Origin of the sequence: Rhodohalobacter sulfatireducens (assembly GCF_022012475.1) — a bacterium.
GTDB lineage: Bacteria > Bacteroidota > Rhodothermia > Balneolales > Balneolaceae > Rhodohalobacter > Rhodohalobacter sulfatireducens.
In genome coordinates, this window is sequence record NZ_JAKLWS010000037.1 from 1 (window position 1) to 41,220 (window position 41,220).

The window sequence follows — 41,220 nt, forward strand, 5'->3', positions numbered from 1 at the left end:
TGGGTATCTCCAGGCTTGGGTTACTATCCGTGATCCGAACCCAAAACGACTGGAAAGGAGCAATCAACACATCCTCGGATGCCGCACAGTTCAGATCGATATAATCGCCGTTCCCAACATTGGTATCCGGATTACTCTCGCCGTTTGCGTTTGGTTCCCAGAAGTAAGCCGAGGTGGCGATATCGGTACCAATAAATTCGCAGAAGTCCAGCGCAATAGGATGGGGATTCCCCAGCAGATAGAAATTACCGGGGTTAGGTGAAGTGCCCTCATTGTCGAAATTCAACCCGTTATAATCGAATGATCCGTCAAGGTTGTCCCAGTTGTCGCCGGATTCGATCGTCACCGGCAGATCCTCGTTCAGTACATACACAATAAACGGTGTACCCACACCCGGTTCATCGGCGGTGGATCCAATAGGGTCCCACTCATAGTTCTCCTGGTCAAGTTCATACAGTGTTTGCGAAGGCGGAGGACCCGTTTCTACGGTAATGCCGGAAAACAGGTCGAAGTAGGAGTCACCATCGGAGGGATTTGTCATAAATCGCCAGCCCTCGCTGCCTGAAAGTTCTGCAAAAACGGTTCCCAGATCGATCGTCAGAGTATAGGCATTGTCACTTTGGTTCTCATCCTCATCCACAATACGGAAATCGAATGAGGTAAAGTTGTAGCCATATTCATTGGCCGGCATATCCCAGGTAAAATCGTCATTGTTGATATCTTCAATGGAGATCTCATCATCCAGGTTTACGGTGCTTCCGTCAAGCTCCAGCATACCTTCGCCTGGCAGGGTTTCAATTTTGATGAAGAAATCATCATTGGAGATTCCAAAATCACTCTTAGAGAATTCATAATCGGATCTATTGCTCACGAAAATTCGCTGGTCTTCTCCTTCGGGCGAAGTACATCCGGCTGCAATCCCATCATCGTTAATTGTCCAGTTGTGATCACCGATCAGGGCCTGACGAGCCGTTTCGCCATTGCAATAGGTAAGTCCGGAGGCACCCAGTTCTACATCATCCAGTACCGATCCGTCCTCCCATCCGATCAGGGTGTTGTCGTAGTTTTCTGTGGAGAGGCCTGAGTTGTTGAACATGTCTGTCATGATGTCAACCATTGAAATATCCCAGTCTCCAAGGTTCTGGTTGAATGCATCGGCCTCAAAAAACATGCCAAGCATATCCGTTACGCTGCTCACATCCCAGCCGCTTATATCCTGGTCGAATGTATCGGTATTCGAAAACATGCCAAACATATTCGTTACGCTGCTCACATCCCAGCCACCGATATCCTGATTGAATACAGAGGCGTCATTAAACATAGCCTGCATGTTCTCTACGCTGCTTACATCCCATTCACCTATATCCTGATTAAATGAATGGGCATGGGCAAACATAGCATCCATATCCGTTACCTCGCTTACATCCCACTCGCCGATATCCTGGTTGAATGCATCAGCCTCATTAAACATTAACTCCATATTGGTAACACTGCTCACATCCCAGCCACCAATATCCTGGTTGAATGCATCAGCCTCATTAAACATTTGGTTCATAGCAGTAACGTTACCAACGTTCCAGTCACCTATATCCTGATCGAATGCAACGGCCACATTAAACATACTACCCATATTTATTACGCTGCTTACATCCCATTCGCCTATATCCTGATTAAACGCAGTGGCTCCATTGAACATATTTCTCATATCCGTTACGCTGCTGACATCCCAGCTGCCGATATCTCCATTAAAAAGTCCGGCGAAACGAAACATACTCCGTGTACTGGTAACGCCGGAGAGGTCGGGTTGATCTGTGGCGTTGTAGGTAAGATTGGAAGCACCAAAAAATGCTAGTTCCATCGAACTCCAGGCTATATCTCCCCACTGATCGATTGTTAAAAGCTTTTCTTGATCTCCGTTGTTGTTAATATAGAGCCGCGGAAACTCACCGGTAATTTTTACTTCGTATTCTCCTGCGGATGAGTAGGTATGCTCGAGAAAATGCTCCACATCTTCACCGGGGTCGTTGGTATAATCTTCATCATTTCCGTCGCCCCAATCCACATTAAAATCGTAGCCGTTGCCAATCATGGGAATTCGAATGGATTGATCATCTGAATCTCCCGGATTGTCCGTTTTCCAGGTGGTGATGAAGGGAGCGAATTCTGCTGCGCCGCAATCTTCAGCGAGTTCATCTCCGGTAATCGTCCAGTTATTTGGTGCCCCGGTAAGAACGCCTCTTGCATCAGCTCCATCGCAGTACGTCAAACCATCAGCACCCAGATCTACATCACTCTCCACAGTTTGAGCCGCCCAGCCAGTGAGGATGGCATCATAATTTTCTGTGGAAAGACCAGAATTGCTGAGCATACTTTCCATCGTTGCTACAGAGGAGATATCCCAGCCTCCAAGATTTTGATTGAATGACGTGGCTCCGGCAAACATCCGAATCATATCGGTAGCTTCAGACACCGTCCATCCGGTAATATCTCCATTGAAAGAGATCGCTCCATCAAATACTCCAAACATGCTTGTGATAGTTGAGACATCCCAGTTTTCCAGCCCATCATTTACTGACGTTGCACCGGAAAACATTTCGAGCATAGAAGTGGCATTACTCAAATCAGGCTCATCGCTTGCATTGATTTCGAGATTTGTGGCTCCCTGGAACGCTTTTCTCATCGATGCCCACTCAATATCGCCCCATTGCTCTACACTTTGGATTTTATCTTTGTCGTCAGCGTCAAAAAATTGAATTTGTGGAAATGTGCCCGTAATCTTCACGGTGTATGTATCTGCAGAATCGTAGGTGTGGCTGGCATCGCCTGTCTGGCCGGTATCGGTCTCACCATCGCCCCAGTCCACATCATAATCGTAAGAGTTCGGGCCCACCACCGTGGGAATGGTAATTTCGAGGTCACCCGCTTCTACTTCCCAAGTTGTGATAAAAGGTGCAAATTCTGGTTCTTCACCATCGGGTTCACCCTGGAATTCGTAGGCGCCGAGGTCGATAACATCGGTATTCCCGTCGAACAGGCGGTCTTCAACGGCAAGATCGTCATCATTGTTCAAGTCGCCGCCGGAATCAGTATAGAGGGTGTTACTGCCGATATTGATGACCGGGCTGGCTGAGGTGAGACTGAAATCCCCATCTGTTGTCGGAGAATCACCCGGAGTGATTCCGGTATCAAAAAGCGGATCTGTATCCGACATGTTATCACCGCCGTTGGTTCCACAATCAATATCCCATGTACCGGCGGGATTACAACCCTGGACAAGGCTGAATGAAATGATCGGATCTCCTGCGCCTTTTGAGAAATTATCTATACGCTCAGATTCGTATTCAATACTATCATTATTCCATATAATGCTGTTCTGAACCGTGGGACTACTATCAACGACTTGTACACCACCGCCGAAATTTTGCGATTGATTTCCGGTGATGGTGGAATTGATAATAAGTGCCGATTCGGTATCGGCAAACTCAATACCACCTCCATAACCATCGGATGAGTTACCGCTGATTAAGACATTTCGAAGCACCAGGTAAGAACCCTCATTGATAATTCCTCCACCTCCCCCGGTTTCGCCTTTCGATTCGTTGCCGCTGATTATACTGTTGGTGATTAAGACCATATCCCCGGGCTCGGCACTTGCATTCGGTACAGACTTAGCTGAGCCTCCTGCATTTAGGGAAATAGCTCCACCGGAAGAATTTCCCGTATTACCTGTAAAAACAGACTGATCAATCAATGGACTTCCGCCAAGAAGTCGAGCGCCCCCTCCCCATTCAGCGAAATTTACTAAAAACCTGCTTTGACTGATTCTTGGTGAACTGTTTTCGGATGCCAATCCTCCGCCAAGGTCTGATGAGTTATTCGAGAATTCGACGTTGTTAAATATTGGCTGATCTCCGCTGTCTTTGATAAAAACCCCACCCCCCGAAATTTCCGCAAAATTATTGTTAAATACAGAGTTTCTAATCGTGAGGGTTCCATTATCCACATACAATCCTCCACCCACGCTGTTGTTGTTGACATCCACTAACTCTGCATTTCCACCGGTAATGGTAAAGCCGTCCAGTATCGTTTCTGAAGTATTTTCTACGGCCGTAAGCACGTGGTAACTGTTGCCGTTTATACCACCAACATCATCAATATCCCCGCTTAATATCGTGACATTCGATTCCAAGTCACGGTCTTCAGTGGTCGTTTCGGAGCTGACACCTGCAAATCCGCCATACCAGTCAACATCATCAATGATCGTAAACGATGCTGTACGGTCTGAGGAATTATCCGTAGGCAGGTATGTTCCTGCTGCCACCCAGATTTCATCGACGTCCCCGGCAGTACAGTCTTCACTGTCAAAGAGTGGATAGACATCCCGAAGCTCTCCCAGCGCGTCATCCCAGCCAGAGCCAGTGCCTGATTCTCCTTTTTTCACATAGAGAATGTTGTCTGTAGCCGGGCAGCTGCTTGGCGATATGGGATTTCCCTGGAATTCATACGCTCCCATATCGATTATATCTACATCACCGTTATACACACGTGGGTTTTCCGCTAGATCGATTTCATCTGGTCCGAATAATTTAAAATCGGACATATCTGTATCGGGATCACCCATATTGATTGCAGGAGACACATTACTCAGTGTTAAATCACCACCGGCTGCATTCTCAAACAATGGATTGATAGTAAGTGAATTCTCGTCGGCTGTAAAGCCTCCACCCTCTCTAATATCGCCTTCATCATTTCCATAAAGACTGTAAAAAAGTTCCGCTGAGCTTGGCCCAGCATTCCAGATTTCGTTCCCGGCAAGTGCCGCAGTATTCCCCCAAATAATGGAATTAAGACTGTATAAGTCAGCACCATTCCGGTTGTAGATTCCCCCGCCATTACCCGAAAACTCAGTTGCTGTTTCCTCTGCTTCGTTTCCATATATGGTACTATTAAATAAACTAAGGGTACCCGAAAGTGCATGATCGACAGCCCCACCGTTAAAGCGTGCCGTATTTTGAATAAAGAGTGCATTGTAGAGTTCGGGTGAGGAGTAGCGTGTTGCCATCCCTCCGCCTTGTAAACCGGAACTATTTGTTTTGAAAATAACATTCCTGAGAACAGGTTTTGCAAGATCACCACTCGAACCTTCTGTATAGAGTCCTCCACCGTACCCATCGGCAGAATTGTCCACAAATGTGACGGTTGTTATTCGAGAGTCTGCATTTTCAAGAGCCAATCCTCCGCCTTCGGCATCGTCTCCTCCAGCTTCATTATTCATAAACGTAGTTCTGAAAAAAGAGGGATGCTGAGCACCAATCCGTTCTTCCGTTTCAATGACATAAGCACCCCCTCCCGCTGTTTCTGCATAGTTATTTTCGAAAAGAACATCCCCCATCGAAATACCCCCATTGCTTGCGTATAAACCTCCGCCTTTGTCATGAGGGGCCGCACCGTCCGCATTCCCACCGGTAATCGTAAAATTAAACATTGTTCCTGAGGCTTCATCCATGCTGGTTACCACATGGTAGCTGTTGCCGGAAAGGGTATCATCATTATCAATATCACCGCTCAGAACAGAGATATTTGACTCTACATCTCTCTGATTTTCATTGTTTTCATCTCCCTCAAATCCCCCTAGAATATTCACTCCGGGCATCAGGAATGTAGCCACACGGTCGCCTGAATCATCTGTTGGCAGGTATGTACCGGCTGTGACCCAGATCTCTTCCACATCATCTGTCGTACAGGTTTCATCTTCGAACAGGGCAAGGGCATCCCGCAGTTCTCCGAGAGCATCAGACCAGTTGGCACCGGTTCCGCTATCCCCTTTTTTTACATACAGAATCTTATCCTCACTTGTAACCGGGCAGCCGTCAAAGCCAGCATCCTGCTGCAGTTCAAATGAACCAATATCAATGACACCGCCGCTCCCAAAATCATAGACACGATTATTCCCGTTGGCATCGGTATCATTCGCGAGATCGCCACCTTCGCTTGTATAAAGAGCATTACTCCCATTATTTACAGCCGGACTGAGCGGACCCGTAATAGCATGTGTGAAAACGGGACCTCCGTTATCTTGCAACAAACCTAAAAGCGGATCGCTATTTTCCAGGTCTCCGGTCTCTGTAAAACTGCAGGTATTATCGGATGAAAGATTGTAGCCTTTCGACGTAATCGTTCCTGAACAGTCATCACCACTCGATTGATTAGCCACAATCGAATTACTGAAATTGATCACTGCACTCCCGGTCCCATTGATAACACCTCCAATTGTACCCGAATTATTCTCAGTGATAGTCGTATTTACGATGTTAATCACAGCATCAGAAAAATTTCCTGCATAGATACCCCCGGCGCCGTTAAAATTCTCGGCTTGGTTGCTACTGATGGTACTGTTGATAATGAGCACCTCACCACCATCTATATCCATTCCGCCTCCTAATCCGCCAGTGTTTCCGTTGATAGTACTTCGGTCGATTGTGACATTCCCGCTTGAAATTCTGAATCCACCACCAAAAGCGGTTGATTGGTTATCGGATATCGTGCTTTCAGTTATTGTCGCATCTGAATGTTCTATATGGAAGCCTCCCGACCACTGTCCTCCGTCATTATTTGTGATGATGCTGTTTTCTATGGTTACATCGCTGTTTATAGTTCCATCTTCTTCATTGTACCTGATAATTCGTAATCCGCCCCCCTGGAAACCGGCTACATTATTTGATATGGTTGATTCAGTAATTGTAACAGTAGAACCTTCGATCCAAATACCACCGCCAAAACTATTTCCATCGCCTGCTGAATTACCCGTGATTGTGCTGTTCGTGATCATGAGGTTCTCATTTTTTAAAACCATGATACCACCGGCTATTGAACTTCCGGCTGGTTTTCCACCTGTAATTTCAATCTCATCGATCTCGACATCTGTACCCGGGTAGAGGATAAAAACGCGGTCAATTTCATCCGCATCGATCGTAGCCAGGCCGGAACCGACAACTTCAATTCGAACAGCTGCATCGTTATTGAGAATTTTGAGGGAACCTGACTCTTCATCTGCTGTTGTAGCGTCTGAATCCGTACTCGTATCGGAGTTCACTCTGCTCAGCGTATAAGTCTGTCCGCCGGTAAGCTGAATGGTTGCTGTCCCGCTACCAACATCATTTGCTGCAATGATCGCTTCTCTGAGAGAACAATCGGTTCCCGAATTGCAACCGTCAGGAGTTGGATCGTCCGTTCGGGTTACTTCAATTTGGGCCGAAACGACCGGTACGATAAGTATCAAAAACAGTACAAAGAATTGAATGGAAAAAGCTTGGTGGAATTTATTCATGACGATTAGATTAAAATTGAAACAGGTACTCTCTCCGACATACCCGGTTTTGCCAGCGTTAACCCTACATGCAACAGGTCGACTCAAAAAAGATCATTTGAGTTGATAATTTTTTGGTTTTTTTAGGATTATTCTCTCTTAGGAATAAATACTGTCAACCTAAATCAGAAATAGATCCTTTCAGAGTGCCCCCGAATCACCGGTCTTATAAGAGTCCCTTGCCATGAAGTCGAACTCTGCAAGGACCTGTCGGACTCTCGCCCCGTAGGATTCCATTCGGGGCAGGTTCTTTATAAAGATACTTTTAACCGGAAAGCTCATTATTATTCATTCATCTCTTGCCAATAGTTCAGAAGTTCTGAAATCATGGTATTTGCGGCTTCAACCGTTACTCCTTCAGTATCCCGGGCATTGATCACAACCAGGAATGCAACTCCTGCACCCGGGCCTACCCAGGCAAGTGAATAATTTGCACCGTTAGAACCGGCATGGAACCACGCTTCTCCCTCTGCCCAATCTCTTGATCCAACATGAATCCAACCCGAGGAATATTCACTTCCCCCCGGCATCTCTGTTTTTATACTGCTCAACATCGCGGCAGCTTCAGGAGTAATATAGTCTGACGTTCCATTCTCGGCTTTCATCATCTCGATAATGATTTTCCCCCAATCTTCCAGTGAACCATGTCCACCGCCTGAAGGACGCCTGAATGGTGTATTTTCGTGAGCTTCCCAGGCCACCCACTCCCCATCTGTATACCGATGAGAAACCGGCTGATTGGTGGTTCCCGATTCATCCTGCGGACCGAACCCAAAGCCGTTTAGATCAAAGGAATCGGACAGATTTTCAACGGCCCATTCTTCATAGGGCGTATCAAAAGCTTGTTCTACAATAAGTCCAACTGTAGAAAAACCCAGGTTCGAGTAGTAATATTCCCCTTTAGCATTATGAGGCTCTTGTTGCAAGACCCAGTTCAGCATCTCAATTCGCTGAGATGAGGGAGTGACACCGTTTCCAATCGGCTGACCGTCCAAGCCCGAAATGACCTGGTTTACAAATCCAGACCGATGACCTAACAGATCTGTGATGGTAACTGATTTGTATTGATCTCTCATTATGTCAACATACTCCGGGAATAACTCTTCGAGTGTCTGATTCCAATCTATCAATCCAATGTCAACCGCTTTTGCCGTTACCAAACCGGTAATCGCTTTGGTATTTGACCCCCACGACCAATGATCATCCTCCTCTACAGAAATCCCTGAACCGAGGCGTCTTTCCCCCGCAACTCCGATCGTTATCCCTTTTTCGATAGATACAAGCGCCGCACCCATGGCCGGCATATTGTATTCAATTCGAACCGAATCAACAATCTCTGACAAATCCTGAAGTACAGGTGGTTCTTCAGTTGGCTGAGTTTCAGGATCATCATCCACTTCTGATGATGTTACGCTTGAATCAGAGCACGAACCAATCACTAAAATCAAAATCAACATCATAATATGTGAGACCCTTTTCCAGGCATGAACATTCTCTTGCAGGAGTTTTACAGAATTGGCACTAAGCAACATTTTTTGTGATTTCATTTTTCAACCTCTGATTAATCTTCAGACAAAGAGGATTATTTAGTTTTTTAAATCTTTTCACTTTCTTCTATACATGTAATGCAACAACTCACTCTGAAAAAGCTCATTTGAAAAAAAGAGATTAAAAGGGTCTTTCTTTTACTGCAATTGCGTCTCTTTTTGTATAATGAATTCATTTTCTCTATGAAATATATTACTACGCTATGGCAGAGGAATCATTAAAACTGACTCAGTTGCTGAATTCTGTTGATGAGAATTCAGAGGCGATCGATAAAATTTGGCCCCTCGTTTATAATGAACTTAGAAATCTTGCTCATCTTGAATTACGCAAAGAGCGAAAAGGACATACGCTGAACACAACAGCGCTCGTACACGAAGCGTACCTGAAACTGATTAAACATCCGCCGGAAGGAGAGTGGGACGGCCGGCACCATTTTTTTGGAATTGCTGCCCGGGCCATGCGCCAAATTTTGGTGAACTATGCCAAGAAAAGAAACCGTAAGAAGAGAGGCGGTAAACAAACTCCAACAGAGTTTGAGGAGGGTATCTATTTAACAGAAGAAAAAGCCGAAGAGATTGTGGCCCTCGATGAAGCCCTGGAAAGGCTTGAAAAGATAAACGAACGGCAGGCCAGGGTGATTGAATGCCGCTACTTTGCCGGGTACAATATTGAAGAAACTGCACAAATCCTGGAAGTTTCTCCGGCTACCGTAAAACGAGACTGGACAATTGCAAAAGCCTGGTTATTCAGACAGATTCATCATTCGGGAGAGGATTAAGAGGACAAGAAAATTTCCAAAAAGTAATCCGTCGACTAATAATAAAAGTTTCGGCTCTATAGTTTTTTGACAATAGTTGACAGTGGGCAGTAGGCAGTAGGCAGTAGGCAGTAGGCAGTAGGCAGTAGGCAGTAGGCAAGTTGTCAACTGCCCACTGTTTATTGCCTATTTAATATTGAAATATAGTTTCTTTGTCAACAGATTAAATTTTCGGGTCATCAATATTAGGAGCGTTGAACCAATTCACTTTGAATTGTTGCATGTATGGGAAATGGGCAGATCAATAAGATATCATAGATCTTTTCAACGGATATCTGTGGTTTGCCCGACTGAATTAAATCCTACATGAACAACTGATGCAAACGGAGCAGTGGAAATTAATTGAAGGACATTTTCATAAGGCGCTGGACCTCCCACCGACAGAAAGGAAGCGGTACATCCAGAGGATAGCTGAAACTGATCCGGCTTTATCTTCTTCAGTTGAAGATCTGTTGAGGTCTCACTTTGATTCCGAAGACTTCCTTGAGAGATCCATTTTTGATGATGTGATCTCCCTGCCGAATGAACGTATCGGCGCCTGGAAGATCCTAAGACAGATCGGCAAGGGAGGTATGAGTACGGTGTACCTGGCTGAACGAGCCGATGGAATTTTTTCGCGGAATGTAGCGGTCAAGTTTCTGCATGGTTTTGCTCCCGGCCGTAAAATGCATGCCCGCATGCGAACGGAACAAAAGATCCTTGCCAGCCTGAATCACCGGAATATATGCAGGTTGCTTGATGCGGGTATTCATGAAAACGGGCGACCTTATTTTATTATGGAGTATATCGAGGGCCTGCCGATAGACGAGTGGTGTACCTCCCGAAAGCTTTCCATTCAGCAACGCCTGGATCTCTTCACACAAGTTTGTGACGCTGTGAGTTATGCCCATCAGCGGCTGATTGTTCACCGGGATATTAAGCCATCAAATATTTTGGTAAATAACGAAGGTGAAGTAAAACTTCTGGATTTTGGAATTGCTAAAATAATCGGCGCTGAACAAGGCGAATCCACAAAAACAAAAACTGGCAATGAACTATTGACTCCGGAATTTGCCAGTCCTGAACAGTTTCAGGGCCGGGAAGTTACAACGGCCACCGACGTCTATGCACTGGGTCAGCTTCTCTACCTTCTTCTAACGGACACCCTTCCCTTTAACTTCAAAGAGAAAAGTTCTTATGAAATCGGTAAAACTATTACCGAGTCAGAATCTGAAAAGCCCAGTAAAAAAGTTACACAGCTGTCAACAAAAGATTCTTCCCGGGTAACATCCCTTGCACATTTAACAGATCGCCAGGCCGTTCATCAATTACAGGGCGACCTGGATAACATCATCACGAAAGCACTCCGGAAAGATCCACTGCGCAGGTATCAGTCGGCCGAGCACTTTAAGAACGATATCATCAATTATATCGAAAACAAACCTGTCTCGGCTCGCCCGGAATCGTTTACATATCTGGCCAAAAAATTCGTTCAAAGGCATAAAGCTCCGGTTGTAAGCGCACTGGCAGCCACCTTTCTTCTCATCAGTTTAACACTGTTTTCATTCCGGCAGGCGGACGAAGCGAATTCACAAAGGTTGATCGCTGAACAACGCTCACAAGATGTTCGGCAACTTGCCCATTCACTCATTTTTGACCTGCATGATTCCATCGCAAATCTTCCGGGTTCCACACCGGCGCGTGAGCTTATCATAGAAGAAGCTTTAAACTACCTGGACGGTCTTGCCCAAACTGAAAATGCCGGGCACGGCCTGCTGCTGGATCTTGCAGAAGCATACAGGAAAGTTGGTGATGTACAGGGGAATCCCACCAATAATAATCTTGGCAAACACAGGGAAGCGATTACCAGCTATCAAAAGGGACTCGAATTTGTCAGAACTGTATTGCAAGAGGAGCCGATGCAGCTCCGGGCAAGGCAAACCATGGCAAATATATATGAGAAAACCGGGGATGTTCAGGCAGTTCTCGGAAATATCGATACGGCTCGTGAAAACAAAATAGACTCAAATGCGATTTATAAAACCCTCGCCGATGAGTTTCCTGATGATCCAAACAGACAATTTGCATACTCAATTTCGCTGATAAAACTGGGAGACCTCACCGGAAATCCCAATTTCAGTAATTTGAATGAACTCGAGGAGGCCTTGCAACTTTATGAGTCAGCCGAAGAAATCTTGCTGCCCGTTTACAGCAGGGAGCCGGAGGATACAGATTACATAAAATATATGGGCATTATTTATGAACGGATGGGAACCATTTATGAAACTGAACAACAACTTGAGGAAGCGATCCGGTGTTTTGAGAAATCTATGGAACTCAGAAAAGAGCTGGTACGGAAAGAACCCTTAAATACCGAAGCCGTTCGGGATGAAGCCATTGCTCATGAAAAAATGGGAGACGTTTACAAACATTCAGAAGAGCTTGATAAGTCACTGGACCATTACCGGAATGCACACCGTTTGTTCAAATGGCTGGCAGATGCCGATCCGCAAAACTCACAGGCTCAGCAATCTCTGGCAATCAGCCATATTCATTTAGGAGATCTCTTTTTTCATCCCGAACAACCGAGCTTTGGTGATACATTACAGTCCCGGGAACATTTTAATCTTTCGAATGAAATTCTTCTGAATCTAAATCAACAAGACAGTTCAAATAACCGGGTTGATTTCCTGATGAACCTAATAGATCGAAGATTGCAGGCGATGTAATAGATTTTGGTATTAACCACCCCTAAATCCCCTCCTTGCCCAGCAGGCATCCCGTTGGGGAAAAAGGAGGGGATTGTTTCAATACTTTTACATTTATTTTATACCGAGCTCATAATACTCTATACAACCAAAATATTTCTATTCGCTCTATTCTTTCCTATCATTTCTTTACTTTTTTAAGGGTAATGTCATTCAACCGGGGCCATTGGAACTATCACGAGAAATTTTAAGAAACCGACATCGTCTATCAGAAAGGCAGGTTGACGATTTTTTGGGAGTGAAAACAAATACTGAGAGTCCGAAGGATCGAATATTGGGAATGCAGCAGATCGGCTCGTTCCTTGAAATTGCCAAGCTATTAAAAAATCAGGAGATTGAGTTTATCAACCTGAAAGGCCCTTTGTTATCTCAGCGTATTTACGGCGATCCTATCTACCGCTACTCCCGCGATTTTGATATTTTGGTTGAGCCAAACCAAGTCAATCAAACACTTCAATTGCTACGGAATGAGGGTTTTGATTATCCCGAATTCGAGTGGCCGGAATCGGAGAAAAGACAAAAGATTGCACTTCATTTCTTGAATCAAATTGAGATGGTTCATGAAACGTCCGGATTGATGGTTGAGGTCCATTGGAAGCTGTTTTCAACAAGAATCACAGATCACAAGAAACTCGATAATCTGATTCAGGAGAATGTTGAAACGGTCGAGTTTGGAGGTGTTGAACTGAATCGCTTCTCAAAAGAATTTGAACTGTTTTATCTAATTGTTCATGGAGGGATTCACGCCTGGTTTCGGCTCAAATGGCTGGTGGATATTCATGAAATGCTCGATCGAATAACGTTTAACTGGGAGAAGTTTCATCGAATCATCTCAGAATGCAACATTCAAAAATTGATTCCTATCTGCAATGTGATGCTGCAAGAATATTTCCCCGATGAAAACCAAATTCCGGATGCTTCGCCGACGCCCCAAAAACTTGCTGATACTGCACTTGAACAGTGTCGCCAACCGGAAGGGGATCCCCACATTACACGAGCCAATACATCGAAGCTGCTTCTCTATCGAATGAAAATCATTCCCAGCATTCAGCACAAATTGGATGTCTTGAAAGTGATCACATTCTGCAAAACAGATTTAAAATACAGTTGGCTTCCGCCTTACAAAATTGTCTACTATCTCTTTCGTCCGGTTGGATATTTATTGAGAGGAATTGGAGTTTTGAGGTAGCTATTTTTGCGCACAAGTCACAGACTTGCGCGAGGAATAGGCTATCAAACCAATCCTCGTGGCTGGCGCAAGTTTGCAACTTGTGCCCTCATTGTCATTTTCCCCACTTTAACTGGCGCAATTTTGCAACTTGTGCCTTTCAAATACAGAACTTTCTCTCCTGCACATATCCTCTCTATTCTTTATAATCCATCTGTCTGATAGGTTATCAAACTCTAACTAACCAAAGTTTAGATACTTATGGGAATTTTTTTGTGGCTATTGCTTGTCGTGGTACTCCTGGTTTGGGGAACCGTACGATGGAATTTGCACCCGTTTCTTGGACTGCTTTTGAGTGCGATTATCATTGGATTTCTGGCATCACTCCCTGTTTCTGATATTATCTCCGCCATCGGAAGCGGATTTGGTTCGACCCTTGGTAGCATCGGCATTGTCATTGCGGCCGGTTCCATTATCGGGGAGTACCTGGACCGAAGTGGGGGAGCAAAGGTGCTGGCCAACAAAATTCTGGATACGGTGGGAGAGAAGAATGCTCCGCTCTCCATGAGTCTAACCGGTTACATCGTATCCATTCCTGTTTTTTGTGATTCGGGCTTCATCGTACTTTCCGCGCTCAATAAAGCCATTTCCAAACGGGCAAAAATTCCACTCGCTGTTTTGGCCGTTGCCCTGGCTTCAGGTTTATACGCAACTCACGTGTTTGTGCCACCTACACCGGGACCGCTGGCTGCCGCCGCAACACTTGGCGCAGATATTGGCTGGGTTCTCATTCTAGGGTTGCTTGTTTCCATTCCGGTGATGGCAGCCGCTTTAATGTGGGCTGTCATCCGCAGCAAAAACTTTACCATAGACTTTGATACATCCAGTGAAAAAACATCCACGGCAATTCAACCACCTTCGTTCACATTTGCGATTGCACCTATTTTGACTCCAATTCTCTTAATCGCTCTAAAATCTGTTGCTGAACTTCCATCGGCACCTTTTGGAGAAAGCTTTTTATTTGATCTTTTCGTCTTTTCCGGAAATCCGATTATCGCTCTTTTGGTAGGGGTCGGACTTTCATTTTTGATGGTCAGAGGCAGCAAAGACACCGAGCAACATTCCTGGCTGGAGGAGGGATTGAAAAAGGCGGGAATTATTATTTTGATTACCGGTGCCGGCGGTGCGTTTGGGTCTGTATTAAGGGAGACTGAACTCAGTACTTTTGCTTCCCAGTTTACGGATATGGGCGGGTTCGGTATCCTCATTCCGTTCCTGATCGCCGCCTTCCTGAAAACAGCACAGGGGTCATCCACCGTCTCAATCATTACAACCGCGGCAATTGCAGCGCCTCTTTTAGCACCACTCGGCCTTGACTCAGCGATTGGAAAAGCTCTCGTTGTCCTGGCGATTGGCGCCGGCTCACTAACTGTTTCTCACGTCAACGACAGCTATTTCTGGGTTGTCGCTAAATTTTCAGAGATGGATACCTCAACCGCTTTGAGAACCCACACTATCGCCACGGCAATTATGGGAGTGACCGGTTACCTGACGGTACAGGTATTAGCCTGGATTTTGGTTTAGATTCTCTGGTTCAGGACCATTCTAGAATGGCTAAAAACCACTGGAATCTCATTCTCCCTACTCAATTAAAGTGAGTTCGAGAATAAGAATCTTGAATATTGCGCTCCCCTCGATACGTCGGGGTATAAGAGCCTGTCCCGAAAACTTTCAGGAAGGAACTGGGGGAGGTAGCCTCGTAATTTTAGGCTTTATCCAATTTTGATTTCAACCACCCCTAAATCCCCTCCTTGAAAAAGGAGGGGAACTTTTTCAATGCCTTTGCCTTCTTTCTGTATCGAAGTCAGTTAATTAATTTAACTGAGCTGCAAGAGCTGCTCCCTTAAGGCTTGAGTAATCTATATTTGCGAATTCCACGTATCGTTTTTTATCACCACTCAAATAATCTGACAAATAGTTTTCAAAACGTTCTTGCAGCTTGTGGAGCTTGTAGAATGTTGTGCCTTCTATCGTAATTAAAATAGGTTTTTCAGGCTTGGTTCCTTTCCCGGTTTTCAATACAACCGCTGCGAGATTTGCAGCTACCATCAACGATGCCCGTTCGATTAACGCGTCAATTATCTGTGACGAAGCCTCCCGGTCCGATTCATGTTTAAAACATTTGTTAAGAATATTTCCTTCTGAATCAGCTCCCAAAAGAAAATCATTGGCCTCCTCTGCTGTCAATGAATCTACTTTATTGATACAAGCGGCAGCTTCACTTGAAAAGAGATTCTCTTCCGCTGCCGATTGCAAGACTGTAAGGCAGAGTCCCCCGAAATAGCCACCAGAAAACATCTTCTCAAATGTATATTCGCTGGGATTGTTGGTAGTGTTGTCAAATTTCAAATCAAGATCCGTGAGGGGAGCCTTCCCAAAATTGCCAGTTTCCATATTTATGATCTGGCTATTATTGGGATCAAGATTCTCTTTTTTCAGAATATTACTGTTTTTCTCGATATAACTTGTGTTTGTTCCGGTTCCCAAAATAAACCCGATGAAAGAGTCGTATGATTTTTCCACTCTTGCAGACTTACCCGCCAGGAGAGTTGCTACTGTATCATTCAACAGTACAATTTTCTTATTCGGATTTCCCAATGCTTCAAGGAGCGACTTACCAATCATCTTACCGATCACTTCCGGCGCCTGAACTTCTTTGCTGAACTTTATAAGCCTGCCGTCTTTATTCGGAAATATTTCAACGGCGTATGAAAAGCAGAAACCAATTTTATCGACTTTTTCTGCCAGCTCTTCAATGTAACTAGCCATCGTGTTAAAAAACGTCTCTGCGCTTATCTCTTGGTTTACGCCGGGCATCTTCTTGTGAATAATCTCTCCTATCTCCACCTGGTTATTGCTCCGGAATGAGACAATTGCCGCCCGGAAGTTTGTGCCTCCTGCATCAATCGCGAGTACCTTACCTCCATCTTTAAACTCACTCTCGGCTTCGATGTAGGTTGGAATCATCTCCAGTGAACTCTCTTTGCCCTCCAGGCCTTTTTTCATTTCATCTGAAAATGCATCGACAACACGCTGAAGGTTAATTGTGGACGCTTTAATGTTATGATTTTTTAGGAATGCTTCAGTTTTATTCACAGCTAATTATTCTTCTGTTATGGATTTAAATCTACTACAGTACAAGGTAACTATTTAAATAATTTCGGCTCTGCAGAATAGAGTATTTAATATCTTTCTCGGAGCTTTCATATGATCTGTCTTCAACTTCAATACAAACTGGCCCGCGGTAACCAACCGATGTAAGGGCTGAAAAGAAATCACCCCACCGCACATCACCCAGCCCGGGCAACTTCGGAGAGTGATATTCCAGTGGATTTGCCATAATGCCCACCCTGTTCAGCTTGTCTTTGTGAACCTTCACATCTTTTAAATGAATATGATGGAGACGTTCCGCATAGTCATAAATAGGTTGTATTTCGTCCATCTGCATCCAGATCAGGTGAGAGGGATCATAATTCAGGCCGAAATGATCACTTGGAATAACCTCAAACATCCGGTCCCAAATCGCCGGTGTTGAAGCCAAATTTTTCCCCCCGGGCCACTCGTCGTCCGTAAAGAACATGGGACAGTTTTCTATCCCAATTTTCACATCCAATTTTTCAGCATGCTCTACTATCTCCGGCCATGTGTCTTTAAATCGGTCGAGATTATACTCCACATTTTTCTTGTGATCTCTACCCACAAAGGTGTTCATCACCGGTATATCCAGTTTGGAAGCTGCTTCAATGATCTTTTTAATATGATCGAAGTAAATTTTAGACTTCTCTGCATCTTCATCCAAGGGATTTGGATAATAACCCAATCCAGATATCTCCACATTTTTCTTCTTCAGGATTTCTTTGATGGAAGTAATATTTGCTTCATCAAGGTTGTCTACATCAATATGGGTTACACCGGCGTATCTCCGTTCAGCCTTGCCTTTTGGCCAGCACATCATCTCCACGCAAGAGAACTTATTCTCCGATGCAAAATCAACGACCTCTTCAAATGTACTGTCTGCAAGAATTGCACTTACAAAACCTAATTGTAGCATTGTGTCATTTTTTTGTTGGAATTAAATCGTGTTATAACTACCCAATTTTCATCCAGGATGGCTGCTCATTGCTTTCCGGGATTTTTTCAACCAATAAAACTTCCCGCATGCCATCGTAAAAATTGGGCTAATCAGGGGGGAGTAGTTGACTCTTCTCCGTCCAGATCCCGGTAGAACTCTTTAAAAAAACTGTTTGATCGTATCGGCAAACCCTTCGTTATGGCCTCCCGGATGTGAGATCTCATTATCCAGGGTGATTATTCTTAATAGCCTTTTTTGTCCCCGCTTTCCTGTATGATACTTTCATCATCTTCTCCATAAAAACGTTTTTTAGCCTCTTCAAGCATCTTTATGGTTGCCGTAGCCCCCACGCGGGTTACCCCCAAATCTTTCACTCTCAAAAGGTCGTCCAGTGTTCTGACACCCCCCGCCGCTTTAACCTGCACATTCTCGGGTGAGTGTTTTCTCATAAGCTTCAAATCGTGTTCCGTAGCCCCCTGGTAGCTGTATTTTCCATCTTCACCTTTTACGAATCCATACCCCGTAGATGTTTTTACAAAATCCGCACCGGCTGAAGCACAAACCTCGCAAAGTTTAATTTTATATTTGTCATCCGTTAGAAAATCATTTTCAAAAATAACTTTCAAAATTGCATCATGAGAATGTGTCTCTTCTGCAACAGCGCGAATCTCATTTTCTACATACTCCCACTCTTCTTGCAGCACCTTGCCGATATTCACGACCATGTCGATCTCCACGGCACCATCTTCGCAGGCTTTCTTGGTTTCTTCGACTTTAATTTCCGTTGCCGAATTTCCATGAGGAAACCCGATAACCGTACCAACCAGCACATCCGATCCTTTCAACCACTCCACCGCATCTTTAATGGCATACGGTTTTATGCAAACGGAGGCTGTATCATACTTTTTAGCCACCATACATTCCTCCTTTAATTCATCATCCGTCATTGTTGGATGAAGAAGGGAGTGGTCAATCATTTTTGCAAGTTCTTTTACTCTGTCCATGAATTCTTTCGATTAATTAATTTTGACTCGTCTATCTAATACAAAGTAAAAAAATATTCAGAGAAATTAGCTCCAATCTCCCATTTCAAATATCAAATGAAACGATATGGGCCTATCCATCATTTTGTAAGTGAATATTAAATAGAATCAAATACTTACATATTTATGAGTAACACGTCGATCAAGAATTACACGACCGACTTATACGAACTGATTAAGCACACACAAACCGTGATTCGAAGCCAAAAGAATTCTGAAAATGTCATGAATCCGAAAGCTGTAGATTTGCTTCATGATATTGATATGGCATTCACAAATCAGATAAATGGATTTGAAGATCTTGGGATTCTAAATGAGGGTACCGGGAAAAAAGTGAAAGACAACCTTGCCAAAGCAACCGGAAAAATTGCAGGGTTTATAGACAGTGCCCGAGATGATGCCGCTTCTAAAATGCTGCGGGATGACTATACAGCCTTAAGCATGATCGCATCCGGTTACACAATGCTGCACACATCCGCTCTTGGTTCAGGCAACGAAGAGCTGGCAAACTTTACACAACAAAGCCTTACGCGAATTGCTCAGCTGATCACTGAAACAAGCAAGGTGCTACCCCACATTGTGGCAGAAGAGATAGAAGTAAGTGACATTGCTGAGGAAGCTGAAGAGAATACTCAGAAAGCGTGGAATCCAGAAAATTTTCTCGTTGAGTGATATTCTTTCATTGATATCAGGCCCTGCAATCAAGCAGGGCTTTTTATTATCGGCCCTGTAATATAAATGCTGCCCAATTTCGCGGGGCTGCAAATTCTGGCTGATTGATCAGATCGATCTTGGCCATCTGTAAAGCTTCTGAATAGGAATACCCCTCTTTAACATACCGGTAGAATTTTATCATCAGGTTGGCTGTTGGCTGATCGTTTACTTTCCACATCGAAACCATCAGGTTTGAAGCCCCGGCGTAGATAAATGCCCTTGTAAAACCAATCATTCCCTCACCTTTATAGACGGTCCCCAATCCTGTTTCACAGGCACCAAGAACAACCAAATCAGCATTCATACGCATATTATAGATATCATTCACATAGATCATACCATCATCATCCTGCTCACCCCAAAATACAATGCCCGAAAGCGATGGATCTTGCTCATTCACAAACGCATGAGTTGCAAAATGAATGTACCCGTACTGCTCGAATGACGTGGTTTCAATTGTGGATTTTGTGGCTTCCTCTCCCAACAATATTTTCACTTCCTCCGGGAAAATATACTCAAGCAGAGAATCTCGCTCCTCAAATATTTTGGCAATTTCTCCGGTTTCATATTGTGTGAGAGGAAGAGGGGATAAGCCGGCCATATATCGAGATGCAGAAGCCTCTTCCTCAAACTTGATTGTAGATTCGTTAAAAGGAGCCACTGCAAAAAGATTTTGTGGATTCTGAATTTTCTGCTCCTTTAACATCTGTAACACGGTTGCCGAGGGCACATAAGATATTTTGTAATCACGTATCAGGTATGGTAATTCATAGTAGCTTGAGTTTTCAGATGCCTCTGTCAGCAGCATTTCGAAAGGCAGGTAGTGGAGTGACTGATCGGGTACAATAATCAACGAGTTTATATTGATCTCTGAAAGAATCGGCTCAATCAGTTGATTATAAAGTTCGTTTGCCACTTTGGAATATTGTTCTGAACGATCCGATAAAACAGAATTACGCAGCGATTTGACCCGGGTTGATAGTGAGTCTGATTTTCCTAAAGAGTAAAACCGGATATCGCTCTTATCCAAAACCAATGCAAAAATTTCCTCATCACTCACAATGTAGTTGATAAGTGCCTCGTCTTGCTCCAGGAGGTCAACCACAACCTCCCTGTCGGCATAGCTCTGGTCGTACTTTAGACGGTAATAATCAGGATACTGTTCTTCCAGTCTTTGGGTAAGATTTTTCAGCTCCCGGCGCGATTCAAAAAGAGAGTCTCGAAAGGACGAAATCCGTTTTTGATCTGCATCAAACCCTTTTTCCTGCTCTGCATGCAGTTTTTGGTAATAATCAGCTATTTGCGTGTTGATTGTGCTTTCCTGATCTAAGATATCCCGTGGAACTCCTGCAAAGTTTTTAGCTTCCAAATCCTGCAAGAGTTCCAAAGCAATCCGCGAGCGGCTTAACTCGCTGGTAGTTAAGATCTCACTCAGCCACTTTTCATCCCCTGTCTCTTCATAAAGGTAATTGTACGCTCTGATAGTATTGGTGAAAATCGAATAATTTTGATCAACAAGATTCAACTTAGAGGCCTCACTCTGATAGGACCTCTGTAAGAAATCGACAACAGTTGTTGAGATAGAGTAGTTTTCAATTGATTGATAAAGTCTCTCAATTCCTCCCTCTTTTTCATACAACTTGAGAAGCACATTGCCAATATTTGTAGCCGACTCCATAAACTGAATGGGGTGAGAGATCCGGCCCGCATCAAAACCGTTTTGGGGTTGTATACCGCTTTCCTCAACAATCATATTAAATGCCTTCTCATAATGACCGAGCGCCGTTTCAAACTCCTCTTCTCCCATAAACGTGTCGCCAATATTTAAACGAATGGTCCATGCCTCGGGATGATTTTCTCCAAGCCTGTTTTTTGTGATTTGCAAAGCCTCATCCAAATACTCCCTGGCCAAATCGAACTGTTCTGTTTTCGTATAAAACTCCCCGAGGTTCGTATATGGCGAGATGAGGTTTGGATGATCATCCCCGTAAATCTCTTCCCGTACAGCTATAGATTTTTGATAGTTTTCGAGAGCGGCATCAAAATTTTCGTTTTCCATGTAGATACTGGCAAGATTTGAATACCCGATAGCCGTATCAATATGGTTTTCTCCAAGAATATTTTCTTTAATTCGCTGTGCTTTTTCAAGTGTCTGGGCAGCCCGTTCAATGTCATCCATCTCCGTAAATACAACACCTGCATTATTATAGGCGCCGGCAACTCTCTCATGATTTTCACCATAGTGTTCCCTGAAGATATCCGCTGTACTCAGAAAATAATCGGCTGCCTGCCCGTAATCGCCCATGATGTAATAAATTGTCCCGATACTGTTATACACGATCCCAACCTGTGGATGGCTTTCACCGTAGAGTGTTTGAGTTACATCCAGCGCCTGCAGAAAATAGTCCATCGCTCCCTGTACATCACCGAGGCGTCGTGTGAGAAGCCCCATATTATTGTAGCAATGAGATAAAAACCTGAGAATTTCATCATCTCTCTCAATCCCTTCTAAAGATTCAACAGCTTCTGAATAGGAGTTCAATGATTCATGAAAATCACCGGCCGCATCTTCCAGGTAACCTTTCGCCATATACCCGCGCGCTCTCGGTAATCCGGAAAACTCCGGCTCATTCACCAGCTCCATGGTTCGTTGAACAACCCGCCCAGCCTTCTCAAAATGCGTCATATTCACATAGAGAAAAATCTTTTGTGTGTTAATCTCCATCTGAAGCGGATGTGGAGTTCCCAGTTCCCGTTGTAAAATTTGTTCAGCTTCTTCAAGGACCTGCTCAGAAGACACAAAATTCCTATCTATACGACCTATATCAGAAAGATAGGTTTTCACTTCTATACAAGTTTCAGCCTGAATGGGAGCGGTACAAAATGTCTCGGATGCCTCCTCAAACATCTCTTTTGATTGCTCGTAATCGCCATCTCGAAAGATCTCCTCTGCCTGTTCAAAAAGAGTTTCGGCATCTGTCGTTGATTGAGCATAGGTTGATACGGGAATCAACAGTAGTGCTGCCAGCAGAAAATAGTTTTTACAGTGAGACACAAAGAGATCCATTTTTTCGAGAGCAGGTTGAATAGTACTATAAAAGTTCAGCTTACATTACTAAACGATTCCCAATTTGTAAAGAATCAGTCCATTATTCAGAAGATGCTGAGAAACCAGGTAGGTTTTTGTAAAGATATGACTTAGATAACACAGACCTACCGGCAACGCTGTCAGGACCTCAAGCTGTCGGACGCTGGCAGGTTGCTTTTGTTTATTATGCCCGCAAGGGTAGAGTGTAGACCCCACCGGTAGTCCGACGAGTATCTGATTTCAGATAGGAATGTTTTTTTGAATACTGAACACTGAATATCCAATGTCGAATTTCGAAGGAGCCAATCACTTCATCATTCTGTGTTCTCCCTGAGGGATCCCTTGCGGGTAATATTGGATATTCGATATTCTCCGAGATCAGAAATCGCATATCGCATATCAGAAATCGTATATCAAAAAAGTCTTCCTTCCTACCGGAAGGCAAAAGACACTCGACGGATCGACAAGCATCAAGTAGCCGGCAGGTAGTTTTGGAGCCCAAGAACCTGAAAGAGTGCGCAGCACAGCAAGCTCCTTTCAGAGTTCGGGTTTATTCCTTATAACGTTTTAGTCAATTTCACGCCTAGCAACTCTGCCAGGACCTCACTTCATTCAGACTCTCAGGTTGCTTTTGTTTGATATGCCCGCAAGGGTAGAGTGGAGATCCCACCGGTAGTCTGACGAGTATCTTATTTCAGATAGGAAAATTTTTTGAATACTGAACACTGAATATCCAATGTCGAATTTCGAAGGAGCCAATCACTTCATTATTCCGTGTTCAATATTGGATATTCGATATTCCCTGAGATCAGAGATTGCATACCGCATATCAGAAATCTCAAATCATTCTTCTGCTACTCAATATACTTATGCCCTTCTAAATCATAATCAATCGTGATGTTTTGATATTGATATTGACCATTGAGTTGAAAATCAGTGCTCCTTGCATTTCCGGTTGCTGTATATGTTCGGCCATTGTTCTCAATATCAATTTCAAACGATTCTGTGCCGGTTGATTGACCCATAATGGTACAATCTTCTGAGTTCATACAGTCGGGATAGACTCTGTTTTCCATCTCACCGGCATCGGCACCGTGTAGTCCTGCAAATCGAATGGTTTCCCGGTCATCCTGTACTTTTAGATGGATTGAAAACTCAACTCGCTCAGTTTCAACTTCAGGAACTTCTCCTTCAGGAATGGGCCAATCGGAATAGCTGGTTGTTCTTTTTTCGCCACCCACAAAGTAGAGGCCGGTATGAGGATACTCCGGTTCACCTAACCCGCCAAGTCCCTCTATTTTTTGGCCTTACAAATCATACCCAACACTATCTCCCCTGTACTTAAACAAGCCATTGATCTGCAGCTCATCATTTTGTAGAGATCCTTCACCCTCATATAAATAACCCGATCTAAAAAGATCCAGTGTTATCAACCCATTTTTGTATGATGCATAAGCGCAATACTCATAAAGTGCGTCACTTTCCCTGCAATTTTGTGGAAACACAGATTTACGAGTTGAGTTTGCACCATTCAGGCCAAAAAACTGGACGGAGTCGGGAATGTTTACCAGGTATTTCATGGATACAACTGTTGCCACCCACGTCGTATCATAGGTGTACTCAAACTCCACGGTACAGGGAAAGCAGTCGGGATCTCTGTCAATCTCAGTGCCGGTTAAAAAGTAAACTTCCGACACATAATTTGTTGATGTTTTTTCGTTTTCTTCCTCTTCTTTCGGGTCTGTTGACTTATCAGAACAACCGAACATCAATACCGGAAGGGTAAGCATTAGAATTGGCAGAAAGGATTTCATGCTCGATGATTGAATTAGTTGACTCTCTACTATTACACATTAAACAAACTGCGTAACTATTTCTATAGTACTTTTTTTGATGGCGCAAATCAAATCGAGAGAGCATGAAGAAGCTTAGCACCTGGTATTCTTGATATGCCCCGCGAGGGATCCCTTCGGAACGATTGGAGATATTCGAGAAATTAGAATATCGAACACTGAATATCCAATGTCGAATTTCGAAGGAGCCAATCACTTCATCATTCCGTGTTCAATATTCGATATTCCCTGAGATCAGAGATTGCATACCGCATATCAGAAATAAAAACTGATTAGATTAAACCCTACTCAGGAATTTTTTCGCCATCCAACGTATGTTCAATGCTCTTGTTCTGAAACTCGTACCTGCTTTCCAGCCTAATTTCAGTCTTGTTGATCAGTATCTCTACTTCTATTGTTGCATAAAAAGTTCGTTGGCCATTTTTGATATCGACTTCCCATGTCCTGTCGCCTGTTTTGGTTCCGTAAACTTTGCAGTTCTCTGGATTGCTGCATGCAGAAAAAACTGAGTTTTCGGCCCTGCCTGCATCGGCTCCCACAAGTCCATAAATTCGAATCTTGTTTTCATCCATTTGTTGAATCAACATGTTGAATCCCTGGGAATTTTTCTTTTGTACAGGATCTTCATCTGGTGGTATTGGCCATTCGGAATAAGTAGTTGTTTCTTCGGCACCTGATAACAGCCAGAGACCAGAAAGGTTTATATCTGGTTCTTTTGGTTCGTATTTTGATTGATTCAGGCTATCATCAGTACAGCTAAATAAAACAATGCATAACAAACAAAAACTTAAAAGAATTTTTCTGACAGAATTCATTTTTATAACTCTTCTTCGTCAATTTTTTTACCTTGAAGCTTATATTCAATTCCAATCTCACGATATTCAAAGTACGTATCCAGCGTTAGTATTTCGCCATCTAACCAGCCAGTCCCTGAAAATTCCCCTGCCGGTGTTCTATAGTCGATTTGGAGAGAACCCATTTCAAAATTGGCATATCCACAAAAGCTGGGATTCTCACACTCAACAGGCAAGATGCTGTTTCGACTGGCATTGGCTCCTGGCAATCCAAAAAACTGAACTGTATCTCGCTTTTCTTCTACCATTCGAATAGTAGTTAGGAATGAGATCGTTGTCGTATCTGTGTCTAATATCACTTTTTCTCCACCCCATTGCGGCCAGGGAAAATCGTAGGTGTACTCTATGATTGTTCCCTGTAAAAAGTAAACTCCAGAGACAGGCTCAGTCTGTAATGTATCTAAATTGGGATTGGGTAAATTCCCTGGACCTTCAAATAGAATTGGACAAAAAAAGATTGTTATTAAAACTAATCTTTTATCCATATAAAATGTCTTTAATTTTATTAATTCATTTTTAAATAAAGGTGTAGAAATAAATTCTTTTCTACACCCATCATCAATACTTTTTAATTCATATAATTACTACCAATCATTCCAAATATCTTCATCCATACTGGTGTCTTCATCCACATTACTTCTAATTTGAGCGTTGCTTATACCACAATTACCATCAGATGATGATCTGTTTAGAGTGCCGCTTGAATTTTTCCAATGAGCAACATTTGGATTCGGGCTGGCAGGAAATTCGTGATTGCTACAAGGGGCTGGAGAAGAATAATCTGCTGAATAAAAAGCTACATTACTACTGGCCCATTGAACACTGAACATTTGGTTGTTCTCTATTTTCATATATTGTCCACCCGCAGCACCTATACCCACTTGTCCCGGACTGACACCAATGTTTTCACTGGCTTCCTGATATTTTCCTCCACTGTCACCTAAAATCAGAAACGAGCCCCACATTGAACTACTATGGCCACGTGCCCTATTATTCTTAACCTGAATCCAGTCGTTTTGTAAACCCTCAGATTCAAAAATGCTAATCCAATCTTCTAGTTCTTCAGAACCATACGTTGAAGATGTGCGATCCATCGAATTACCATTTATCCTGATTCCTCCTCCATTGCAATCACTACATTGTAAGAAATTCCTACCTGAATTTAACGCTTCATTATTTAACACCTCTAGTGGACCGTCTGTATCAGTAAACAAGATACCTGAAGATACATCCTCAAAATATGAATGCCGAACAGACAGGTCTTCCCCATTATCAAATCGAATAGCACTAAAATACTCACCATTTTTTCCCGCTCCTATCTTTTCGAATGTCATATATACAATATAAACATTTGTAGTATTTGAGGATGCAGAATGGATACCATACTCTGTATATTTTTTAAGTGTCAAGCCATTAATTGTATTATTTTTCATACCACCTTTAAATGCTTTATTTACGCTGAATTGCCCATCTAAAATGGGATCATTAATACCAACCCATTCATTACCGTCTTTAGAATCTTCAATTTTTTGTGAGTAATAAGTCCCTTGATGGACATAAAACGTTGAACCGGCCGAACAAATTGAGTTGGCTGTGTTTAAATTGTCTCCCGGATATAAAAATACGAAACTTCCCATGGTGTTAAACATACTTCTACATGTGGCAGACATCTGCATAGTTCCGGATTCAGCATCTGCGTAGTCTAAAAGAATGCTTTTTATATCTGAAGCATCCAAATTTCTGAGCTTTGGCTGATCGCCTTCATATCTTCTGATTACTTGTTGCAATCTGTCACTCAATTCATTGTATTGTTTTTTGGAAATGGAACGAAGCTGGTCTGCCATCTCTTCTGCTGGCGTCTTAAGTTTTTGAAGAGTTGTATCACTGAGTTTTATAGTACCCTCCGTAGCTTTTAAAATCGGCTCGCCAAGCTCTAAGACTTCTTCATCCGTAAGATTTTCAATATCCGCTTTGCTCATGGTTTCTACCTTTTTCACCATCTCCTGGAATTCGGCAAATACCTGTTGAGGTGAATCTCCATGTGATTTTTGGGCTGCTATCCCTTCTATATTTTCTGCCGCTAACGAGTTGCTGGTACTGCTGGTTCCAATATCACTTTCACTACACGAAAGCAGCATACCAGCGATTATCAATACTGAGAGTACATGTATTATCCTTCTCTTCTTCATAGACTTTTCCTCTTTTAATTGATGATTGTTTTAAAGAGCTATAGCATGTGAAAGGCAATGTGTGAACCCTTACAGTTCTGTAAGTTCAACCAAAATATAAGCTCCCAGAAAAGTGCTCAAATGTGACTCAGAACTTGATGAAGTCAGTCTTACTTATTTGTGTACCTGTTCTCAATGTACCCTTTTGTGCTACGCTGATTTCTCAGTAGTTCCTATTAAAAGAATGCAGCTACACCACAAATGTTACAAAGAATATTTATAGATGTTTTAATTGCTTTCCCTTGCTTACTAATCACTTGTCCCTCCCGTTTTTTTATACTATCCTAATCAATCTGTAGTGTGATTGAAATACAAAAACTTTTCACAAAAGAGTTCATCAGTGATTTAAGAGAAGAGTAATGACTGCCATCTTTAAAAAACTCATTTTGTTATTTTTCTTTTTTGGAATCTGTTCGCCCTCTCTGTTTAGCCAAAACCTGCACCTCAACGAAATCCTCTCTTCCAACGAAACCACTCTTGCTGATGAAGACGGCGATTTCGAAGACTGGATTGAAATAACCAACTTAGGTGATGAGCCGATCAACCTGTCCGACTTCGGCCTTTCGGATGATGGCGATGAACCGTTCAAATGGACCTTCCCCGATACCACGATTCAGCCGGGCGATTTTATGCTGATCTGGGCGTCTGATAAAGACCGCGCTACTCCAGGATCCGAACTTCATACGAATTTTGGCGTGTCGGTCGACGGAGAAGAGATCTTTTTGACGCACTCCAATGGCACGCTCCTGGATCAATCACCCGAAAGAGAATTGGAGGAGGATTATTCAATCGGGCGCCAACCGGACGGCACCGGCGAATGGTTCCGGTTTGATGAACCGACTCCTGGCGAACCCAACACCACGGAAGCAATCGATGACCCGCTGGAAGAACCCGAACTTTCTCACAATCCGGGTTTTTATACCTCAGAATTTAATCTCGAAATTTCCCATTCACGCGAGGATGTCACCTTCTATTACACGCTGGACGGGTCAACCCCGACGGAAGAATCTGCGATGTATAACGGGCCGATTTCTATCAACGACAAAAGCAGTGATCCGAACCTTTACTCAACCATTCCCACCAACTTTCTGGGCGGGCGTTACGGCTTCCGGGAACCGGATGGATTGATCCCAAAAGGAACGGTTCTGCGAGTGAAAGCGGTGAAGGAGGGATTTCGTCCGGCTCAAAGAACCTACTCCTTTTTTGTATTTCCGGAGGGCCATGGTAAACATCAGCTACCGGTAATCTCCATCACCTCAGACAGCCTGAATTTTTTCGGGGATGAAGAGGGAATTTACGTTCCCGGCGTGCATCACGACGGTCGGGACCACACCGGCAACTACTATCAGCGCGGGGAAGGATGGGAGCGGGAATCATCCTTCGAATTTTTTGATGAAGATGGTGAGCAACAGGTCTCACAAAATGTTGGTGTTCGGATTCACGGAAGTTTTACAAGGCGCTATGCCCAAAAAAGCCTGCGGATTTATGCCCGCGGTGAATATGGCGAAGGCAGCATCAACTACGAGATTTTTCCCGGCCAGGAATACGATGAATACGAGAGGCTGGTCCTCAGAAATTCAGGGAATGATCAGGGCTACACCATGTTCAGGGACGCAGCGGCGCACGAGGTTGTGAAGCATTTTAATATGGAAACGCAAGCGTACCGTCCGTCGGTGGTCTATATCAACGGGGAGTATTGGGGCATTCATAACATCCGCGAGCGATTTGATGACAACTACCTGGAAAGGGTGTATGGCGTAGATGGCGACAATATCGACTACCTGAGCAACCGCTGGGAGATTGAGTATGGCTCCAACTGGCCGTACCAGGATATGGTGAATTTCATCGATTCAAAAGATCTATCTGTGGAAGCCAACATGGATTCGGTGAAAACGCTCATGGATATCGACAATTTCCTGGATTATTACACCGCTGAAATTTATTTCCTGAATACAGACTGGCCTCACGGAAATATTGAATTCTGGCGGCGGCACATTCCGTACGACAGGAACGCCCCACCCGGACTTGACGGCCGATGGCGCTGGCTTTTTTACGACCTGGATGCCGGCTTCGGGTTTGTTGAAGATCCCGACTTCGATATGCTCCATTACGTTACCAAACCGCAAGCATTCCAGGATATGGAGTGGCCGAACCTGATCATTCGGAACTTGCTGGAAAATGAATCATTTAAGCATGATTTCATCAACCGAATGGCGGATCATCTGAATACCTCATTTCGAACGGATCGCGTGTTGGATATCATCGACCGGTATCAGGGTCAAATTGCGCCGGAGATGCCTCAATTCATCCGGAGATGGCACTACCCGGCTCGCATCACTCAGTGGAATGGATTTGTTAACGGTATGAGAGATTTTGCAGAAGAGCGCCCTGGTTTCATGTGGCAAAATATTCTCGATCATTTTGAGATTGAATCAACGGAAACCATCACGGTTGATTTGGAAGATACAGATCAGGGAAAAATTCGCGTAAACTCTTTGTTGATTTCATCCGAAACGCCCGGAATTGAAGATAATGCCTACCCGTGGACGGGCACCTATTTTTCGGGGATTCCCGTTACGCTTAAAACAGATCCCGAAATTGGCTATCACCTCTCGCACTGGGTTGTGGATGGAAAACAGGTTTATGAACAGGAATTGACCCTTTTACCCGATACCACTGAAAAGATCTCTGCCATTTTTGATGATCTTTCCCTGGATGATTTTGAGCCCTGCGCTTTGGGTGATACCACCTACCATTTTTCCGAATGGTTCGCTACCCAACCGACGGATACCTATCCCGAGTCGATGGCATTTGTCTACATGGATGAAACCGAACCGGGACTGGATGCAACCATCGCCGGTATTACCCAGGGTGCCTACAACCTGGAATCCCGAACCAGGATTAATGGGTTGGGAGAGGACGGATTCTCGTTTATCAATACATCAAACGAAGTGGGAAATCGCGGCTACCCTGGCAATCGATTGGGTGGCGCTGTTCTTTTTTTGAATACAGAGGGCCAGGGATCGGTTAGAGTGAACTGGTTAGCGGGAACTGTTGAGCCCAATTCACGAATTTATAATATCCGGCTGCAATACAGAACGGATACGAATGAACCTTTCCGCGACGTTTTGGATGATGAGGGAAACCCGGTTGAGTATGAGAGGAATGAAGTTGAAGGTCATTCGCAAGCTCTCGACTCAGTGACGCTTGCAGGCGACGCAGATAATCAGCCAAATGTCCAGCTTTTATGGAGATATTATTACACGGGTGAACGCGTGGATGAAGAAAACGGACAACGCGCGATGCTGAATATTTCCGAGATTCATGTTACCTCTGAACCGCTTTTGGGAGAAGAGCCCGGTCGTCCGCAGGAAGTTCGATTGTTTCAAAACTATCCCAACCCTTTTTATCCGTACACCACCATTCGGTATGATCTGCCGTCAGATCAACATGTAAAAATTGATCTCTATTCGATTGATGGCCGCCACGTCGCCACCCTCGAAGACAGGGAAGCAGAATCCGGCCGCCATCATGTGGATCTGGATGTGAGCGGGTTGGCAACGGGTATTTACCTGTACAGACTTTTAACCGATGATTTTTCAGAAATTAAAAAAATGAGTGTAGTTAAGTAATCTCCCTTTGAAGGGAGACAGATTTTTCAAATAAGTTCTTTGAAAAATCAGAGGGATGTACATGCGACCCGTTGAGTCATCCCCTTGAATCAACTCTGCTGATTAACTTATTCCGAAGCTCTTTTTTCATTTTAACATATGAACTGAAGCAGAGCTTCCTGGTGGATGATCCGAAGGAGGACCTTCGGATCGAGTGAAAATGTATTTTTGGCTGATCGAGGGGGATGACCGTGGCACGAACTGGAAACCTTTGAGATTTTCAAGAACGTCGTGACTCTTGGAGGATCCCCGACAGGCTTGTCGGGGAACGCTTCAAGGTCACTTTTACCACCGCTTTCTTACAATTTTACACCTGATCAGAAGCAGAGCTTCCTGGCGGGTGATCCGAAGGAGGACCTTCGGATCAAGTGAAGGGGAAGCTCTAATTAAAAGGGAAAGCCTCTCCTTGTCCGTCAGCTGACGGATAGGGAGGGGTTGGGGTGAGTCAGCCAGTGGGAGGATTATTTCTCGTTTTCTAATCTCCTGCCATTTTTTTATTCTAAAATAAATAAACCGTTATGGAGCAGACCTTTCAAAGGCAACGTTTTGAGTTGAAGTACCGCATCAACGAGTCGAAAGCACAGGAGATCCGCTTTTTCGTTGAGAACTACCTGGAGTGCGACCCTAATGGTGCCTCCAATCCTGATCGATCCTATAAAGTTCACAGCCTCTACCTCGATTCACCGGGTTTAAACACCTACCATCGCACTGTAAATGGAGATCGAAATCGCTATAAATTGAGGTTGCGATATTATGATTCTGTTGACTCCCCGGTCTTCTTTGAAATCAAGCAGCGGCGCAATCGTGTGATCCGCAAAAAACGAGCACAGGTTGTTCGGGATTCCGTTCAGGATCTGCTCAATGGCCATGCCCCTACAAAAAATCATCTCGCAAAAAATTCGTTAACTGAACTGGATGCACTTGAACATTTTTGCTTTTTAACAGGAAAACTTCAGGCATCACCTAAAATGCATGTTACTTACATGCGTGAAGCTTATGAAAAAAGAGATTCAAACGATGTAAGGGTTACGATCGACAGGGATGTGAAAAGCAGCCGGGTTCGCCATAATCATTTTGAACCTCAGCAATCCGGTGGGCTCCCGGTCTTTGGTAATACGGTAATCCTGGAATTAAAGTTTACGAACCGATTCCCGGATTGGCTGAACGAGTTGACACAGCGATTTCACCTGAGGCGTGAGTCGGCTTCAAAATATGTGGACAGCATTGAATTTATTCGCTTTAGCAGAATTGAAAAAGGAATGAACACAACACCGGTTTATCATGAATGAATGGTTTCAATTTGGCGATACGGCACCCATCCCAACAGATCTTCCAACACTTCTTCTTGGCTTGCTCCTCTCTTTTATGTGCGGGCAAATCCTGGCATGGATTTATATGTACACGCATACCGGGCTTTCCTATTCAAGAAATTTCGTAAGCTCGCTGATCATCATCCCCATTACCGTTGCCCTCGTAATGATGGTGCTTGATAACAACCTCATTACCGCATTCAGTCTTCTCGCCGTTTTTGCCATTGTTCGATTCAGGAATATTTTACGTGACACGCTTGATACGGCTTATATTTTGTCTCTCATTGTGATTGGCATGGCATGCGGGACTCAAAAGTTTTCCACTGCAATTGTTGGAACTGCGGTTGCCTCGTCGGCTCTGATCTTTATCTGGTTTACCAATTTTGGATCAAGACAGCGATATGATCTGATTCTAAATCTCCATTGGTCACAGCCTCTCTCACGGCTCGATCACCTTCGGGAGTTCCTGAATCGCCATTCGTTAAAAACACGCCTGGCTTCGCAGCGTTCTGATGATGAACTGGAAAAAACTCACCTCTCATACCGGCTGCTTTTGCGTGATCCGAATAAAGTGGACCTATTGCTTTCGGAACTCAAACAGATTGATGGGGTATCGGATGTAAGCAGCATGCGGGCTGAAGATGAATCGGAGGTGTGATGAAGGAAAAAAAATTTGAACCGATTCCGATCCCGTGGGAGCAACGCCTGAGGGAACTTCGTGTTCGCGTTTTGCCGATCATTGTGTTTTTATGTGTTGGAGCGGCTGTAATCTATTTGTGGAGAGATACCACGAGTCACCCCACACTGATCGGCCAGGTTGTTGGAGAACGATCGGCCATTTCGAGCCCGGTGGATGGTACAATTATCAATTTTTACTATGAACCGTTTGATGAAGTAAATCAGGGAGAACTTCTTGGCCAGGTTTTTCCGCGGGACAGTGTTTTTCTTCAATCGCAATTGAACCTGATTCGAGCAGAAATTGAACGGATCGAACAAACAAGAGAACCGGTATTAGCGGAGCAACGCGTTCGTTTAGACCTTGAAGACCTGAAAATCAGCCAGATGGAAACACGAATTTCACTGGCACAGGCAAGGCTTCAACAACAGCAGGCTGAATCTGAATTTGAACGGTTTGAAAATCTCAGAAACCGTGAACTAATCTCTGAGCAGCGTTTTGATTCGGTACAAACAAAGCTCGAGCTTTTTAATGTCCAGGTTCGAGAGTATCAAAATATGCTGGAATATTACTCCGACCGAATCCGGGAAATTGAAGATTATACTTCGTACGGAGATCGGGCCGACCGAAACCCGGTATTGGCGGCCATCAAAGTTCAGGAGCAACAGATGGAGGCAATTTTAGCAGAATTTGGCCCAACCCCGTTTTATGCGCCCATCAGCGGTGTAATCAGTTCGGTTCAAAATGCAGGAGGTGAGTTTGTATCACGCGGAGATTCATTATTGGTGATTGAATCACGGGAACCAACTCATATTGTTGGATATGTGCGACAACCTTTCACACAAACTCCGGAAGTGGGGATGAATGTACAGGTTCGAACCCGAAAAGCGAATCGAACATTTTTCGATTCAAAAATTGAAGAGGTCGGCGGACATGTTCGGCTCCTTCGAAGAAATCTACAACGTCCCGGTGCCATTTTTGAAAGCGGCCTGCCCATTAAAATTGCCATGGCCGATTCGATTAACCTAAACCTGATGCCCGGCGAGTTGGTTGATATTGTTTTGTCACCTTGAGAGTTGTTTGTTGTCGGTTGTTGGTGATTAGTAGTTCGTTCACAACTGGCACAAGTGACATCCTTGACTTAAAGATGGTAGAAGGATGCTTTCAGCAAAACAATCCCTTTATTCTTCCAATGGCTGCTTTAAAATACAGGATTTAACACTTGCGCCGGTTGAGTGGTTGGAATTTTGGGGGATTCTAAAATAAAGATTGCACGTGTGCAATCGTCACACCCCAGAGGGGTGAAAGTTTTATAGCCTGCGGCAAAAACAGGAGTGAAACGAACGGTTTGCAGCCGTAGGTTTGCAAAAGGAAAAAATAAACCCCGAGGCGATGAATGTTGAAAAAGCAAGAGATTAAACGAGGGGTCATGCGAAGATTTATGCATGGATTGGATTCTCTTGCCTGCTGAATTGAAGCCGGAGCTTGGCAACAAGTGAAATGGAAAGAGGTTGGAAAAGGGGCACAAGTGACATCCTTGACTTACGGATGGTAAAAGGATGCTTCCAGCAAAACAATCCCTTCATTCTTCCAATGGCTGCTTTAAAATACCGTATTTAACACTGCGCCAGTTTGGGGGAAATTGACTGGTAGATAGCCGTCAGACCGCTTTGAGCGGTCAGACGGCTTACTCTCAACAAACAACGGACAACGAACTACTTTCAAAATTACGCAATCGCCCTCCTCAACACATTCAGCTTCTCAAACGCTTTCAACATCCTCGACCCATACCAGCTAAACCACTCGCCGTTGACCAGGATAATGCTTGTCTTTTTGCAGTATTCATTGACCTCTCTGATATGCTTTTCTTTGAAGGGATAGGGTTCGCTGCTCAGTAAAATAACATCAGGATTTTTGAGTGATAATTCTTCCAAAGAAGTGTTCGGATACCGGGTTTTATCCGAAAAAACATTTTCAAGATTGCAGTGATCCATCACGGAGTGAATGTAAGTGTCGCCGCCCACGGTCATCCAGGGGTCACGCCAAATCATGTAAGCGGCGGTCATCGGTTTCTCTTCGGGCACATCCTCCATTTTCTCCTGGATTTTGTGGATCATCGATTTGGCTTTCTCTTCAACACCACATTTCCAGCCGATATCATGAATGGTAAACAGTGCCTCGTTAATGTTACCGATTTCCGTGACATGTACATCAAAATAGCGTTTTAGCTCCTCGACATCTTCCCGACGATTTTCCTCTTTGTTAACGATAACCAGCTCCGGCTGAATCTCACGAATTTTATCCAATCGTGGGTTTTTAGTCCCGCCAACAATCTGAACCCGGTCAATCTTTTCTCTCGGATGAATACAAAATTTCGTCCGACCTGTGACTTTTTCACCAAGCCCTAAATCAAATAAAAGTTCAGTAAGTGATGGAACGAGACTGACAATTGAATTTGGCGGCATATTTAATGTTTCAATCTTCATTTAATTTTAGTAATGAAATTTCCCCTCTTGAGAGGGGAAAGTGAAATGAGCGTGTAGCGAATGAACTCGGGGTGTGTTTTGTAAGTTGATCTCAATTAGTGAACACACCTCTGATGGTTTCGCTGAACGCTCTACCATCTGTCTCCTCTCAAGAGGAGAAGTTTACATCTCCATCGGTATTCGGGTTGCCTGCCACGCAACGGCTTTCCACTGGCCATCCCGCTTTTGAAATGTACCTGTGTTATAAAATTCAAGGCGTTCCTCACCAGACGGTGGTTGAGAGATCGCTACGAGCTTAAACGTAACAACAGCTATATCATCAAACAATTGGATCTGTGTTTCTTCGGCATGGTAGTCCGGCGTTTGCTGATTCATGTTTTGAGGGTTGTCCGCAAGGCCTTCCATAATAATCTCTTTGGTTACGCGCTCACCGTTTGAGCTTGTATAGATCAGGTCTTCCGCCCAAAACCGGTCATGAATTTCTGCATCGTTTTCTGACGCTCCCCGTAGAAACTCATCAAGTAATTGTTCGAGATCCCGGACTTCATCTGATTCTTGAGCAAACAAAGCAGGCATGAATAACAATTGAAGTAGTATAATTGATATCAATTTTTTCATGAGGCTGAACGTTTTCGTATTGTATAATCTTTGTTAGAATATAATAAGTATTGCTGGAGATGTTTGCAGCGTGTTGTTATCACAATAATTGACTTCATTTCAGCGTCTTATTAAAATCATAGAAGTTTTCCTTCTTTTCCTAAATGGCAATCTTATGAACGCTCGAATTTCTTCTCAAATTTTTCGGGTATCGTTAATGCTTTTACTTTTTTCATGGATACCCTCTCTACTTTTTGGACAGTCATACACGCCAAGAAGCCTTCATAATGGTCCTTCTTGGTCGCCCGACGGAATGGTCATTGCCTATGCGGCATCCTATTCCGGGGATTTTGATATCTATGCCATCGATATATGGACGATGGAGCAGCAGCAGATTACGGATCATCCCGCAAATGATATGTATCCCGAATGGGCTCCCAACGGATTGAACCTGGCATTTTATTCTGACCGCCCAAGTGAAATCCCTCCATTTCCGCCGGATACGGTTGTTTACAATGTGAAGGGACTCTACGAGACTTATGCACGGGATGGCTATCGTCCCTCATGGTCGCCGAATGGCAGAACGATAACCGCACATTTCCGGGATGAAGTGGGAGATTATGAAATCTACACCATGAATCGACAGGGAAAAGACCGGGTTCCGATTACCGATAATATGGCAACAGATGTTCATCCCCGCTTCTCTCCCGACGGCAACAAGATTGTGTTTATCTCCGACAGAGATTACCGGCCCGAAATTTATGTGATGAATTCAGACGGATCGGACCAAACAAGATTAACAAATTCCGATTCTTACGATATCGATGCGGTGTGGTCACCCGACGGCGAGAAAATAGCCTTTATATCTAACCGGCTTGGTTCTTTTGATATATTTGTGATGAACGCCGATGGATCTGACAAGAGGCTTATTGTAGGTTCTCCCTCAATTGATATTGCACCGGTATGGTCTCCTGAAGGTAACAAAATTCTTTTCTCATCAAACCGTTCCGGCTATTTCGATCTGTATGTCTATCATATGGAGGAAGATACAACTGAGCAGCTCACCAACTCTGAGTTTCACGAGTTTTACGGTACATGGTCGCCGAATGGCAGCCGAATTGCTTACCTGGCTACCGAAGAAGATGAACCACACCTTTACCTGATGAATTCAGATGGACGAAGAAAGCGGCAATTGACGAGATAGTTTTTAAAATCACCAAGAAGACTAAATTAGGATACTCTGCGTTCCACCGCGTTCTCTGCAGTTGTTCTCTGAGGAATTTTATGCTTGGTCATTAGAGATCCCCAAAGCTCATTCGCTATATGTTCATTTAAATTTCGCCCCTACAAAAACGATGAGAAACCGCGAACTCAAACGCACGAATTTTTAACCGCCAAGTTCGCGGAGAGCGCAAAGACAGAACTGAGACCATTTGACCAGTGTACCCTGCGTTACACCGCGCTCTCTGCGGTTATTTTCTGAGGAATTTTATGCTTGGTCATTAGATATCCCCAAAGTTCATTCGCTATACGTTCATTTAAGTTTTCCCCTACAAAAACGATGATTAACCGAGAAGTTAAGCGCACGAATTTTTAACCGCCAAGTTCGCGGAGAGTGCAGAGACAGAATTAAGACCATTTGACCAGTATGCCCGGCGTTACACCGCGTTCCCTGCGGTTAATATTGTGGCAATTTATTATTCATTGCTTTAAAAATCCATCCAGTCCAGTTCTGCCCATCTTTCGGAGCCGTCATTTTCCTGCGGTTCTCCGGGTGTACTTCGGCCTGATAGAATATATTCTTCGAGTAATTCTTTTAATTCTTTCACTTTGTCCGGGTAGAGATGAACCAGGTTGTTTTCTTCCGAGGGATCTTGTTCCAGGTTATACAATTGAAACAGCGGAAGCCTTCGCAACTCGTCCTCGGTATTCGGATAACTCCATCCACCTGAACCCGGCCAGAGAATCAGTTTCCAGTCTCCTTTCTTGATGGCAAAACGACCGGCCAGCGAATGAAATACGGTCGCTTCGCGAAGCGGTTTTTCATACTCCTGCTGCATCAGTACCGGAAGGAAGCTGTAGCTGTCTTCTCCCGCATTCTCTGGCAGAAAACCTCCGGTCAGGTCCGCAAAGGTCGCCATTAAATCTACAGTACTGATTGTTTCATCGGAAGTGAGTCCGCCGTCAATACCATCGGGCCAGTTGACTACAAAAGGAACCCGATGACCGCCTTCGTAGATATCCGCTTTATGCCCTCGATAGATGTAACTGGGGTCATGTCCCGCCTGTGCAAGTTCCTCAAAATCAGACCTGGGGGAAGCACCGTTATCACTCGTAAAAATGATCATCGTATTTTCCCGAATATTTTTCGATTCAAGTGCATCTACAATTTGGCCGACCAGATGATCGACCTGCAAAACGAAATCACCATAAAGATTTGCGTTACTCGATCCGATAAACTCGGTGGTTGGAAGAATGGGCGTATGCGGTGCAGGCAGCGCAAAATAGAGAAAGAAGGGTTGGCCTGATTCCGCTCTCCGGTCAATATAGCTGATGGATCGATCTGTTAAATCCGGTAATACCATTGTGTGATCGAAATCGGGAGCGGTTAACCCTTTTCGCCAGAACCCCTTTTCATCGTAGTTGACGGTTTCTTCTGTTGGAACCGCAGTGGGCAATCCGTTTTCCACATATACGTAGGGCGGCATATCCAGCGACCCTGAGAACCCAAAGGAGTAATCAAGCCCATGGTCACCCGGGCCATTTTTGATTGGCTCCTTAAAATCAACACCCGGGCGGCTGTTTAAAGCATCAATATTTTCCGGCTCACCGGTAAACGTCCAATTCCACCCGAGGTGCCACTTCCCGACGAATCCCGTGTGATAGTTTTGTTCCTGGAGCATCTCCGGCAGGGTCAATCGTTCGTTTTTAATTAATGATTTCGAATAACCGCTAAGTACAAACTTTTTGAGTGTCGATCTCCAGTTATAACGGCCGGTCAACAATCCGTAACGCGTGGGTGTACAGACTGCGGAACTGGTATGGGCATCGGTGAACTTCATCCCGGCCTCAGCTAATTTATCAACATTCGGGGTTTTAAAGGCGGCATTTTCATTAAAGGATGAGATATCCCCATAACCAAGATCGTCTGCCAATATCACGATAATATTCGGAGGGTCACCCCCCGATTGAACCGCAAAAATTTGGATGGAAGAAACTAAGATGACAAATATTAGAAGCAGAAAAACAAGAATCTCTTTTTTATAGAGCATAATAAACAGAAGCCTTATTCAAGTTCCTTTTTTAAGTCGCTTAGAAAATCAGTTGCCATATCGTTGTGTTTTTCCATCCACCTCACCAGTTTCAGCCTGAGTTCTGTGATTGTCTCTTTGTTGTCTTGATCATTCACAAGATTGTTCATCTCCAGGGGATCCTTCTCTATATACATAATCTTTTTGATTGAGGAAATTTTAAGCGACCTATTTTCTCATTGAAGGAAGCAATTGTAAAGGAGTACTGAATATTGCCCTGAAATCTGTTATCCTTATGTAGATAGTTACTCCACTCTTAATTAAGGAGGATCCGGTGGAGGAAGATTAGGTTTTTGAAACCACCCCAAACTCCCCTACCCGACGGTTCGGGAAAAGGTCTTGGAAAAGAAAGGAACTTCACGAACAACCTGACAGGAAAAATAGATTATGCAGAAAATTCGAATTGGCGTACTCAGCACAGCGAAAATAGGCGTTCAAAAAGTAATCCCGGCGATGCAGCAAGCCGATCTTTGCGAAGTAACAGGAATAGCATCCAGGAATTTGAAACGTGCTCAAGCCACGGCCGATAAACTTTCTATTCCAAAGGCGTATGGATCGTATGAGGATCTGCTGGCGGATTCAGAGATCGATGCCGTTTATATACCGCTGCCGAACCATATGCACGTACCGTGGTCTATCAAATCGCTTGAAGCCGGCAAACATGTGCTTTGCGAAAAACCGATCGGGATGGATGCAGAGGAAGCCAGAACCCTGCTGTCCGTCTCCAAAGAGTATTCGGGGCAAAAGATCTCGGAAGCGTTTATGTATCGTCAGCATCCCCGCTGGAAACGAACCGTTGAGTTGGTTCAGTCCGGTGCAATTGGTGAACTCAAAGCGATCCATTCATTCTTTTCGTACTACAATGACGATCCCGAAAACTACCGGAACAGTGCCGATATGGGTGGGGGTGGTTTGATGGATATCGGTTGTTATTCCATCTCCTTATCCCGTCTTCTGTTTGATCGGGAACCGGTGAGTGTTCACGGCGAACTGGAGTACGATCCTGAATTTAATACCGACCGATTAGCATCGGGATTGCTCCGTTTTGAAGGGGGAACGTCCGTTTTTACATGTGCCACACAATGTTATAAAGATCAATATGTGAAAGTGTTCGGAACGAAAGGAAAGATTGAGATGGACTGGCCTTTCAATCCTGATTTCACAAAAACCCAACGCTTACAGGTTGTCATCGATGATGAGGAGACCATCGAAGAGTTTGCCCCGGTTGACCACTTTACGCTACAGGCTGAAGCGTTTGCGAAGAGCATTCTTGAGGATAAACCGGTTCCCGTTTCGCTAGAGGATTCCATCAAAAACATGAAAGTGATTGATGCGATGAGAGACTAATCCGTTGTCTCTAATATACCTGTACTGATTTCGAAGTTCTGTCTTCGAAACCCATAAGAAGAAACCCCAAACTGGTTCAAGTTTGTAACTTGGACCACCATGAGGAAGTTCTCCTTCAGTTTACAATTCATATGAAGCGGAGCTTCCGATTTGGCGTACCGAAGCTCCTGCTTCGGTACGAGAAAACTTGGACCATGATGAGCGGAGCTTCGGTACGAGTAAAAAATATACTCTGCTTCACTTCGCGCTCTCAGAGGTTAACTT

At 44.1% G+C, this 41,220-nt stretch carries 26 protein-coding genes; 11 read left to right on the forward strand and 15 right to left on the reverse strand.

The window, feature by feature from the left end; translation table 11 throughout:
- Positions 1-7,327: BspA family leucine-rich repeat surface protein (locus tag L6773_RS18520; RefSeq protein ID WP_237856026.1), on the reverse strand; the 7,327-nt coding region annotated here is incomplete at its 3' end.
- A gap of 323 nt (positions 7,328-7,650) precedes the next feature.
- A complete protein-coding gene (locus L6773_RS18525; RefSeq protein WP_237856028.1) occupies positions 7,651-8,913 on the reverse strand; it encodes a serine hydrolase domain-containing protein in 1,263 nt (420 codons plus the stop codon).
- Positions 8,914-9,116: 203 nt separating this feature from the next.
- On the opposite strand from L6773_RS18525, the gene L6773_RS18530 reads away from it, so the two are divergent.
- The 4 genes from L6773_RS18530 (at position 9,117) to L6773_RS18545 (ending at position 15,230) form a co-directional block, all read left to right on the forward strand.
- Positions 9,117-9,692 carry a sigma-70 family RNA polymerase sigma factor gene (locus L6773_RS18530; RefSeq protein WP_237856029.1) on the forward strand — a complete coding sequence of 192 codons (576 nt, stop codon included), beginning with the start codon at positions 9,117-9,119 and terminating at the stop codon, positions 9,690-9,692.
- 356 nt (positions 9,693-10,048) lie between these two features.
- Complete coding sequence (locus L6773_RS18535) at positions 10,049-12,439, forward strand: serine/threonine-protein kinase (protein ID WP_237856030.1); 2,391 nt, start codon at positions 10,049-10,051, stop codon at positions 12,437-12,439.
- A 205-nt stretch (positions 12,440-12,644) separates the two neighbouring features.
- The gene (locus L6773_RS18540) at positions 12,645-13,667 is read left to right on the forward strand and encodes a nucleotidyltransferase family protein (protein ID WP_237856031.1); all 1,023 of its coding nucleotides are present in this window, start codon (positions 12,645-12,647) and stop codon (positions 13,665-13,667) included.
- Positions 13,668-13,907: 240 nt separating this feature from the next.
- Positions 13,908-15,230 (forward strand): GntP family permease, encoded by a 1,323-nt coding sequence (locus L6773_RS18545; RefSeq protein ID WP_237856032.1) that lies wholly within the window; start codon positions 13,908-13,910, stop codon positions 15,228-15,230.
- A 288-nt stretch (positions 15,231-15,518) separates the two neighbouring features.
- Here the strand turns inward: L6773_RS18545 and L6773_RS21830 are convergent, their stop codons facing one another.
- The 3 genes from L6773_RS21830 to deoC all read right to left on the reverse strand — a co-directional run bounded on the left by L6773_RS21830 (position 15,519) and on the right by deoC (position 18,782).
- The gene (locus L6773_RS21830) at positions 15,519-16,802 is read right to left on the reverse strand and encodes a hexokinase family protein (RefSeq protein WP_237856033.1); all 1,284 of its coding nucleotides are present in this window, start codon (positions 16,800-16,802) and stop codon (positions 15,519-15,521) included.
- Between the two features lie 34 nt (positions 16,803-16,836).
- Positions 16,837-17,757 carry a sugar phosphate isomerase/epimerase family protein gene (locus L6773_RS18555; RefSeq protein ID WP_237856035.1) on the reverse strand — a complete coding sequence of 307 codons (921 nt, stop codon included), beginning with the start codon at positions 17,755-17,757 and terminating at the stop codon, positions 16,837-16,839.
- Between the two features lie 263 nt (positions 17,758-18,020).
- Positions 18,021-18,782 (reverse strand): deoxyribose-phosphate aldolase, encoded by a 762-nt coding sequence (deoC, locus tag L6773_RS18560; RefSeq protein ID WP_237856037.1) that lies wholly within the window; start codon positions 18,780-18,782, stop codon positions 18,021-18,023.
- A gap of 165 nt (positions 18,783-18,947) precedes the next feature.
- On the opposite strand from deoC, the gene L6773_RS18565 reads away from it, so the two are divergent.
- Positions 18,948-19,493: a hypothetical protein gene (locus tag L6773_RS18565; RefSeq protein ID WP_237856038.1), complete on the forward strand. Its 546-nt coding sequence runs from the start codon at positions 18,948-18,950 to the stop codon at positions 19,491-19,493.
- A gap of 46 nt (positions 19,494-19,539) precedes the next feature.
- Here L6773_RS18565 and L6773_RS18570 read toward each other — a convergent pair whose 3' ends face one another.
- From L6773_RS18570 to L6773_RS18595, 6 genes are all read right to left on the reverse strand, one after another.
- Entirely contained in the window at positions 19,540-22,590 is a 3,051-nt protein-coding gene (locus L6773_RS18570) for a CHAT domain-containing protein (protein ID WP_237856039.1), read from the reverse strand.
- Between the two features lie 887 nt (positions 22,591-23,477).
- Complete coding sequence (locus tag L6773_RS18575; RefSeq protein WP_237856040.1) at positions 23,478-23,864, reverse strand: hypothetical protein; 387 nt, start codon at positions 23,862-23,864, stop codon at positions 23,478-23,480.
- A gap of 66 nt (positions 23,865-23,930) precedes the next feature.
- Complete coding sequence (locus L6773_RS18580) at positions 23,931-24,437, reverse strand: hypothetical protein (RefSeq protein ID WP_237856041.1); 507 nt, start codon at positions 24,435-24,437, stop codon at positions 23,931-23,933.
- Positions 24,438-24,760: 323 nt separating this feature from the next.
- Positions 24,761-25,291 carry a hypothetical protein gene (locus L6773_RS18585; protein ID WP_237856042.1) on the reverse strand — a complete coding sequence of 177 codons (531 nt, stop codon included), beginning with the start codon at positions 25,289-25,291 and terminating at the stop codon, positions 24,761-24,763.
- 2 nt (positions 25,292-25,293) lie between these two features.
- Complete coding sequence (locus L6773_RS18590; protein WP_237856043.1) at positions 25,294-25,815, reverse strand: hypothetical protein; 522 nt, start codon at positions 25,813-25,815, stop codon at positions 25,294-25,296.
- Between the two features lie 99 nt (positions 25,816-25,914).
- Positions 25,915-27,309, reverse strand: coding sequence for a hypothetical protein (locus tag L6773_RS18595; RefSeq protein ID WP_237856045.1), 1,395 nt, complete (start codon positions 27,307-27,309; stop codon positions 25,915-25,917).
- Positions 27,310-27,917: 608 nt separating this feature from the next.
- Between L6773_RS18595 and L6773_RS18600 the strand changes: the two genes are divergently transcribed.
- The 4 genes from L6773_RS18600 (at position 27,918) to L6773_RS18615 (ending at position 34,288) form a co-directional block, all read left to right on the forward strand.
- Entirely contained in the window at positions 27,918-31,190 is a 3,273-nt protein-coding gene (locus L6773_RS18600; protein WP_237856047.1) for a CotH kinase family protein, read from the forward strand.
- A gap of 557 nt (positions 31,191-31,747) precedes the next feature.
- Positions 31,748-32,518 (forward strand): polyphosphate polymerase domain-containing protein, encoded by a 771-nt coding sequence (locus tag L6773_RS18605; protein WP_237856048.1) that lies wholly within the window; start codon positions 31,748-31,750, stop codon positions 32,516-32,518.
- Positions 32,511-33,197, forward strand: a complete 687-nt coding sequence (locus tag L6773_RS18610; protein WP_237856049.1) for a DUF4956 domain-containing protein — start codon at positions 32,511-32,513, stop codon at positions 33,195-33,197. Before L6773_RS18605 ends, L6773_RS18610 begins: the two co-directional genes overlap by 8 nt.
- On the forward strand, positions 33,197-34,288 hold the full coding sequence (locus tag L6773_RS18615; RefSeq protein ID WP_237856050.1) for an HlyD family secretion protein: 1,092 nt from the start codon (positions 33,197-33,199) through the stop codon (positions 34,286-34,288). Before L6773_RS18610 ends, L6773_RS18615 begins: the two co-directional genes overlap by 1 nt.
- A 654-nt stretch (positions 34,289-34,942) precedes the next feature.
- Here the strand turns inward: L6773_RS18615 and L6773_RS18620 are convergent.
- Positions 34,943-35,701 carry a helical backbone metal receptor gene (locus L6773_RS18620; protein ID WP_237856051.1) on the reverse strand — a complete coding sequence of 253 codons (759 nt, stop codon included), beginning with the start codon at positions 35,699-35,701 and terminating at the stop codon, positions 34,943-34,945.
- Between the two features lie 162 nt (positions 35,702-35,863).
- On the reverse strand, positions 35,864-36,319 hold the full coding sequence (locus L6773_RS18625; RefSeq protein WP_237856052.1) for a nuclear transport factor 2 family protein: 456 nt from the start codon (positions 36,317-36,319) through the stop codon (positions 35,864-35,866).
- A 154-nt stretch (positions 36,320-36,473) separates the two neighbouring features.
- Between L6773_RS18625 and L6773_RS18630 the strand changes: the two genes are divergently transcribed.
- A complete protein-coding gene (locus tag L6773_RS18630) occupies positions 36,474-37,502 on the forward strand; it encodes a DUF5050 domain-containing protein (protein WP_237856054.1) in 1,029 nt (342 codons plus the stop codon).
- A 505-nt stretch (positions 37,503-38,007) separates the two neighbouring features.
- Here L6773_RS18630 and L6773_RS18635 read toward each other — a convergent pair.
- Entirely contained in the window at positions 38,008-39,570 is a 1,563-nt protein-coding gene (locus L6773_RS18635; RefSeq protein ID WP_237856055.1) for a sulfatase family protein, read from the reverse strand.
- A 14-nt stretch (positions 39,571-39,584) separates the two neighbouring features.
- Positions 39,585-39,746: a hypothetical protein gene (locus L6773_RS18640; protein ID WP_237856056.1), complete on the reverse strand. Its 162-nt coding sequence runs from the start codon at positions 39,744-39,746 to the stop codon at positions 39,585-39,587.
- A 250-nt stretch (positions 39,747-39,996) separates the two neighbouring features.
- Between L6773_RS18640 and L6773_RS18645 the strand changes: the two genes are divergently transcribed.
- Complete coding sequence (locus L6773_RS18645) at positions 39,997-40,956, forward strand: Gfo/Idh/MocA family protein (protein WP_237856057.1); 960 nt, start codon at positions 39,997-39,999, stop codon at positions 40,954-40,956.
- Positions 40,957-41,220 lie beyond the last annotated feature (264 nt).

Bases quoted from the DNA above. Each gene is read 5' to 3' on its own strand.
- L6773_RS18545 (WP_237856032.1), top strand. From the start codon at position 13,908: ATGGGAATTTTTTTGTGGCTATTGCTTGTCGTGGTACTCCTGGTTTGG.
- L6773_RS18555 (WP_237856035.1), bottom strand. From the start codon at position 17,757: ATGCTACAATTAGGTTTTGTAAGTGCAATTCTTGCAGACAGTACATTT.
- L6773_RS18630 (WP_237856054.1), top strand. From the start codon at position 36,474: ATGAACGCTCGAATTTCTTCTCAAATTTTTCGGGTATCGTTAATGCTT.
- L6773_RS18565 (WP_237856038.1), top strand. From the start codon at position 18,948: ATGAGTAACACGTCGATCAAGAATTACACGACCGACTTATACGAACTG.
- deoC (WP_237856037.1), bottom strand. From the start codon at position 18,782: ATGGACAGAGTAAAAGAACTTGCAAAAATGATTGACCACTCCCTTCTT.
- L6773_RS18605 (WP_237856048.1), top strand. From the start codon at position 31,748: ATGGAGCAGACCTTTCAAAGGCAACGTTTTGAGTTGAAGTACCGCATC.
- L6773_RS18590 (WP_237856043.1), bottom strand. From the start codon at position 25,815: ATGGATAAAAGATTAGTTTTAATAACAATCTTTTTTTGTCCAATTCTA.
- L6773_RS18580 (WP_237856041.1), bottom strand. From the start codon at position 24,437: ATGAAATCCTTTCTGCCAATTCTAATGCTTACCCTTCCGGTATTGATG.
- L6773_RS18620 (WP_237856051.1), bottom strand. From the start codon at position 35,701: ATGAAGATTGAAACATTAAATATGCCGCCAAATTCAATTGTCAGTCTC.
- L6773_RS18635 (WP_237856055.1), bottom strand. From the start codon at position 39,570: ATGCTCTATAAAAAAGAGATTCTTGTTTTTCTGCTTCTAATATTTGTC.
- L6773_RS18595 (WP_237856045.1), bottom strand. From the start codon at position 27,309: ATGAGCAAAGCGGATATTGAAAATCTTACGGATGAAGAAGTCTTAGAG.
- L6773_RS18600 (WP_237856047.1), top strand. From the start codon at position 27,918: ATGACTGCCATCTTTAAAAAACTCATTTTGTTATTTTTCTTTTTTGGA.
- L6773_RS18535 (WP_237856030.1), top strand. From the start codon at position 10,049: ATGCAAACGGAGCAGTGGAAATTAATTGAAGGACATTTTCATAAGGCG.
- L6773_RS18615 (WP_237856050.1), top strand. From the start codon at position 33,197: ATGAAGGAAAAAAAATTTGAACCGATTCCGATCCCGTGGGAGCAACGC.
- L6773_RS18610 (WP_237856049.1), top strand. From the start codon at position 32,511: ATGAATGAATGGTTTCAATTTGGCGATACGGCACCCATCCCAACAGAT.
- L6773_RS18530 (WP_237856029.1), top strand. From the start codon at position 9,117: ATGGCAGAGGAATCATTAAAACTGACTCAGTTGCTGAATTCTGTTGAT.
- L6773_RS18625 (WP_237856052.1), bottom strand. From the start codon at position 36,319: ATGAAAAAATTGATATCAATTATACTACTTCAATTGTTATTCATGCCT.
- L6773_RS18585 (WP_237856042.1), bottom strand. From the start codon at position 25,291: ATGAATTCTGTCAGAAAAATTCTTTTAAGTTTTTGTTTGTTATGCATT.
- L6773_RS18525 (WP_237856028.1), bottom strand. From the start codon at position 8,913: ATGAAATCACAAAAAATGTTGCTTAGTGCCAATTCTGTAAAACTCCTG.
- L6773_RS18640 (WP_237856056.1), bottom strand. From the start codon at position 39,746: ATGTATATAGAGAAGGATCCCCTGGAGATGAACAATCTTGTGAATGAT.
- L6773_RS18645 (WP_237856057.1), top strand. From the start codon at position 39,997: ATGCAGAAAATTCGAATTGGCGTACTCAGCACAGCGAAAATAGGCGTT.